Consider the following 57,671-nt stretch of genomic DNA (forward strand, 5'->3'; position numbering starts at 1 on the left):
CAATATATGGTGCAGACGTTCAGAGATAAGGTTGCGATCTACCCGCTTGGCATTACCGTTAAGCTGCATACCGGCGAATCGGGGGTTGTTGTGGATTTCAATAACGCCTACCCGCATCGGCCGATTGTACGGGTGTTGTATAATGAAGCGGGCGAAGAGTTAAAGGTGCCATACGAAATTGATTTGTCCAAGCACCTGGCTACGATGATTGTCAGCGTGGATGACGAAGACTCTCATACGCCGCTTGTATCGGGGATTTGACCGGTATTAGCCGAAAAAGAACCAAACAGGTGCCTGTGAAGGCCATGTTTGGTTCTTTTTCGCTGTAATCGAACGTTCCTATTTGCTTACTTTCGTTTCGGACATTACAATAAAGTAGGCTTTCTTGCCCGGCGGCTGTCAGGCGGGCGGGCAAGAAGTTTTAAAAAAATGAATGTCAGGTGCTGATGTGACGATGATAAACATGCAACAAATGGTAGATACTAATAAACTAGCCCCGCTATCTCCGGCGAATGATCCTTGGGATCCGATACGTTCTTTGGAAAGATACGGAAAACATACATTGACAAGTGTGGAAATGACCGTTTCCAACTTATGCAACATGCGCTGCGAGCATTGTGCAGTTGGCGATACGCTTGTGATGAAAGAACCCGACAAGCTGCCGCTGGAACTTATGATTAAACGGCTGGATGAAGTCAAACATCTGGAAACGATCAGCATTACCGGCGGGGAGCCGTCTTTCTCCGAACGGACGGTACGGGAATATATGGTGCCGCTGCTGCAATATGCTAGGAGCAGAGGAATACGGTCGCAAATTAACTCGAATGTGACGCTGCCGTACAACCGGTACGAGCTGCTTGCTCCATATTTGGACGTGATGCATATTTCATTTAACTACACGAATGCCGATGAATTTCATCAGATCGGATTTGCCAAAGCGGGACACGCGGTGCCCCGCGAAGCGGCAGTGAAGCTGTACGACCGGATGATTGACAACGCCAAACGGCTTGCAGATGCAGGCGTGCTTGTATCGGCCGAGTCGATGATCAATTACCGGACACATCATCAGATTGAAGAAATTCATAAGCTTATTGTTGAGATGGGCTGTGCGCGGCATGAAGTGCATCCGATGTACCCAAGCTCATTTGCCAAAGGTCTTCCGGTCATTACGCGCCAGGAAATGCTGTCTGCCATTAACCGGCTGCTGGATGCGCGCGACCGCAATGTATGGATGCTGTTCGGTACGCTTCCGTTTTACCGCTGCAGCGATGATGCGACGGAGCGCGAGCTGCTGAGCAGGCTGTCGCAGGAGCATAACGTAACCGTGCGCAACGATCCGGACGGCCGGAACCGGTTAAATGTCAATTTGTTTACCGGTGAAGTATTTGTAACCGATTTTTCCGATGTTCCGGCATTTGGCAATATGAAGGAAGACCGGCTGGATGATTTGTTTGAACGGTGGCTCGGGCTGCCGCTGGCGCAAAGCGTCAATTGCCATTGCCCGGCAGCTTCCTGCTGCGGCCCGAATTTGCTTGTCAAAGATATGTATTACAAAGAGACCGATTTTCATCAGCGCCGCGCGGTTATATAACGGCATCATAAGCGGCAATTGAAGGAGAGTAATGGCTTTGGGATACCCTTTAGCTGCAGAGTATGCTGACTTTGTGCCTGGTAAAATTTTCGTCAATGTGATCATTGTCATTGTGCTTGTGTTTGCTAACGGTTTTTTTGTGGCGGCTGAATTCGGACTGGTCAAGGTGAGGGAAAGCCGGCTGACCCAGCTGGCCAACGAAGGAAATGTGCGCGCCAAATATGCGCTTAAAGTAAACGGAAAGCTGGACGCTTACTTGTCCGCAACCCAGCTAGGCATTACGCTTGCCTCGCTTGGGCTCGGATGGGTAGGCGAGCCGGCTATTTCCCATCTGATCGTGGAACCGGCTATGAGCAGGCTTGGTTTCGCCAATTTGGCTGCTGCGCCGGCAATTTCGGTGGCGATTGGATTTATCGTTATTACCTTTTTGCATATCGTGCTTGGCGAGCTTGCGCCCAAATCGCTGGCGATTCAAAAGTCGGAGCAGGTATCGTTGTGGCTGTCCGTACCGCTTCTTGTGTTCCATAAAATCTTTTATCCTGCCATCTGGCTTCTGAATGGAGCCGCCAACCAGTTTCTTCGTTTAATTGGCCTTAAGCCGGCCAGCGAAGGAGAGGGCGCCCATACCGAAGAAGAAATCCGGATCTTAATGAATCAAAGCGCCCAAAGCGGAATTATAGACAGTGATGAAATGAAACTGTTTGATAATATTTTTGAATTTTCCGACCGGCTTGCACGCGAAGTTATGCTCCCGCGCACCGATATGGACTGTTTGCTGACTGCGCAGCCGTATGCAGAAAGCATGAAGCATGTTTACGCAACGAAGCATACTCGTTACCCTGTCGGCATAGAAGATAAAGACCAAATTATCGGGTTTGTCCATATTACCGATCTGTTGACGGCCGACCCCGATGAGGAGCAAAGCCTCGAGAAGTTTCTCCGCCCGATATTAAGCGTGCCGGAATCTATGGAGATTAGCGACGTGCTGAAGCTGATGCAGCGGCGGCATTCGCAGCTTGCCATTGTCGTGGACGAGTATGGCGGAACGGCCGGCATCATTACGACGGAAATGATTTTAGAGGAGATCGTAGGCGAAATCCATGACGAATTTGATGACGAGCTTCCGAGTATTGTAGTAAAGGGGGACGTAACTTCCGTAGAAGGGCGGATGCTTATCGAAGATGTAAACAGCTTAATGAATTTGAATATCGAGGATGAAGATGTCGATACGATAGGCGGCTGGCTGTTTACCAAGTTTGAAGGAAACCCGGCAAGAGGAAAAAAATGGACACACGACGGGTATGTGTTTGAGGTCGCAGAATGCGAACGGCTGCGCGTCATGCGTGTACATATTTATGCAGTGCCGCCGGAACAGCAGACGCCAGTGCTTGAAGAGGAATAAGCGGGCCGGTTATTGCTTTGCGGCAATCCGGCTCAATTCCGGATGAAGGGGAACCTGTATGTCGCTGAAAACGCTCGTATGGATCGCAGTAGGGTTATTGCTGTTGTATCTGATGTTTACGGTAGGGGCGCCGTTTCTGCTGGCGCTTGTTGTTGCGATATTCCTTGAGCCGCTCACCGGGCTGTTCATCCAGAGGCTCAAATGGAATCGGCTATTAGCTTCGGCTGTCTCCAGCACCTTATTTGTAGTGATGGTGATGGGGCTAATTTCGCTGCTAGGATTCAAAATTGTGAATGAGCTTATAGGCTACTCCCGCAAAGCGCCGCAATATTTTCAGAATGCCAGCGATTTGGTGAAATCGCTGATGGATCAAGCGGAGTCGATGTACCGGACACTGCCTCCTGATACGGTAGCCCAGCTGGATAATTGGCTGACAAGCTTTACGGATTGGCTGACCGGCCTCGTGCATATGTTATCCAATTCGCTGTTTACGTTCGCGTCCGGCATCCCTAGCATGTTTATATTTTTTGTTGTTTTTTTAGTTGCCGTCTATATGATCAGCTTTAGCCTTCCCGCCCTTAAATCCTCCATTTTATTGTTATTTGACGAAAAATCCAGACATCAGGTTGAAGCTGTCATGGTTAATCTCCGCCGCTCTATCTTTGGATTCATCCGCTCCCAGCTCATTCTCAGCTCGCTGACGTATATTTTATCGCTGCTTGGATTACTTCTATTGGATATCAGATATGCGATGGCGATAGCGTTGTTTATCGTTGTCGTTGATATTTTGCCGATTCTCGGAACGGGCAGCGTGCTTGTCCCTTGGGGCGTGTATTTGCTTATCACCGGCGATAATACGGGAGTTGGCTTGCTGGTTATGTTTCTTGTTATTACCGTAATCCGGCGGATCGTTGAGCCTAAAATCGTCGGAGACGCAGTAGGCATCGGGGCGCTTCCCGCCTTGATCAGCTTGTACGCCGGCCTGAAGCTTGTTGGCGTTATCGGCGTCTTCCTCGGCCCGCTGGTCGTTATTATTTATATGGCAGCCCGCAAAGCAGGCTTGTTTCAATTCAGATTTAAGCTGTAGCGGCGGCAGGAGCAGCCGCTGAGCACGAAAGAACGGCGTTTCCCGCAAGGAAAAGGCCGTTCTTTTTTTGTTATCATGCGGCTTTATGTGCCGGCATACAGTTATAGATAGAGAGGCTGCGCGCTTTGCGCGGCGCGAAAGACGTCAAACATGCAGGAGGTAAGCAGGAGATGACCCAACATAAATTCGATGAGAATCAGCTCCGCTTTTATGAGCCGTTTATAGGTCCTCATGATCCTTGTCCGCCGATTCTAGTCAAATCGTTTGTTGTGCCGCCCAATCAATATATAACGTTCCAGCCGCCTAATTTGCCGCAATTTTCGCTGCAGGAAGCTTTACGCTACGGCACGTTATGGCCGGCATTATTTAGTCCGTACCAATCCAAGCACGGAATGGGGGTAAGCTAACGGTGAGTTCTTTTGCACTGGATGAGCAATTTTATGCCAGACTGCTGGAGCTGCAGCAGGTGGATTTTGCGCTTGTGGAGCTGACCCTGTATTTGGATACGCATCCGCAGGATATGGCCGCCCTGCAGCAATACAATTATTTGGTGCAGCAGCGGCAGCATATCGCGGCTCAATACGAGCAGCTGTACGGGCCGCTGCTGCAATTTCAAAGCTTCTCCCGTTATCCATGGCAGTGGGCGGAAAGCCCCTGGCCGTGGCAAGTATAACGAATCCAATCCAGGAGCGGAGGAACGTATACGATGTGGGTGTATGAAAAAAAACTGCAGTACCCGGTTCGCGTAAGCAAATGCGATCCCCGGATGGCCAAATATTTGATCGAGCAATACGGCGGGGCTGACGGCGAGCTTTCCGCCGCGCTGCGTTATTTAAACCAGCGGTATTCGATTCCGGATAAGGTCATCGGTCTGTTGACCGACATCGGAACTGAGGAATTTGCGCATCTGGAAATGATCGCAACGATGGTATTCAAGCTGACGCAGGACGCCACGCCGCAAATGATGATCGATGCGGGGCTTGGAACGCATTATGCGAATCACGATAACGCGCTGTATTATGAAAGCGCAGGCGGCGTGCCGTGGACGGCATCGTACATAACGGCGAAAGGGGACCCTATCGCCGATTTGTACGAGGACATTGCGGCGGAAGAGAAGGCGCGGGCAACGTACCAATGGCTGATTGATATGACGGACGACGTCGATTTGCAGGACAGCCTGAAATTTTTGCGCGAGCGGGAAATTGTCCATTCGCTCCGGTTCCGCGAAGCGGTGGAGATCATCAAGGATTATCAGGGAACGAAGAAAGTATTTTAAGGTGAAGAATCCCCTGGAGCAGATGCGCCAGGGGATTTTTTTGCCGTGTGCATTCAGCTAACGGAACACTGTAGTGCAGCAATTACCAACGGCAGCCGATAAGAAATGTCCGGCTGCCGTTGAACTATATTTATGGTTACGCTAAATCACTATTCTTCCTCGACGATGACGATGACTGATGCTGCTGCTTCAAGCAGGGGGCCGTTCTCCGCTAAAGCGGATACCCGGCTGACAATGGCCGTGTCTTCGAGTACATCGGGTAAAATAAACGGGATGCGGATCGAATAATCGGCTCCGATGGAGAATGAGTCGGAGCGAAGAATGAGATTGAACAGCGGCGCCTTAATCATTTCGTTGATTAGAACGACATTGCCCGTATTGTGTATGCGAATCGTGAAGAAGACGGTTTCCCCGGGCCGTCCTATAGGCTGATTTACCGTATGCCTGAGCGTGGCGTTTGGCATTCTCCTTGTTGTTACGGAAGCAGGTGTTTGCTGAATCGGGGTTTGGTCGGAGAATGCAAGAGCGTGACTCGTAAATATCGTTCCGCCAACCGCGTCTGAAGGAATCGTAAAAGGCCGATCGAACGAGCGGCTTTCTCCGGGTTGCAGCGATGGGATAAGTGTGCTGAACGCCGTTAGCGGTTCGATGACGCGGACGTTCGTTAAGGTCTGCGAGCTTAGATTACGGACGAATACCGTAAAAATTGCGATTGTACCGGGATCTGCTATATCGGGAACGACCACATTCGTCAAGTCGAGCAGGAATCGTGACAATCCCACGATGACTCGTGCGAAGCTCTGCGGAGCAATGCTTCCCGCGGGTCTTTCAAGCCATTCGGCGGTCGCAACATTATCGAAACGGGTTCCTTGCAAAGCATCGGCCGGCACAACGAACGGGAACTGCACATACGCGACCTGCCCTGGATCAAGCGCGTCAATGGTCTCAAATGTTCCGGTGAGCGAATCGGATACGACAATGGCGGTTGCCAGATGGCTGCCGGTGTTCGCGACTTCGACCGTGTAGATGACCGTCCCTCCTGGCGCAGCCACATTACGGTCGGGAAACTTGCGGAGCGCAAGCGTTGTTGGCACTCCGGGAATCGCTTGGATTACGACTGAAGCCGCTGTACGTTGGAGCGGCGTCTGATCCGAGGCGGCTTCGAACTCGTTTGTAAGAATACTGCCATCTGCAGCATTGACAGGAACGACGAACGAGGCTGCCCGAACGATTGTGCCGCCTGCAGCTAGGCTCGAGACAATCTCGCTAACGCCGAGAAGCGGGTCGTTTAACATGACGTTCGTTTGCGTAATGTCTAACAGATTGGTAACGGTCAACACATAGTTAATGGTAGAGCCGGGGACAGCGGAAGCTGTATCAGACGTCTTGGATAAGGCTAATCCTTGACCCGTTACCGTAACGACGGACAATGCTTGAGCGGGGTCGGTCTGATCGGTCGTGACGGTAAGCAAGTTGGAGATCATAGTTCCGACCGAAGTCGTCGCCGGCACTGTGAATGGGAGCTGTACTTCCCTAATATCACCTACCGCAAGAACGGGGATCGATATATCTACGCCGAGAAGCGGATCTTGAACCCGAATGCCTGTAAGTGGAACGTTTCCAGAATTGGCGAGGGTGACTTGATATGAAAGGACCTGTCCCGGAGAGACCACGTTGGTCTCCGGCACTTTGCTCACACCAAGCAGCGGCATAGGCAATACTTCGACGGTGGCGGATGCGGTCACGCGCGAAGTCTGATCGGAAACGGCTTCGACCGTATTCGTATACACCTTAGGAGGCGATTCCAGCGGAACAAGAAAGGTTGTTCGGAAAATTTCCGACTGTCCGACAGCCAGAATGGGTATCGTCCTGCTTAATCCTGCCAGTCCATCGTTGAGCGCGATATTCGTAAGTGCGACGCTCCCCGTATTTCGTGCTTCGATCGTGAATTCGACCGTATCGCCCGGGAAGACGGAGATCGTATTCGCTTTGGCGGAGGAGGAATCGACCGTCGCGGAAACGGTATCGACAGATTTGAACAATGCTAGCCCGGGAACGCCGAGAACGAGTACGGAGGCGGATGCTTGCCGAGGTGTTAGATTGTCGCCCCGGATGTCGGAAGTGTTTACAATCGTTGAACCGCTGGCTGCACCGGATGCAATGACAAAAGGAATAATGAATTCCGCCTGAGTTCCGGCCTCTAAATGATCGATGGATTCGTTTAACCCGAGGAACGGATCTGTCAGCAATAAACCGGTAAAATCGACATTGCCGGTATTAGTTGCCGTTAACGTATAGAGCACGGTTTCTCCTGGCGCGGCGGCCGTGGGACTAACGGACTTGGTAAAGGTCAGCGCCGGGGAGGATGCTACGTTGATCGTAGCCGTCGCAGTTCGAATCTGTGCAAGTTGATCGGCCGTGACGGTCACTGTATTCGTGAGCGTTCCGGGAACCGTTGCGGCGGGCACAGTGAACGTTCGCTGAAGCTGCTGCGTCATCCCTGGAAGCAATAAATTAATAACTTCGAATAGGACGACGTGCGGGTCTTCGACCTGAATCCGGGTAAGCGGAACTTCGCCGGAGTTCGTAATCGTAAAAGTATACGTCACTGTATCGCCCGGCATCACGTCGGTTTGATCGGAAGTTTTGGTAACCGTCAGGTCAGGCACTAAACCAAACTTGGCGATGAACACATCCACCAAACCGCCCAGTGTCGTCTGAAAGGCGCCTGGGGTAACCGGAAAGTCGGAAGACAAGGTGTAGCCCGTAACATACATGTTGCCTGCGGCATCCCCTGTAATGGCGGCTCCGCTGTCCACGCCCGTTCCTCCCAATAAGGTGGAATAGATGAGCATGCTTCCATCGGGGTTTAACTTGGTCGCGAATGCATCCCTTGGGCCGCCGAGTGTCGTTTGAACCGCGTCCGGCGTTGTCGGGAAATCGTCAGACAGCGTATAACCGGTAAGAAAAGCATTGCCGAACGGATCAAGGCCGCTGCCATAAGCGATCTGGGTGTTGGTTCTGCCTAAGTAGGTCGAATACACGAGCGCGCTTCCTTCCGGATTCAGCTTGGTCATGAAAGCATCGTTCGTGCCCCCGAACGCGGGTTGGAAGGAATCAGGGGTAGTCGGAAAATCAGTAGAGCGCGTATATCCCCCCACATAGGCGTTACCGGAGGCATCAACCGAAATGCCGTATCCATATTCAGTCAGGGATCCCCCAAGTAAGTTGAATAGACAAGTGAACTTCCGGAGGGGTTGATTTTGGTCACGAATACATCGCCGGTGCCCCTTCTCGCGGTTTGAAAGGCGCCGGTCGTCGTCGGAAAATTAAGAGATGCTGTATTCCCCGTCACATAAGCGTTTCCCGCGCTATCTACGCTAATTGCCGTACCATTATCACCGCCGGAACCGCCAAGGAAAGTGGAATAGATAAGCGAGGTTCCCGTAGCGTTCAGCCTGGCGGCAAACCCGTCGTTGTTGCCTCCGTATACTGTCTGAAAGGCGCCCGTTGTCGTCGGAAAATCAGCGGAAGCCGTAAACCCGGTAACATATGCCTCACCCGCACTATCTACTGCTATTCCAAGACCATAATCATGTCCGGTTCCGCCCAGATAGGTGGAATAGACAAGCGCGCTTCCGGTGGGATTCAACTTGGTCACGAACACATCGCTCGAACCGCCGAATATCGTCTGTACGGCGCCGGGAGTAACCGGGAAGTTATCGGAATACGTTCGTCCCGTGATATAAGCGTTTCCTTCGGCGTCAACCGCGATGTTTTGGCCTGAATCGTTTGCAGAGCCGCCTAGATAGGTGGAATAGACGAGAGCGGTTCCGCTCGGATTGAGTTTGGTTACGAACACCTCCCGGTCGCCGCCGAATGTCGTCTGCACGGCGCCAGGCGTGAGAGGGAAGTCCGTAGATGTTGTGATTCCCGTGACGTAAACGCTGCCCGTGGCATCCACCGCAATGCCGAACGGCTCATCGTTTCCCGAACCGCCTAGATAGGTGGAGTAAACCAAACCCGGATCGATAATAAGAGGAGCGCTGCGGTCATAGGACTCGCCGATTTGAAACCCGATCGCGAGGAGATTATCATCATCCGGCACAAGGATGAAAGATCCTGGAACGTCGCTTCGTTGTCCGTCTATTTCCTGGTAACAGACCGGGCGAGGATCGATTAATGCACCAATCGCAGTATCGACAACCAAATTCCCCTCTTCATCGAGCGAGACTTTCTCCGCTCCTGCATACGCAAACCTGATAAAATCCTCATTGGCTCCGGGCTGAACGATAAACTCATATTTGATGCCAGCCCCTTCGCTTCGAAACACCAGATTAATCCCAGGCCATAGTTCCGCATAGAAGATTCGGAGGAACGCAGGTATATCAGTGTACCAGTTAGACGGGTTAGCGCCTTTGAAGTAGTGGACCTTACTATCCATTTCACTTGTTGCTTGCGGATGAATGCCGGGACTGGCGTTCAGAAAACGGAAATCGAGACGAGTGCTCCGTACTTCTTTCTCCCGGCTAGGCAAATCGAATGTCGAGTGAGCTCGAACGATCGAGCGAGTTCTTTCCGAGAATGTGAAGATGACTTCGCTCGATGTAAATAAAGCTTCAATGCCAGCACCTCTCGAAACGAATTGAATCCGCGTATCTTTTACCTGTCCGACATTCGGCACAAAGTAACTGGGCAGCTGAACATTGCTTGCCATGTTGTGATGCACCCGCCTTTCAATAGCAAATTTCCACCATAACCATCCTATGAATCGGACAAAATCCAATATGTCAACGGTTGCGGTATCGCTGCTAACCGCTTGACTATGCTTAAGCCTTTTCGGACTAGTATACAGGCCGACATACGCTGAACTAACGGACAGGTTAGCAATCTTCATTAACTTCACTTTTATGGTAAAATATACTTCAATTATGGAATTGAGAAGTCGATGAATGACATCGCAACGCCACTCGGAATTGGTAAATGACGGGCAAAAAGAAAGGCGGTCAATGTGTGAAAAAAATAAAGGTTTACCATTACGATGCATTCAGCAACGTTCCAAATAGGGGAATCCGGCAGGAGTCGTCTTTGATGGCGAAACTCTCTCGGAGAAGCAAATGCAGGAAGTCGCGGAGAAGGTTGGATTTAATGAAACGGCGTTCCCTTTAAAGTCCGATAAAGCTGATCTCAGAATCCGATTTTTTACGCCAGGGCATGAAATCAATCTTTGCGGCCACGCTACAATGGCCACTTTGTATGCCTTAAAAACAAAGGGGATGCTGGGAGATAAAAACGATATAACGATTGAAACAAAGGCAGGAATTTTGCCGATTCATTTCACTGTAAATGGTGAGCTTTATATCACCATGAGGCAGGCTGCTCCCCGGTTTCAAGCATTTAATGACTCGCTTAATCAATTGGCTCACTCGATCGGCATCGAAGAAAGCGATATTGAGACGACAATGCCAACATTGTACGGAAGTACAGGCACGTGGACATTATTGGTTCCCGTTAAAAGCTTGGCTGCATTCAAGCGAATGCGGCCAAATAATAAGGTTTTTCCTGATGTGCTGAAAGAAATGCCCAGATCATCCATCCACCCATTTTGTCTGGAAACTTATGATCCCAACGCGCACCTGCACGCGCGTCACTTTTCCTCTCCGTTTTCTGGCACAATCGAGGATCCTGTTACCGGCACTGCCTCTGGGGTTATGGGGGCTTACTATTCCAGATACATAAACAGACATGTTTCTTCATTAGATCTTCTAATCGAGCAGGGGCATGAAATCGAAAGAGACGGTAAAGTGCGAGTGCACGTATCGGATAAGGGAAGTGTTATAGAAGTGACTGGCAACGCGGTTTATGTGAATGAGTTTGATATTTTAATTTAATCTATTTTAAATGGAATGCATGGAAGTAACAGGCAGAATAATGCAATAGTTTAGCGCAATAGTTTAAAGAGATACATGATAAAATGGGCTTAAAACAAATAAAGGACTGAATAAAATGAATAGTTGTACTTTTCTCGTATCAATGGCGACAATTGCTGATTTGGATGAATTGACCATTTTGTTCAATGAATATCGTATGTTTTACAATCAGGAATCAAATCTTGCATCAGCAAAGGCGTTCTTACTTGAACGATTTGAACACCGAGAATCCGTTATCTTCGTTGCCAAAGATGTTAATCACAATAAAATAATCGGCTTTACTCAATTGTATCCTTCATTTTCATCCATTTCGATGCAAAGATCTTTGATTTTAAATGATCTGTATGTACTTTCAGATTTTAGAGGTGCAGGAGCTGCCAGGGGCTTATTAGAAGCGGCTAAAGATTATGCAAAAAGCATCAAAGCTAAGGGATTAGCACTCTCGACAGCGGTTGATAATGTAAGAGCGCAAGGAATTTATGAAAAAAGCGGCTATGAAAGAGATGAAGAATTTTATCATTATTTTTTAAAAGTTTAGAGAGACCTCAAGGATTATCCGGGAACGAAACGAATATTTACGTTCATGAAAAGTCCCCTTGGCGCATATGCGCCAGGGGGATTTTTCATGAACTCAATGAATTTGATTCAACGAAAACGTTGGAGGTTAGGCTCTGCCCGGAAGCTCTCGTTTGTTGGCTCCTAAACAGAAACACTGGTTTTTCAACACTTTAGCCGGAATATTCAATAGTTGGCCGCTGCAATTTTACTATAATTTAATTGTAATCCTGTTCAAGATTTGGAATGTTTTTGAGAAGGAAGCAGGAGAAGCGGGAATTCCATCAATTTTGGAAGCGCTCGCATTTGAATGAGGAAGGGGAACAGTAAAGGGCAAGGCGATTACCATCATAAAAGGAGGTTACAACTGCATGATGTTATCACCTGACAAAAGTAAAATTCAACTTCTCATTTCGAAGCTGCTTGTGTTCGCTTTACTGGCGGCATTGGTTATTCCTTGGAAGGCGCCTGCCGCGCATGCGGCGGACGCGGAGCTCGTGTCCGACGACTTCAGCAGTTATACCGAAGGTCCGCTGACGCCGGGGAACGGCAATACGTGGACGACGGAAGGCGCCGTACCGCAAGTTAACGTGGTGCCTGCTGCGGAGGACTTCCCCGCTTATGCGGAAATGACCAATACGGCAGGCGGTTCCTCTTATATCGGCCAGCGTTTCGCCGCACAAAACGGCGGTTTGATTATCCAGTTTGACGTCAATCTGCCGAAGTCGTCCGGCGGTACGCTGTGGGTCATGGACGGCAAAGTGAATGCGACGACTGCAGCCGCTCTTCGCTATCAGCTGGATGCAGGCGTCATTAAGCGTTATAACGCGGCAGCGCAAAATCAAATCAGCTACGATACTACCCACTGGTACCGGTTTACGATGGTTTTTAACACGCCAAAAAATACGTATGACGTGCATATCCAGGATTTGACCACCGGCGAAGAAGTGCTGTGGCCGGACAATTTCTACAGCAGCCGAGATAAAATCAGCAGCTTTGGTTTCTACCTCAATCCGAATGGGGGGACGGTTAAGCTGGCAAACGTACATGTCACGGCGCTGGATACAGGCCTGATCGGGCTGGGGCTTCATGACGGGGATACGACGCTTGCGTTATCACCGGCTTTTAACCCGTCGGTTGTGAATTATTCCGTAGATGTGCCGTTTTCGACAACCGCGCTTGATGTCGTGCCGACGGCCAGCTTCCCGGAAGGAACAAGCCTGAAGGTCGGCGATCAGGATACGGACAGCGGACAAGCTGTGCAGGTAGATCTGACCGGCGATGCAACCGACATTGCGGTTGCCGTTACCTCTGACCAATATACCGATATTGCGATGACGTACCATATTACGGTTAACCGGCTGGAGAAAGCGCCTGACGTCAACAATGTGTCCTCCGAAGGGCATGACGGCAGCGTGCAAATCGGCTGGGACGAGCCTGCCGATCCGGCATTTACGGAAACACATGTTTATTTGGCTGGAGCGGACGATCAGCTTCAGTTGGCGGACACCGTTCCGAAAGGACAGTACATCTCCGCCATTACGGGGCTGAGCAATAATGAAACTTACCGCTTCGTTGTGAAAGCAGCCTACAGCTACGGGGACGAGCCGCTAGCGGAATCTGCCGGCATTTCGGTCAGCGAAACGCCGAAAGTGCTGCCTGCACGCCAAATGGAAGCTTTGAACCGCGGTCTTGTAGCGATAAAAGATTCCGAAGGCGTATTCGTCAGCTGGCGGCTGCTCGGCACGGATCCTTCCGATACGGCTTTTAATGTTTACCGTGACGGGAAGCGGATTAACGAGGAGCCGATAACGGACAGCACCAATCTTGTAGACGCGGCAGGCGGCCCGGATTCGCATTATTATGTCCGCCCGGTATTAAACGGCAAGGAGCAGGCCAAGTCCGAGACGGTAAACGTATGGGATACGAATTATTTGACGATTCCGCTCCGGAAACCGGCGGACGGCGTTACGCCAGCCGGCGAGACATATACGTACCGCGCCAATGATGCCAGTGTCGGCGATCTGGATGGAGACGGTCAATATGAAATCGTGCTGAAATGGGATCCTTCCAACTCCAAGGACAACTCGTTAGCCGGTTATACGGGCAACACGTATGTGGATGCCTATAAAATGGACGGCACGTTGATGTGGCGGATCGACCTTGGCCGTAATATCCGGTCCGGCGCGCATTATTTAGACATCATGGTGTACGACCTGGACGGCGACGGCAAAGCGGAAGTGACGTTCCGTACTGCGGACGGAACGGTTGACGGGAAGGGGAATGTGATTGGCGATGCAGCAGCCGATTACCGCAATTCCAGCGGTTATGTGCTGGACGGCCCCGAATACCACACCGTATTTGACGGCGCGACCGGCGAAGCGCTGGATACGCAGCCTTACGAGCCGGCACGCGGCAACGTAGCCGATTGGGGTGACAACTACGGCAACCGCGTTGACCGCTTCCTGTCGGCAATCGCCTATTTGGACGGCGTGCATCCAAGCGTCATTATGCAGCGCGGCTATTACACCCGCATGGTGCTTGTCGCTTACGATTTCAAAGACGGCAAGCTGGTGAAACGGTGGACCTTCGACTCCAATACGCCGGGTAACGAGAGCTTTGCCGGACAAGGCAACCATCAGCTTAGCGTAGCCGACGTGGATAACGACGGCAAGGATGAAATTATTACCGGAGCTGCGGCTATAGACGACGATGGAACCGCCTTGTGGAATTCCGGCCTCGGGCACGGGGATGCGATGCATCTTGGCGATCTTGATCCGAATCATCTGGGGCTTGAACTGTTCGCAGTACAGGAAAATACAGGCGCCAAATATTCGGCAGATATGAAGGATGCCCGTACCGGACGCGTATTGTGGGGTATGCTGCAAACCGGCAAAGATACGGGGCGCGGCTTATCGGCGGACGTTGATCCAAACCATCCGGGCGAAGAAGCATGGGCAATTAACGGCGAATGGAACAGCACGAACGGCGGCCTCTTTACAGCAGACGGTCAAAAAATATCCGATCAAATTCCTTCCAGCAATTTCGCGATTTGGTGGGACGGCGATTTGAACCGGGAGCTGCTGGACCACGATTGGCTGGGCGATCCGCTTCGCGTCGGCATTCCGAAAATCGACAAATGGGATGCGGAAAACAACCGGCTGATTAACCTGGAGACTTTTACCGGCACGTATTCCAATAACGATACAAAAGGCAACCCTGCGCTCCAAGCCGATTTGTTGGGCGATTGGCGGGAGGAAGTGGTTGTCCGCACCGAAGACAGCAGCGCGCTTCGAATTTATTCGACCACCGATGTGACGGACAAACGAATTTATACGCTTATGCATGATCCGGTGTACAGGCTTGGCGTTGCATGGCAAAATACGGGCTACAACCAGCCGCCGCATACAAGCTTCTACTTGGGCAACGGAATGGAAGCGCCGGCGCAGCCTTCTATTTATACGGTCAAGTATACCGGGACAGGAGGCGGTGACGGCGGCAATAATGGCGGTAACCATGATGGCGGCAACAATGGAGGCGGCACCGGCGGCAGCAATGAAACGCCAGGAACGGGCAGCGGAACGGATGCAGGGACAACGCCGGAGGTTTCGTTTAGCGATATCGGGAACCATTGGGCGGCAGCCTACATTACAAAGCTGGTACAGGCAGGCGCTGTTAACGGTTACGCGGACGGTACCTTTAAACCAAACCATACAATTACCCGCGCCGAATTTACATCCATCATCGTGAAGCTGCTCGCCAAATCTGGCGCAAGCCAAGCGGCTCCCGTATTTGCCGATGTACAGCCGGGCAGCTGGTATTACGATGCGGTAATGGCCGGCTATCAGCTTGGGTTTATTCAAGGGAACGACGGCGGAACATTTGCCCCTGACGCTCCGATCTCCCGCCAAGAAATGGCAGCGATTCTGGAGCGGGTATACGCAAGCGCAACAGGGGATACAGGAGTAAGCGGGGAGGCGCTGAACCAGCTGGATACCGCATTCAGCGATGCTTCCTCGATTGCCGATTGGGCAAAAGCGGGAGTGGCCAAAATGGCCGAGCTGGGCGTAATTAACGGTTTTGAGAACGGCACCTTTGCGCCGGGTCAAAATGCGACACGCGCGGAAGCGGCGAAAATGATTTGCTTGTTAGCTGCGGCTGCTCAAAAGTAAATATAAGCCGGCAAGCGGCGCTTGAATACGGAAATCTCCGTACTCAAGCGCCGTTTTTATGTCTGGATTAACGGATGCAAGCAATAAACAACAATTTATTTTGAAAGTATTCAAGAATAAATGTAATAAAAAGTAAGTTATATTCGTGTTTATTTGATATGATTCGAATTTATCATGCCTTAAGGAGGGTTTAGCCTTCAAATCTTAACTTGAGGTCCGATGGAAGATGACGAAAAATGTCGAAATAGTCGCATGGGCGGACGTTTTCAAACAGTTCTATAATACTAATAATTACTGATATTTAAATGAATTACATCATTTTACATCTAAATAATTTGTGAAAATTGAAGTGAAACTATAAAAAAACCATTAATAAAATTCGATAAATAGTATTGGTCTATGTAGAAATTTGTAAATAACTCGAGTTGCCTCAGGTTTTCTTGATTATTATGGAATTTCGCTAAATAAGAGAGAGGTGGAGATGGGAGAGGTTGGGACGGCGAGTTTGCGGCATAACCTGCTAGTCATCAAGAGAGAACAGCCAGATATTATCTTAATTACCGGAAGGATAACAAACGGAGGGCATCATCTTGAAGAAAAGTAAAAAAAGCAAAAACTATTTCAGTACTAACTTGATTTTTTCTATATCCAACCTTGCATTAATAGGAATCGTATTGATTGCGGTCAGCGTTTATTTTCAGACCAACATATTAACGAAAAGCTTGCAGGACCAGACTTTGGATATTACGGAGAAATGGTCGCAAAAGTTTACGTATAAGGAAATTCAGGCCGTTGATGCGGACAAAAGATGGGACTCGCCGGAGCAATTGGCGCTGGCGGAAGAATTCGACCATCTGTCGGAATACAACCCGACTGTAGCCCAAGGATATATTTTTGGGGTGGAACTGACGGACGGCAATAAAACGAGCCTGATTGCGACCCCTACCGTTATTAAGGACGCATTGGTTGACGCGGGCTTGAAGGTAAGAGATTTGTATGAACAGCCGGACGTTGTTGTAACCGGAATTAAAGAAATGCTGAAGACGGACAAAACAACCGTTGTTCCGGTTTACAAGGACGGGCTAGGCACGTGGATGAGCGTGTTTTATCCGATTCATGACGACAATGGCAAAATCGTTGCTTATTTTGGCGTAGATATCGACGCAAGCATGATCAGCGACGGGAAGCACTCCTTCCTGCTCCGCTCTATTCTGCTGCTTGTCATCGCGCTCATCGTTTGCGGAGGGGCGCAATATTTGTTTGCGAGACGGACGCTGCTTCCGCTCAAGGATTTAGTAGACGGCATTTTGCAGGTAGCAGAAGGCAAACTGAATTTCTCCTTGCAGGAAAAAGGGGCGTTTGCGCCGATTAATACCCAATTTAATGTGATGGTTTCGCGGATTAAAGCGATCGTGCTGGATTTGAAGAAGATTGCCTCCAAGTCTGCAGAAGCATCCGACCGGATGTTTGAAATTACGGTTGCCTCCAAAGAAAGCGTCGATAACGTTCTCGTGGATTTGAATGATATGAAAAAAAATATAAGCATGCAAGAGATGTCCGCTTCCAATTGCGAAACGGCTATGGGGCAAATTTCCGAGACGCTGCAAGTGATTGCGGCCGATATTAGCAGCGTGTCTTCCGCATCGCAGGAAATGAGCATCAAATCCGAGCAAGGGAACATGGAAGTAGCAAGCCTTAATTCGCAAATGAATCAAATTAGCGATGTCACGAAAGAAACCTACAGCAGCATTCATGTGCTGAACGATAAAGCGGCCGAGATCGGCAATCTTCTGAACATTATTGAAGAAATATCGAATCAGACGAATTTGCTTTCCTTGAATGCGGCCATTGAAGCAGCCCGAGCGGGCGAGCACGGCAAAGGCTTCTCCGTCGTTGCGGAAGAAGTACGGAAGCTGTCGGATCAGACGAAGATTTCCACCGGTGAAATTACGCATTTAATCCGGGAAATTCAAAGCGAAGTTGCAAGGTCTGTAGCATTTATGAGCCAGACGCTGCTCGAAGTGGATAAAGGGATCGCCATTACCGAAATAACAAGCTCCAAGTTCGAAGACATACTCAGCTCGACGAAGGTGGTAGCGGATCAAGTTGTAGACATCTCGGCATCTACAGAGCAAATTTCCGCCGGTACTCAGGAATCGAGCTCGATGATGAGCCAGCTTTCCGATATTTCCGCCAAAACGTCAAGCAATGCCAGAAACGTGCTGGACAACATTGCGCAGCAGGAGCGTTCGATTACAGAAATTACGGAGCACGCTCAAAGCGTGGCGAACATTAGTAAAGAGCTGAAAGAAATGGTCGATAACTTCCAAACGAATTAATGGCTGCCTGCCGGGAAGCGCGCGGGCGCTTCTCCCGGCAGAATACCGGAACGAATTAAGGAGATTGTGATGATTAGTAATCTGCGAGAGAAACGAATAGCTAAAGTCATCTATGGCCCGGAAGAACAATACGGCGATCGGGAAAGCCTGAAAAGTTTGTTTGAGCGTTCGGTTTCGCTGCATAGCGGAAAAACGGCAATTTCGTTTGGCGAACAGGAGATGACCTACAGCGAGCTGGGAGACGCAACGGCCAAGGTTGCGAGGCTGCTGCAGGATCATGGTTTAATGAAAGGCGATTTTGTCGGAATATATATGGAACGAAGCATGGAAACGGTAATATCCATTTTTGGCGTGCTGCGGGCGGGCGGCGTATACGTGCCGATCGACCCGGAGCATCCGCTGGAAAGAACGAAGCATGTAGCCGGCAACAGCAGCTGCAAATATATTTTGACCAAAGATGAATATGAAGCAAAAGCGAAGTCGCTCACATCGAATACAAGCGCTGCGTCCGTGTTGTCGATCAGCGGTTTGCCGGCGTGGCCGGTGCGAGCGGTTAAGCCCGTAACGGTGCATCCGGACGATATGGCTTATGTCATCTATACTTCCGGATCGACAGGTTTGCCGAAAGGCGCCATGCTCAATCACAGAGGCGTCGTGAACTTATGCCATTCGGTGTCCAAAACGCTGAATTTGACAGCTGACGATGTCGTCACGCAATTTTCCACGTTCAGCTTCGACGCAGCTGTATTTGACACATTTAATGCTTTGCTGAAAGGCGCTCATCTGGCCATGTTGACCAAAGAGGAGCAGTTAAGCCCGGAAGCGCTGGCTGACAGAGTCTACCAGAGACAGGCGACTTTCCTGTTCTGCCTGCCGACCTCTGTATTTAACCGGATGGCTGAGAATATTCCGGATTCGGATGCGTACAAGCTGTCCTCGATTCAAGTTGTGCTGGTAGCGGGAGAAGCGTTGTTATCCGATTACGTCCGCAAGTTCCAGAATAAGTTCGGATCCGGGATGACGATTGTGAACGGATACGGGCCAACTGAATGTACGGTATGCGCAACGATGTACCCGATTAAAGGCTATTGGGATAAAAGCTCTGTATCCGTGCCTATCGGTTATCCGTTAGGCAATTACAATTTGTATGTCGTGAAGGAAGACGGTTCTTTGGCGGACCCGGGGGAATCCGGCGAGCTGTACATCGAGTCGGTTGGACTGGCTCGCGGTTATTTGAATATGCCGGACAAAACGGCCGAGTCGTTTATTCGCAATCCGTTTGTGGACGATCCGCGCTCCATCGTGTACAAAACCGGCGATATCGTAAAGGTGCTGGAGGATGGAGGGCTTGAATTTCTGTTCCGCAAGGACGGGCAATTAAAGCTGCGGGGATTCCGGATTGAAATCGGCGAAATCGAGAATGCGCTGTCCAAGCATCCGGGCATTCTGGACGCCGTGGTTGTGCCTATCAAGGAAGGAGGCACCGTCAAGCATTTGTCCTGCTTTTATTCCGAGACCGCCGGCGTAAGCGTTACATCCGTCAAAGAGCATTTAAAGCAATATGTGCCCGGCTATATGATACCAAGCTACTTCTACAAACTGCCGGAAATTCCGCTGGCGCCGACAGGCAAAGTGGACCGCGGCAGACTGGCGCTGATGGATCATCCCGATCAGGCGGAGCGGGATGAGGGATATGAGCCGCCTGCCGGAACGGCGGAGCAAGCGATTGCCGAAGTTTGGAAAGAAGTGCTTAAGCTGTCCGAAATAAGCCGCAGCGCCAATTTTTTTGATCTGGGCGGAGATTCTTTGGCGGTTATAGAAGTATTGTCTCATCTGAAGCTGGATTATTTCCAGCTGCGCATATCCGATTTGTATCGCTATCAGACAATCAAGGATTTGGCTGCTTATGCCGGCGCGCTGGCTGATCGCGAAGAGGAAGAGGAGACGGATATTGCGGATTATTACGATTTGACGGAAATGCCCAAGCTGCCGGAAGTGCGGCTGGCTGGAAGTGACGGGCTTGGGCGGGACGTCCTTATTACCGGTGCTACCGGTTATCTGGGGTCCCATCTGGCCTATGAACTGCTTACTGCCACCCAGGCTCACGTCCATTTGCTGGTCAGAGCCAAAAACGGCTGCGCAGGCAAGCGGCGGCTGATCGAAACATTCGACCATTATTTCGGGCAAGGGGTATACGAACGATACGCTTCCCGGATTCATGTCGTCGAAGGAGAGCTGACGATGCCTGATCTGGGGGTGGACAACTTGGCGGAGGTTGCCGCAGGCCTTAGCTCCATTATCCACGCCGGCGCGGATGTCCGCCATTTTGGCAACACGGATCATTTCCAGGCGGTCAACGTGGAAGGGACCAAAGCTTTGCTGCAGCTGGTGCAGGCGAATCCGCAGCTGGCATTTCATTTTATTTCAACCGTCGGCATCCCGGAAGAGATAGCGGCACGCGGCGAATGGGCCGGGCTGCAGCATGATGCGGAGCTGTTTTACAAGCTGCAGTCGGACAACGTGTATACGAACAGCAAGCTGCAGGCCGAGCGGGCAGTCGCGGAAGCAATACAGCAAGGGCTGCCATGCCGGGTCGGCAATTTATCCTGCCACAGCGAAACCGGAAGATTTCAGAACAATATTAACGAAAACTTCTTTTACCGCATGATAAAAGGGTTTCTGTTGTTGAAAAAAGTGCCTGAAGTCAATAGCTTCGTAGACATTACGCCTATTGATTTTGCAAGCCGCTTTATCGTACAGCTGGCGAAAGAACCGGTTATGGGATCGGTGTATCATATTTGCAATCCCGTGCAGGTGCATTTCAATGAAGTCATTTCGCTGCTTATGCAAGAAGGGTATGAGCTGGAGGCTGTTCCGGTCAAAGCGTTCAGGCAATGGGTATTAAGCCGGGGCAATGCTGTCAGCGAGGAAGGCGTGCAGCTCGTTATGGCTTATTTGGACGGCGACGGGCTTTACAACGCCGATTTTAAATATTCATCCGAACGTTCATTCGCGAAAGCGCAGCGTATCGGGCAGCCGCCGGAAATAGAGATATTAATGAAGCGTCTTGTCCAATATGCAGCCGAAACCGGCTACTTCCCTCTTCCTTCGCGGTAATATGAATTTAGGGCAACGTATTTCAACTATTTACAAAACGATAGGGATACTTTCCTTCCAAATTGCTTTAAGATAGAAGTAGACTGCAAGGGAGGAAAGGAATATGGAGCAGAACATACCTGTATTAACGAAACCGGAAGCTGTTATTTTTGATATGGACGGCACGTTGTTCGAGACGGACACGCTGCTTCGCGGCGTGCACGAGAATATTTTCCGCACGCTGCGCGAAGAAGGGCTGTACGGCGAGACGCCGCCTGTCGAACGGCTGCTGGGATGCCTTGGCATGCTGCTGGACGATATATGGCTGAAGGTGATGCCGGACGCTTCGGAAGCTGCGCGGGACCGTGCCAATGAGCTGCTGCTGCAATATGAGATCGAAGGGCTGGAAGCCGGCGAAGGGCGGCTGTACAGCGGCGCGGAAGAAGCGCTGAGACAGCTGAAGGAGCAGGGCGTGAAGCTGTTTGTCGCCAGCAATGGCCTGGAGCTGTATGTGAAAGAAGTCGCCCGGTTAAAAGGCATCGCCCCGCTGTTCGAAGGTTTGTACAGCGCCGGCGAATACCGTACGTCCAGCAAAGTAGATCTGGTCGCTTTGCTGCTCCAGGAGCATGGCATCGGCCATGCCTGGATGGTCGGCGACCGCTCGTCCGATGTAGAAGCCGGCCGCAACAATGGACTAGATGTTATCGGCTGCGCTTATGCGGACTACGGACACAGCCAGGAGCTGGAAGGGGCTGACGCGCTTATCCGCTCCTTGACCGAACTGCTGCCGCTGCTTGCTGCAGCGCAGCAGGCGTAGCCATCACATTAAGCATAACGACAGGCGCTTGAGAGCGATTGACCGCTTTCAAGCGCCTGTCGTTTATAGCATGTATAACCTCTTATACCGTCTTATCCATTCTCGCCCAGCCACTCGCGCGGGAACGAAACTTCAGCCTCTTCCGCTTCAGTATAAGGCCATCCGGGAGAGTCCGGATGGGCTGCCGGTTTAACGCTTTTGGAAAGCTTGGATTTGGAATCGGCCGCAAGTTTGGAGGAGCGGTTTTTTTTGCGTTCATACACATACAGGGCATACTCGAGGGGCCGGATAATCGCCTTCCGGTACGTTTCTTTCTCGCCCGCCTGCGCAAATACTTCCCGTGCAGGCTTGGGATTGACCTCTAGCAGCCAAATATGGCCGCTGCGGTCGATCGCAAGATCTAAGGCGAGCTCGCATAATGCCCCGAAGCTTTGTTCGAGATATTTGGCAACGTCAATGCCGAATTGCTCGGCTTCCTGCCGGACGGCAGCAGCCTTCTCCGCGCCTACCCACTGCGTCAGCAGTTCGGTCATGCCGATTGCCTGGCCGCCGCCGTGCAGGTTGGATGTTACGCTCCGCAAAGGTCCGACCCGCCCGGCGCAGCCGGTAAATTTCCATTCGCCGGAACGATCCTTCTGCACCAGCATCCGGTAATCATGCACCCGTCCGTTCGGGAGCTTCAAATGAAGCCCCTGCTGCACGATATGGCTGACCGTCTTCAAATTCCAGCTTTCCAAAAAACGCCCAAGCCCCTGCTGCGTAACTTTAATCGGCTGAATAATTTTCCTCGCCTGGTTCCGGCCCTGGAGCAGCACTTTGCCGTCTTTTTTCCGTTCAATCTGCAAAATCCCCCTGCCTCCTGTGCCGTTTATGGGCTTCAGAAACAGCAGGGAATGTTTGCGCAGCATGTCGCTGACGTCCGAGACCGATGCGGCTAGCCTGGTCGCCGGCAAATAGCCGCGAAACCGGCTATCCTTCGATAGCGTGCGATGCACGGTCCATTTGTTCCGCAGCGGCCGGTTCAAGAAGGTCAAGTGGCCGTATTTGGACCGGAATTCGCGAAGACGCTCGAAACGGGGCGATTTTTGAATGCGGCACCGGTCATAAATCATATGAGGAAAACCGGTCCATTTGCGCGTCCATTTACGCGTTTCGGGACTATAAAATAAAGCGTTGATTTTATTTTGCTTGAAATCGACATCATCGGGCGTAAACACAAAGATAGTAAGCCCAAGCTTGCGGCCGCTGCTAATCATTTTGGCGTAAACCGATTTTTCCTCCAGCGTACCCTGATCATTGAGATACAAAGTTAGAATTCCGAGTACCGGCTGTGTCATGACTGATTCTCCTTTCGAATCGAAGCGTAGGTTTGCCGGTAGGGCCGGTATTCATAGCAACAGCAATCATGCCAAGCTTAAAACATAGCGCCATGCTGGGGGCATTGTCACAGGCGACGCTGCAGGCAAGCCGCTCGAAGCGGCTCATCAGCCCTTTTACAATTTTGCTGCCGATGCCTCTTGCCCGCATGTCGGAATGAACCACAACAAAGCAGCCGTTCTCGCCGGCATCGCCCGCATACCCTATGCCGGCGATGCGGCCGTCCAAGGAGGCGACAACTACTGCGGCCGCTCCTTTTTCCCCGCTGGGTAAAGATAGCTGTTCCGGCTCTAACGTGCGGAACGCATGCATAGATGTGGCTGTCAACCGCTTATCTCCGAAACGGATGGCAAACCCGATCAGTCTTTTACGCTCAGCAGTCCATTGTTCAGGGGTTAGCAGTTGAAGCCGCAGTTCCATGTTACGCGCCACCTGCCTTTTTCTTTTTGCCTTTTGTCAAATAGTTGGCGTATTGGAAAATCCGCTCGAGCGATTTTTGCCGAATATGCGGTTCGTCGAATTTCATCGGTTTGGCATTCGCCTCAAAAAACCAAATATGGCCATCTTTGTCGACGCCAAGATCCATCGACATTTCTCCCAGCGTTTGACCGGAATTTTGCTCAATATGCCTGGCGATAATGAGCGCGGTCTGTTTCGCCTTTATTAGTATTTTACGACCTAAATCTTGGTTAAAAGAACTGACAAGCAGCATTTCCGGGTCCTCGATGCTTCCGCCGCGCGGAACATGTGTCGTAATACTGGAAGATCCGGCGAGGCGCGCGCCGATTCCTGTCAAATCCCACTCGCCAAGGTCGTTTTTTTGGACCAGTGCGCGCAGGTCGAATCTTCGGTCCTGGAAGGAGGCGAGCTGGATGCCCTGCTGCGCGATGTAGGCGCCGCCCGAACTTTCTTTTGCAATTTTGCTCCACAGCTTCGGAAGGCTGGCGCAATTGTAGGTGACGCTCTTCCGGTCCTCTTGTATTTTGAGCCGGTAAGGCAGCTGCTTCTCAGGCTGCACCTTCACAGTCATAATGCCTTTGCCGGCTTTGCCGCTTTCCGGCTTCAAATATAAATAACGGTGTCTCCGCAGCATCCGGCTCAGGCCGGTTATGGACATCAGCCGCCGGGTGGCCGGAATAAAGCTTTTGGTTGATCTGGAGCTGCGGAGCCACTCGAACAGTTCCCATTTGTTGAAGAATGAAGGATTAAACAATATCGTTCGGTTTGTTCGCATACACGCTTTAATTTTTTGCCGGACGGCCGGCTGCATTTCGTCTTCCCGCAGCGGAATGCGATTATAAATAATATGAGGGAACGGGAGCAGCTTTTGCTGCCATGTCTCGGTTTCTGCGTTATACGCAAAGCCTTTAAGATGCGAACGTTTCAAATGAAGGTTTTTAACGGTCAGCACATAGACGATATAGCCCATCTGCTCGCCGGTTTTAATAATGTCTACGAAATTATCCCGGTTGCCGCGAAACAGCTGAATATCGTCATCAATGGTCAGAATCGCAAACACTGTTTTACCGCTGTGCAAATCGGCAAGTTCTCTATCGTCTGGAAGCAGGAAGCTGCTCAACGCTATTCACCTCCTTGGAAGCGGCTTAAATAAAAGCAGTGCTCCACAATATGGGACAGCGATGCTTTGCCTTCAGCTTTCAGGGACGGGTGCTTAAAGATGGATCTGCCCGGTTTGGCGTTTGCCTCAAACATCCATATTTCCCCGTCTTTGTCGATGCCGATATCGAGTCCAAGCTCGCCAAGGCGATGCGGATAGTTGCGCTCGATCGCCTCCGACATTTTGACGGCGACTTCTTTCGCTTTATCGAGCACCTCTTTGGCGCTTGCGCCAAAAGTACGGTTTAACGCATGCTCGGGCGTGAGCAGCGAACCGCCGTTTTTGACATGGGTCGTCACGCTGCCGCGTCCGGCCTTTTTCGCGCCGATGCCGACGGGAACCCATTCATTACGCCCGTTTTTATGCATATGGAACCTGAAATCAATCGGGCAGTTGTCGATTTCGATCAAACGTATCCCTTGCTGCACCACATAAGTGCTAAAGGAACTGCCGTGGCGGTTTTGCAGCATCCGGATCAAACTTTGATAATTGGTGAAGCGAAGCAGGACATTGCGTCCTCCTTTGCGGTAACGCGCGAAATAACCCCGCTTCGGATGATAGGTCAACCGGTAAATGCCGATGCCCAGGCTGCCTGCGGTTGGCTTGAAATATAGAAAATGATGTTTTTCCAGCAGCGCTTTAATTTTGTCGCTGGACGGTCCGGAGATGGATTCGGGAAGATGCTGCAGCGCTTCCGGATCGTTCTCGAGCAGCTTATAAACATCCGCCTTATTAAAAAAACTCCAGTTGAAAAACGGGATTTTTTTGCGCACGAACCGTTCTCTGAGCGAGCTGATCGTTGAGGACGTTTCAGCTTTGCGGCTCGGCAGGCGGTTGTATACGACGTCCGGGAGCGGAACTGTTTTCCGGAACCAGCTTCCTTGCGGCGTCAGAAAATAGCCGTTGACCGTTTCCTGCTGCCAGTTGATGTCACTGGGCGTAAAGCCGAAAATAAATGCTTTGCGCTCTCCTGAACGGATCAGCTCCTTAATAAAGCTGGAACGGGAGCCAAACGGGCTTTGATTGGAGGCAGTCGAGGAATCGCTCAAAATGCCTACCAGCGGACCGAGCTGTACTTCGTTTTCGCCGTTGCCAAGCACGTGGACATTGCCTGTTTTCGGTATATTCATAACCTGTCTGACACCGGCTGACAAATACAGATGATGGCCGGGACGTTTCAGCGAACGGACGGCAGCAGTTGTCACCTCATTGCCCAGTTTGAGCTGAATCGTCTTTTTGCCGGTGAGCTTGAGTTCTTTAAACAACGGACGGGACAAATAAATGACTTTATCCGTTGCCTGGGAGAAGTGCACGTTGCAAGTTGTCAAACTCATGATGAACCTCCTGAACGTTATCTAGCCGAAGGCCGTTTCACGTTGGGTAACGTTGATCGGGTCATTAGCCGGCGGCCGTCTGCGAATAGTTTCGTTGGTAGCGATGGTGAACGGCGGCTGTTCAGCAGCCGGGCGTACAATAGCGGCCGTTCAATCGATTGGGCTGCTGCAAGTTCATCATTCAGCAGTCCGAAGGCGGTGCGGCCCGGCTTGGAATTGACCTCCAGCAGCCACAGCTTGCCGCCGTCCGCGATGCCGTAATCAAACCCAAGCTCGGCGAACCGGCCGTACCGGTTCTCAAGCCTATGAGCAATATATTCGCTCATGTTCGTCATTTGTGCGCTTAACTGGCTGCCAATCTTTTCGCCGAAGCTGTCCCGAAGCAGCTTGCTCGCATCCTCAGCCGTTCCGCCTCCGTGCAGGTTTGAGGTGATCGACCCGGACTTGCCGATTCGGGCTGCCATTCCCGTGACGGACCACCGCCCGTGTTCATCTTTCTGCATAAGGACGCGTATATCAAACGGCCTGCCGTCCGGTACAGCCAAGTGTAAATAGGGCTGCACAATATACGGGGTCTTTCCGATGAAACCCGACAGCCACCGTTTCCACTGCGCAGTGTCGTTAAAAAGCAGCGAGAACGGCCGGTTGCTCCTTGTTCTGCCGTCGACAGATATTTGCTGCTTTTCGCCGCTGCGCTGAATAAGCAGCGCGCCTTTGCCCTGCATGCCGGAAGCCGGCTTCAGGAACAATCCATCCTTGCATCGCGCAAAGGAGGAGAGAAGCTGCTCGGCGCTGCGAAATTTAACGGTAGGCGGCAAAATGGAAGCCGCATCCGGATAAGCATTCAGCAAATGATGCACATCCCATTTGGAAGGCAGCGGGCTGCTCAACTGGCGAAAAGGCTTTCGGCTGCGAAGCTGCTTTAGCGCAGCCAGGCATTTCATCCTCATTGCGGCGCTTGTGTAATAGCAGCGGTCGAATACAATATCCGGCAGCGGCACTTTCTGCCGGTTCCAAACCCCGTTTTTGTACCGGTATCCGTACAACTGCTCGCCGGCAAGCTCGCCCGGAGAAAACACATACAGGTCGATATGGTGTTTGGCTGCCGTTTCACTCAGCCCTTTGTAAAACGCGGGTTCAGGAAGAACCGTTTCCGTAAGCCCGGAGGACGTAACTTGACTGCTGATCGCCGTTACAAATATCCCGATAATAAGTGGCAGCATCGCAGACCTCCGTTACAAGCCGGCCAAAAAACGCGAATATTGCAGCATCAGCTTGACGGATGGGCGGATTTTATTGTCGTTTAGCGGTGTATTGTCGTTTTTGGATGGTTTCGAATTGACTTCCAGCAGCCAGATGCGGCCGCTTGTATCCAAAGCAAGGTCGATGCCAAATTCGCCAAAATGGGCAGGAATATGCTCCTCTACCCCTTTGGCGATGGCCAGTGCGGCGCTTTTCAATCTGGCTGATGTATCGGTCCGGCTGACGCCCGGCGCCAGATTGGATTTCAGCACGGCCTCCGATACGGTGCTGAGCGTTCCGCCCCGCGCCAGGTTCGATACGAAGTGATGGTTCCCGGCTGTACGGGCGACGATGGACGTGATGGTCCAGCTTCCGGCGGCGTTCTTCTGTACCAGCGCCCGGAAATCGACGGGCCGTTTCTGAATTTCGATCAGGTTCAGCCCTTGCTGCACCTGATAGCGGTTGGATTTCATCTTAGTCGAAATGGAGGAAAACAGCTTCAGCAGGCTGCTGTACGTTTGCTTTTGCGTGCCGGCGGCTGTTGTGAATAAAGCTTGATAATGGTCGGAATCGGCTCTGGAAATGCGGATGATGCCTTTGCCGAGACTGCCCCGAACCGGCTTGAGGAACACGTTGCTGTAGCGGGAGCACATCGCTTTAAGCATCGTATAATTGCGGAGCAGATGGGACTCGGGCAAATAACGCAGCAGCGAATTATCATGTTTGAGCGCGTCAAACACTTCGGTTTTATCCAGAAATTTCTCGTTAAAAACCGAAGTGCGGTATTTCTGCTTCACTTCTTTCAAAAAGTTCTGAACGTTCGGCTTGTTTTCCAGCTTCCGGGACGTCAGCCGGTTGTTGACCACATCCGGGACCGGGAGCGTCGTCCGCTTCCAGCCGTCGGCATATATCCAGCCTTCTACCGAACTCGTGTTGTTCCCGATCAAATTAGGCGTAAAAAAATAAACGTAAGCTCCTTGTGATTCACAAGCTTCCACAAGCTCCTTGCAAAACATCGTAATGGAGCCGAACGGCCGGTCGGCAAGCTGCGGATAATCGCGGCTGATCAAAACGCCGATCAGCGGTCCAAGCGACAAGGTGGCGGTATCGGCTTTGTATTGCATGCGCAAGGTGGCATTGCTTCCTATGCCCATTTTGCGGGCTAGCGACTGGCTGATCCGGAGGCCGTCAAAGCGGGAGGCGGCTATCGCTTTGACATGCTGGCGGAAACCGCCGAATTTGAGCGTAAGCGGCTGGCCCTGCGGTATTTTCCACTGTTTCACAAAGGATTCGCCTAACATAAGCGTATCTTCCGGAAGCATGCCGGAGCTGATTACCTGTACGGCTATTTTGGTTTTGGGCATCGTAATTTCTCCTTCCATGCAGGAGGATAGCGGTATGCGGCCTGTAGTTCATTGACACGAATTACTTCATCATATGAGGACATCTATCCCTTGGTGATTGGCCACTATTTCGAAAAATAATATCGCGGAAACATATTACCGGCCCAGCACGCATAGGATGGGACAACGGGACAAGTTGATGTCCGCATGTCGCGAAGAAGGAGCTGATCGGATTGGCTTTCCGGAAGTGGAAACATTCTTTTTATTTAGTGGCGGCTATTTTGATGCTGATATACGCGGTTCCGCGCCTGGATTTCAGCGGGGCATGGGATGCCGCCCAGCTGTTTGGCGTCGTATGGTGCGCCTTCGCTTTGCTTGTCATCGCAGCCAATATCAATGAGATATTACTTGTCAATGAAGCGAGGCGCCGGCAGCTGGACCGGATCAAACGGGCGAAATTTGCAGTATGGGAACGGAAGCAAGCCGTGCGCAGCCGGGAAAAAAGCGTTTAACCTTCTAGGCGCATGAAGACAGCCCGAAGGCTGCGGGGAACTGGTCCCCGGCGGCCTTCGGGCTGTTTGTGCTGCTGAAAGACGACGAAACGGGAAACGATTGATATAATAGATCGTAAATGATGCAGCATATGCTGAGACGGAGGATTTGGCAATGGCGGCGAATGGACCGGGAATGGAAACCGCAACGAAACACGATCAAATTTTGCATTATATCCAGTCGCTGGAGATTGGAACGCGCATATCGGTCCGGGCTGTTGCGAAGGAGCTTGGCGTCAGCGAAGGCACGGTATATAAAGCGTTTAAGGATGCGGAAATATCCGGGCTTGTCAGCACAAGGGAACGGATCGGAACGGTGCGCATCGACCGCAGGCGCAGGGAAACGCTGGACGCGCTGACGTTCGGGGAAGTGGCGGAAATCGTAGAGGGCCATTTGTTTGGCGGGGCTGCCGGACTGGACAAGCCGCTGCATAAGTTTGTCATCGGCGCTATGGAGCTGGACGCGATGATGCGTTATATCGACGAAGGGAGCCTGCTTATTGTCGGCAACCGGGATGAGGCTCACCGTTGTGCGCTGGAGCAAGGTGCAGGCGTGCTGATCACCGGGGGGTTCGAACCGACGGAGGAAGTCCGGCGGCTTGCGGATGAGAAGGAGCTGCCGATTATTACTTCCCGCCATGATACGTTCACGGTAGCGTCCATGATTAACCGGGCGATGTACGACCGGCTGATCAAGCGCAAAATTATGCTGATTGAAGACATTGTAACGTTAAGCCGTCCGGCCGATATGCTGCGCACGGGCGATACGATCCGCGATTATTCGCAATTGTCGCGGGAAACCGGGATGACGCGGTTTCCCGTTGTGGATGACCGCGGCAAAGTTGTTGGCATGATGACGGCCAAAGACGCCGTGTCCGCAGCGGATGATACGCCAGTGGACCGCGTGATGACCAAACATCCGATTACGATAGCGCCTAACATTTCCGTCACCTCCGCCGCACATACGATGGCTGCGGAAGGGGTTGATTTGCTGCCGGTCGTCGACCGCAACCGGAAGCTGCTTGGCGTGATCAGCCGCCGTGAGGTTCTGGACGCGCTGCGGTTTGCCGGCAAACAGCCGGAATCGGGCGACACGTTTGAAGATTTGATTTGGTCCGGGTTTGTGGTGCAGTCGGAGGAACGGGATAAGGAAGGTTTGGGATTCGTATACAAAGGAATTGTAACGCCGCAAATGTCAGGCTCACTCGGCATGGTTTCCGAAGGGGTGCTTGTTACTTTAATGTCGCAGGCATGCCGGCGGATGATCCGGGAGCTGTGGAAGCGGGATTATTTGACGGAAAGCATTACGACGTATATGGTCCGGCCGGTGGAAATTGACAGCGAAATAACGATTACGCCGCAAGCGATGGAGATGAGCCGCAAATTTACGAAGCTGGAAATTGAAGTAAGGGATAAAGGCGTGCTTGCCGCTAAAGCGATGATGACGGCGCAGATGATTGATCCCTATTAAGCAAATAAGCAGACTGTTACATAATAAAAGGCCGGCCTGCCAGCGCTCCGTTTGTTAAGCAAACTTAACGGCGGAGGCGCCGGCAGACCGGCCTTTATGTACATCTTACCGCATCAGGCGGTAAACGCTGTGATTTCGCAAACCGGCAAACAGGTTGAACAACCCGATTACCAAAAAGATCGCGCCAATCACAATACGCAGCGTGGATTGCCCGGACAACAGCAGCTGTACGCCGGCGATAAACACGAGCATAACGCCCATGCTCATATTCATGCGGGAGGCATGCAGCCCTTTCGTGCGCTGATCGGCGGACCGGCGCGATTTGAAGCTGAACACAATCGACAACACCAGCGTAATGACGATGGCCGGCGTAAACAGCCATTGCATAAGCGATTCCATGAAGCGTGACGACCCCTTTCCGCAAACGTACAAGTTTGTCCCTATTGTAGCATAAAGCGGCGAAAAACTGGAAATAACGGACCGTCGCTTTTTGCCGGGACTGCTCCTTCCCGCCTTACGCCGGCGGACGCTCGTACGGATGAACCTGAATCCACACTTGCAGCACATTGCCGGCGACAAGCAGCGTTTTTGCTTCTACGGTATAGTCTTTTCCCATTATATTATAGTAAATTTTTTTCTCCAGCAGCTTTCGGGCAAACCGGGAGTCCGAATCAACTTCATATATGCTCCTGCCGATAAAAACCGACAAATCCTGCTTCACCCGCTTAATGAGCTCCGTCTCCGTCAGTTTGTCCAACTTCATTATTTTTCCATCTGCACCGGCGTCTTCTTCGATACGCGGCTGCACGCTCTTGATGACGGTGTATTTCGTATTAAGCTGATCGTATTTTTTTAAATCCAATTCGTATTGCGCCAGCTTGGATTCCAGCTCCAGCTTCAAATTGACGACGGACTCGAATTTCGCCTGGAAAAGCGTATTGTACACGACGGCTCCAATGACCGCCCCGCAAATAAAAATGCCGGCGGACTGGACAAGGCGCCCCAGCCGGTGGAATGGAGGAATCCGCATATTAAGCGGCCCCCTTGCAAACCAGCTTCACCATCTCCGTGCCGAGATGCGCGCCGAGAAACGCTGCGATAATAAAGCAGATTTGCTGCGCGGCCGGCGACAAATGGCCGTCGGCAATGTTGCTTTCAATGACCCGCACCGGGTCGATCGAGCCGCCTACCGCCGCTACGATTGCCCATATTTTAAGCCGGTCCGCCGTATCGAGCATCGTTGTAACAGGAGGGAGCAGCATAAAGACGGAACCAACCGCCGCCAGCGCCGCCCCGCCAAATACAACGCCAAACGCGATAAAAAAATCAAGGCCTGCTTTCGCCAAAAAATATTGCAAAACGATTCACCGCCTTCCTGCCCATGTGCATGGCCTGTCCGGCCCTTTATACCAATCTATGAACGAAAATAATAGAATATACCTGGCTGCGGCTGCCGGACAGGGGAGCTATTCCGGTTGCCTCTGCCCGATGCGAACAAATATACGCCTTTTGCGTTTGGTATGTTAAAATAAGAAGAAACAGCCACTTGGATTAAAAGGAAGGAAACATTGCCATGAACGGAAACGGATCCGCATTTGTGCATTTGCACGTGCATAGTGAATACAGCCTGCTGGACGGAGCGGCGCGTATTAAAGATTTGGCGTCAAGAGCGTCAGAGCTTGGGATGAAGGCGCTCGCTTTGACGGATCACGGCGTAATGTACGGCGCAATTCCGTTTTACCGGGCATGTCTGGATAAAGGGATAAAGCCGATCATCGGCTGCGAGATGTATATCACGGCAGGCTCCAGGCTGGAGAAAGCAAGCCGCAAGGAGCAGCCTATCTATCATTTGATCCTGCTGGCCAAAGATAGAGAAGGCTACCGCAATTTAATGAAGTTAAACTCCATCGGCCATTTGGAAGGCTTCCATTACAAGCCTCGGATTGATATGGAGGTGCTGGCCGCCCACTCAAAGGGGCTCGTTGCACTCAGCTCCTGTCTGAAAGGCGAAGTGTCGCAGCATTTGCTGCATGACCGCCCTGAGGCAGCGCGCGAAGCGGCGCTCCGCTACCGGGATATATTTGGCGACGATTATTATCTGGAAATCCAGGATCACGGTATGCTGGAGCAAAAAAAAGTCGCAGCGGCCATGATTACCCTGGCGAAGGAAACGGGCATCAAGCTGGCTGCAACGAATGATGTCCATTATTTGCAGCAGGAGGACGCAGCGGTCCAGGATGTGCTGATTTGCATCGGCACCGGCAAAACGACCGATGACGACAACCGGATGAAAATGTCGACGGACCAGCTTTATTTAAAAAGCGCGGATGAAATGGCGCTGCTGTTCCGCCATGTGCCGGAAGCACTCGCAAATACGCTCGAAATTGCGGACAAGTGCCGGCTGGAGCTGGAATTTGGTCGCGCCGCGCTGCCGGTGTTCCGGCCGGTGCCGGAGCAAATGTCGTCCTCGGTTTATTTGGCCGAGCTTTGCCGGGACGGTCTCATTTCCCGTTATGCGGGGCTGCCGGAATGGAGCGCGGACGAATCATTCCGCAAGAAGGCGGAGGAGCGGCTCCGGTACGAGCTTTCCGTCATCGACAGCATGGGATTCAGCGATTATTTTTTGATCGTATGGGATTTCGTCCGGTTTGCCCATGAGCAGGGCATCCGCACCGGCCCGGGACGGGGCTCGTCGGCGGGCAGCCTTGTTGCCTATACGCTGCGGATTACCGACGTAGACCCGCTGAAATACAAGCTGCTGTTTGAACGGTTCCTGAACCCGGAACGGATTACGATGCCCGATATCGACATCGACTTCAACGACGAGCGGCGCGACGAGGTCATTGCTTATGTAGCCGCTAAATACGGGGAAGAGCATGTCGCGCAAATTATTACGTTCGGAACGATGGCGGCCAAGGCGGCCATCCGCGATGTCGGCCGGGCGATGAATGTGCCGTATGCGGAAGTGGACCGGGCGGCGAAGCTTATCCCGAACCAGCTTCATATTACGCTGGAGGAAGCGCTGCGGTCGAGCCAGGAGCTGCGGGACGCGTGCGAGCGTTCGCCGAAAACAGGCGAAATGGTGCGAATGGCGCTGAAGGTGGAGGGGATGCCCCGCCATGCTTCGACACATGCGGCGGGCGTTGTAATCGCCAAGGAGCCGCTTACCCATTATGTGCCGCTGCAGTCAGGCGGCGAGCGTTCGGCGCTGACGCAATATACGATGGAGCATCTGGAAGCGATCGGGCTGCTGAAGATGGACTTCCTTGGCTTGCGGACGCTGTCGATTCTGGAGCGGACGCTACGCTGGATCGGCGAGCAGTACGGCAAGCAGATCGACTTCCGCACGATCGCAGATGACGATCCGCAAACGTACGCCATGCTGGGCCGCGGGGAAACAACCGGCATCTTCCAGCTGGAGTCCGCAGGCGTGCGCAGAGTGCTCAAAGAGATGCGTCCTTCCAGCTTTGAAGATATCGTATCGGTGCTTGCGTTGTATCGTCCGGGCCCGATGGAATTTATACCCAAGTATATCCAAAGCAAGCACGGCCTTGCGCCGGTGGACTATCCTCATCCGTCACTGGAGCCGATTCTGGCGGATACGTACGGCATTATCGTGTACCAGGAGCAAATTATGCAGATTGCTTCTTCGATGGCGGGTTTTTCGCTGGGCGAAGCCGACTTGCTGCGCCGCGCCGTCTCCAAGAAGAAACGCGAGGTGCTGGACGAGGAGCGGGCGCATTTTGCAGCGGGCAGCGTCCGTCAAGGCTATACGGAGGAAGAGGCGAACGCCGTATACGATATGATTGTCCGGTTCGCCGATTACGGCTTCCCGCGGGCGCATGCGGCCGCTTATGGCGTGCTGGCGTTTCAGACGGCCTGGCTGAAGGCACATTACCCGGTTCCGTTTATGGCGTCCATGCTGGCGTCCGTTACCGGCAACCAGCGGAAAACGGCGGAATACGTCGAAGAATGCAAACGGATGGGCATTGCCGTGCTGCCGCCGGATGTGAACGAAAGCGGCGTGACGTTTACGCCGGTGGAAGGAGCGGTCCGGTTCGGGCTGGCTGCGGTCAAAAACGTGGGCACGCAAGCCATTGAAGCGATTCAGCGGGAGCGCGCGGAACGGCCGTTTGCGAGCATGCTTGATTTATGCCGCCGCGTAGATTTGCGGGTGGTGAACAAGCGCGTGCTGGAATCGCTGATCCAGGCCGGGGCTTGCGATTCGCTGCCGGGCCACCGGGCGCAGCTGCTTGCCGGACTGGAAGAGACGGTGGAGGCTGCGGTCAAATGGCGCAAGGAGCGGGAAGAGCTGCAGATCGAGCTGTTTGGGTTTGACGAGGTGCAGAACTGGGACGTCGAGCTGCCGGATATTCCGCCGTTTACGCCGGCGCAGCAGCTGGAGCTCGAATGGGAGCTGCTGGGCATGTATTTATCCGGCCATCCGCTGGATGAAGCCGAGCAAACGATTGCCCCGCTTGGGCTTGACCGGCTCGTCGAGCTGAACGACATGCCGGACGGCAGCTCTGCCGTTGTAGGCGTCATGGTGGCTTCGCTCAAGCCGTTTACGAATAAAAAAGGGAACGCAATGGCGTTTATCGAGGTGGAAGATCGGGTGATGCGCGTGGAAGGCGTCGTGTTCCCCGCCGTCTGGAAGCGGCATGCCGACAAGCTGCAAAAAGGCGGGCTTGTCTTGCTGCAGGTGGTTGTTCAGCAGCAGGAGGACGACTACAAGCTGCTGATTGACGACGCCGCCGCGCTTGGCGGCTCGGCGGAGGAGCTGGCGCGCGAGGCGCGCCGCCTGCAGCGCCAGGCGCAAATGCGCGCGCAGCGCCAGGCCGGACCGGCAGCGCCCGGTCCGGGGCCGCGCAGCGCCGGCGCCGGCGGCTCCGCCCCGCCGGCGGGCAGCGCAGCTGCGCGGCATGAGCGGGCCGCGGCCAGCCGGCCCACCCCAGCGGCGGCGGTGCCGCCCGCGCGTCCGGCCGGCCTGGCCGCGCCGCATGCGCCGGCCGCGCAGCAGCCGCCCGGCGGCGGAACGCCGCTACGCGCGTCCGGCGCCAGCCGGGATGCCTCTGCCGCGCGTAGCGGCATGCCCGCTGCCCGCAAGCAGCAGCGGGTTTATATTAAAATAACGGCCGGGCGCGAGCAGCCGCATGTGCTGGAGCAGCTGAAGAAGCTGCTGTCCGGCAGTCCGGGTCAGCTCGGCACCGTGTTGTTTTACGAACGGGAGCAAAAAACAATCGCGTTAAGCGACAGCTATAACGTCAAGCCTTCGCAGGAGCTGATCCGCGCCATCGAAGCGCTGCTTGGTGAAGGAACTGCCGTTGTCAAATAAACGATACAATATTCCCTCTGCCTGATCATGATCCTTACCGGTTAGTGTCACAAATTGGTTTGTACCTGCATACATTTAAATTTACAAGCGGGCAGCAGCGTGAATTCCGGGACAGCGGCCGACTTACGGCCGCTTTGTTTATCCCGGGAGAAGGTACAAGCATACGGGAGGGATTGGCCATGGCGGATTTGCATGAAGAAGCGAACGGGACAATTGAAACGAGCGGAATTGAAAAGTGGCTGGAGCAGCGGGGTGTGGTCATACAAGATATTGCGGACATCGTCTTTTCGCTGCAGCGTCCGTATAATCCGGATTTGAAACTGGAAGAATGCAGCCAGAGCGTCCGGGCTGTCCTGCAAAAACGCGAAGTGCAGTACGTCCTTTATACCGGAATTGCGCTGGATGAGCTGGCGGAACGCAAGCTGCTCCCCGAACCGCTGCAAGCTATTATGGAAGCGGACGCGTCTCTTTACGGGGTAGACGAAACTTTGGCGCTTGGCATCACGAATGTATACGGCATGATAGGGCTTACAAGCTTTGGCTATTTGGATAAAGTGAAACCCGGCATTATCCGCCAGCTTAATGTAAAGGGCGAGCGCATCCATGTATTTTTAGATGATCTCGTAGCCGGTCTCGCTGCGGCCGCGTCCGCAAGAATTGCGCATCAAGACCCAAAAGCGGAGCGATACGATTTGCCGGATTCCCACTAATTATGTTATCATTATCGCATCATACGGCCTGAAGCCTGTCTTTGGCTTGCATTCAAACAAGCAGCCGAACTGCTGGCATAGTTACCAGGGGGTACTTTTATGTGGACAGTCATTTATATCGCGCCGACTGCCAAAATTGCAGATAACATCAAGAAGCGGCTTACAGAAGAGGGATTTCTCATTAAAATCCGCCCTGTTAACTTGTCCAAACAGCAATTTGAAATATTGGTTCCTTCTGCCGAGCTGGAGGAAGTTCAAGAAGTATTTAATTCCATATTTCGTCCCTGAAAGCAATGGAATAACCAAACCCACGCCCTGAGAGGTGTCACGAGTGATAAAGGACTTATTTGGCAAAAAGAAATATGCAACCATTCCTTCCGAACGGCCGAAACGGGACATTCCGGAAGGCTTGATGAATAAGTGCCCGAAATGCGGCACCATTCAGTACAGTAAAGAATTGGATAAGAATTTGAAAGTGTGCTCGTCATGCGGGCATCATTACCGACTCAACGCGTGGGAAAGAATCGGAATGACGCTTGATGACGGGCGTTTGTATGAATACGACGCGGATTTGGAATCGCTTGACCCGCTTGAATTTCCGGGTTATGCGTCCAAGCTGAAGCAGCAGAAGGAGAAATCCGGCCTGCGCGAAGCGGTCGTAACCGGCGAAGGCACCATCGGCGGCTTTCCGGTTGTCGTATGCGTGATGAGCTTTGACTTTTTCAGCGGCAGCATGGGCTCCGTTGTTGGCGAGAAAATTACAAAAGCCATTGAGATGGCAGCCCAGAAAAAATGGCCGCTTCTTATTTTTTCGACTTCGGGCGGCGCGCGTATGCAGGAAAGTATTCTCAGCCTGATGCAAATGGCCAAAACAAGCGCGGCTCTTGCCAAATTCCAAGGCGAAGGCGGTTTGTTTATTTCGGTGCTTACCGATCCGACCATGGGCGGCGTAACGGCGAGCTTCGCAACGCTTGGCGATTACAATTTGGCCGAGCCCGGCGCGTTAATCGGCTTTGCCGGCCGTATCGTGATCGAGCAGACGATCCGTCAGAAGCTTCCTGACAATTTCCAGACATCGGAATTTAATTTGCAGCATGGGCAATTGGACAAGGTTGTTCACCGCAAGGATATGAAATCAACGCTTACCAAGCTGCTTGATATGCATAGTGTAAAGGAGGGAACAACTGATGGCAGGGGAGCTACCGTTTGAGAAACCTATTATCGAACTTCGCGAAAAAATTAATACGCTGAAAAAATTGGCCGAAGATAACGGGATGGATTTCTCGGAAGAGATTACGCGTCTCGAGGACCGCTGCAAGCAGCTGGAACAGGAAATGTACAGCGAACTGAGCCCGGCTCAAAAAATGCATGTGGCGCGCCATCATCAGCGTCCAACCTCGCTTGATTTTATTCATTCCATTTTTACCGACTTTATCGAGCTGCACGGCGACCGCTTGTATGCGGATGATTTGGCCATTGTAGGCGGGCTTGCCAAGCTGAACGGCGTTCCTGTGACGGTAATGGGCCATCAGCGCGGCAAAGACACGAAAGACAACATCGCGCGCTTCTTCGGAAGCCCGCATCCGGAAGGTTTCCGTAAAGCGCTGCGCCTTATGCAGCAGGCGAACAAATTTAATCGCCCTATCATTACATTTATTGATACCAAGGGCGCTTATCCGGGCAACGCGGCGGAAGAACGCGGACAAGCAGAAGCCATCGCACGCAATTTGCGCGAGATGGCCGGGTTTGGCGTGCCGATCATTTGCGTGGTCATCGGCGAAGGCGGCAGCGGCGGCGCGCTTGCGCTTGGCGTAGGCAACCGGGTGCTGATGCTGGAAAATGCGATTTATTCGGCTATTTCGCCTAACGGCGCGGCTTCGATATTGTGGAAGGACGCATCCAAAGCCGATCAGGCAGCCGAAGCGATGAAAATTACGGCGGACGATCTGCTTGGATTTGGCATCATTGAGGAGATCGTAAAAGAACCTCAGGGCGGAGCGCACAAGGATCTCGCTTATCAGGCGGAGCAAATTAAAGAAGCCGTCTGGCGCCATTTGCTTGAGCTGCAGCAGCTGACCCCGCAGGAGCTGATTCAGGACCGTTACGATAAGTTCCGCAAAGTCGGCAAATTCCGCGTCGCGGAAGACGCCGCTTCGGCCGGCAGCGCAGCGCATGCGGCATCTGGTGCAGGAAAGCAGGACAGCCAGCCAGACGCGCTGGAATCAGGGCAAGTAACCGTTCAAGCTGAACAATCAGCAAGGCTCTAGAGCGCTTTGCTTTAGAGTCTTCTTTTTAATAAATTGTACTGTACAAGCGGTTATGAATCGTGTAATTTTAATTCAGTTAGAAGAGAAGAGCAATAAAACGGAGGAAACTACCATGCGCAAAACAAAGATTGTATGTACGATTGGACCATCCAGCGAGTCTTTGGAAAATACAAAGAAACTGATCAATGCTGGCATGAACGTCGCGCGTCTTAACTTCTCCCACGGAGATTTTGAAGAACACGGCAATCGGATCAAAAATATTCGTAAGGCTAGTGCTGAACTTGGCAAAACTGTAGCGATTTTGCTGGATACGAAAGGTCCGGAAATTCGCCTCGGCAAATTGAAAGAAGAGCCGATCGAGCTCGTTCAAGGCGAAACGATCACGCTCACAACGGAAGAAATTTTGGGTGATGTAAACCGGATTCCTGTTACATATTCCAACCTTCCGCAAGACGTGCAAGCCGGTTCGACGATTCTGATCGACGACGGCCTGATCGGTCTGACCGTTGAAGAAGTCAATGGAACGGAAATCAAATGCCGTATCGTGAACAGCGGCCCAATTAAAAGCAAAAAAGGCGTTAACGTGCCGGGCGTACACATTTCGCTTCCAGGCATTACAGAAAAAGACGCTAACGACATCATTTTCGGTATCGAATCCGGTATCGACTTCATCGCCGCTTCTTTCGTCCGCAAAGCAAGCGACGTGCTTGAAATCCGCGAACTGCTGGAGCGCCACAACGCAAGCCACATCCAAATCATTTCCAAAATCGAAAACCAGCAAGGTGTAGACAACCTGGATGAAATTTTGGAAGTTTCCGACGGCCTGATGGTTGCCCGCGGCGACCTTGGCGTTGAAATCCCTGTAGAAGAAGTGCCTCTTGTACAAAAAGAGATGATTAAAAAATGTAACCGCGTCGGCAAACCGGTTATTACGGCAACGCAAATGCTGGACTCGATGCAGCGCAACCCGCGCCCGACCCGCGCGGAAGCAAGCGACGTCGCTAACGCCATTTTTGACGGTACGGATGCCATCATGCTTTCCGGCGAAACAGCTGCCGGGAAATATCCTGTGGAATCGGTTGAAATGATGGCTCGAATCGCAGAGCGCGCAGAATCGGCTTTGCCTTACCGCGAGCTGTTCCTGAAACAAGCTGACGCTCAACAAATTTCCGTTACGGAAGCTGTTAGCCAAGCGGTAGCCAACTCGGCCTACGAATTGAAAGCAAAAGCGATCATTACGTCGACGCAAAGCGGCTTTACGGCGCGTATGGTATCCAAATACCGTCCTAAATCCCATGTAATTGCGGTAACGGCTGATGAGAAAGTCGTTCGCCGACTGGCGCTTGTATGGGGCGTAACGCCTGTGCTCGGACAAGAGCAGCAAACGACCGACGCGATGTTCGACAACGCGGTTAAAGGCGCGCTTTCGACGGGCCAGCTGAGCCTGGGCGATACGGTTGTCATTACGGCAGGCGTTCCGATCGGACAAGCAGGTTCTACCAACCTGATCAAAATTCACCATATCGGCGAATTGCTTGGCCAAGGCCAAGGCATCGGCAGCCAAACGGCTACCGGCAAAATCGTCATCGCACGTTCCGCTGAAGAAGCCATTGCGAAAACGACAAAAGGCTCCATTCTTGTAACGGTATCGACGGATAAAGAATTTATGCCTGCTTTTGAAAAAGCGGCTGCCGTAATTACCGAAGAAGGCGGCATTACAAGCCATGCGGCTGTATGCGGCATTAACCTCGGTATTCCGGTTATTTTGGGTGTAGCTAACGCGACGAAATCGCTGACGGACGATATGGAAGTAACGATTTACGCGGAAACCGGCGTTATTTACTCCGGCCAAACGAAAGTACTTTAATTGATAAAGCCAATTCCATAAAACACAACTTCAAACACAAAAGCGAGGGTGAAAGATCACCGTCGCTTTTGTTTCATTCCAAGCTTTGTGAGAGGATGTATTTACGTGGCTGAAACAGCGCAATATTCACAATGGTACGCGCATCCGCTCCGCGTCCGCTATCAGGAAACAGACCAGATGGCCGTTGTTTTCCATGGCAACTATTTGACTTGGTTCGAAATCGGACGCACCGAGCTGCTGCGCAGCCTGGGGTATGATTATAAATCGGTAGAAGCTAAAGGGCTGCTGCTTCCCGTTATTGATTTGAACTGCTCTTATATCGCGCCGGCAAAATATGACGATACACTGCTTGTTTTTACAAGAGTGTCCTCTTTTTCGAAAATCAAATTAAACTTCGAAGCCGAGGTTCGGCGGGTAGAAGCAGCAGAACATGCTGCCGGCTGGCATGAAGACGGCAAGCTGCCGGGAGAGCTGCTTGTACGTGGCGGCACCCGCCATGCATGGGTGAATGCAGCGTGGCAGCCAGCCCGGCTGGACAAGTATGATGCACAATTATATGAGCTGCTGGCGAAAGCAACTTCATGACACTGGGGGAAAAAGGGTGAGCAGAATAGGCAAAAAGCTTGTAATTGCCGTCATTGTCGTATCAATTGTGGAGTTAGCCGGAATTGTGCTCATGACCCGCTGGATCGGCGGCATGGCAACGACCCTCATTATGGTGCTGACAGCTATTCTTGGCGCTTACATGGCTCAGGCGGAAGGCCGGAAAGTATGGGTGGAAGCACAGCGCCAGCTTCAAGCGGGGCAAATTCCCGGACGGATGCTGCTTGACGGTTTATCCGTTTTTGTCGGGGCATATTGCTTGTCCTTCCTGGTTTTTTAAGCGATGTGGCGGGGCTGACGCTTCTGCTGCCATTTACTCGCCCTTTATATCGCTTCTATATGCTCAGATGGCTTGAGAAAATGTTCAAAAACGGCAGATTTTTAATTCGAAAATGAAAACGGAACTCTCGCTTTACATTAAATTTACAAAACATTAATAAATCTATAATAGTTTGCCGTCATAATAGGGGTAATTAACAGGGAGGCGTTACTCGTGACCAAACAATTGTCCCACTACGTAAACAGGGATTTGAGCTGGATAGAGTTCAATCGCAGAGTATTGGAAGAAGCTCAAGATATTAATAATCCGCTGTTGGAACGCGCCAAATTTCTCGCCATCGTATCCAGTAATCTGGATGAATTTATGAGTGTTCGAGTAGCCGGTATACAAGACCAGCTGAGAGCTGGATATTCCAAGACGGATTTTACCGGATATACACCTGCCGTGTTATGGAAACGTCTTATCAAACGTGCTAATCAAATGGTTAGTGACCAATATCGGACTTACCGCGAAATTATGCGCTCGCTAGCCAAGGAGGGCATTACTTTGCGTTCCGTGGAGGATTTGAGTGCGGCGCAGCTCAAAGTGATTTCCGATTATTTTCATGAAATTGTATTCCCGGTTCTGACGCCTATGGCGGTTGACCAAAGCCGCCCGTTCCCGCTGGTACATACCAAGGAACTTTACTTGTCTGTACTGCTCAAGCAGGATGGCGAAGTGGAAGAGGAACCGCTGTTTGCAATCGTGCAGGTGCCGTCCATATTGCCGCGGCTTTTCCAGCTGCCTAGCAGGGCAGGAAGCAAAAAGCTGGAATTCGTGCTGCTGGAAGATATTATTCAACAGTTTATTCACATTTTGTTTAACGGGTATACACCGTTTGCCGTACATCCATTCCGTCTGATCCGCAATGCCGATCTGCTGCTGAATGAAGATGAAGCGGAGGATTTGCTTGAAGAGATTGAAAAAGAGCTGCGCAAGCGGCGCTGGGGAATTCCGGTAAGGCTTGAGGTGGAGAAAGGCATTCATCCTTATGCGTTGCAAATGCTGCAGGAGGAGCTGGAAATCCAGGATAATCTGTTTTTAGCTGACGGTCCGATTGATTTAACGTTTTTTATGAAATTTGCGAATTCGCTTCCGGGTTACGAGCATCTCCGGTTTGAGCGGATGGAACCGCAATATCCGCAGGAATTTCAAGAAACGGACGATATGTTTGAAGTGATCCGCGAGCGCGATGTGCTTGTTTACCATCCGTACGAGTCCTTTGAGGCGGTAAATGACTTTGTGATGCAAGCAGCTTACGATCCGGACGTGCTTGCGATCAAAATGACGCTGTATCGCGTCAGCGGGCATTCCGCGCTTGTACAAGCGCTCGCTATGGCAGCGGAAGCAGGCAAGCAGGTAACCGTTGTTGTCGAGCTGAAGGCGCGTTTTGACGAGGAGCGCAATATTGCGTGGGCACGGCAGCTCGAGAAAGCCGGATGCCACGTGGTATACGGTCTGGTAGGGCTTAAAACGCATGCCAAAATATTGCTGGTGGTTCGCCGCGAGCAAGGGACGCTCCGCCGTTATGTGCATGTCGGCACAGGCAATTACAACGACAGCACGGCAACGCTTTATACCGATATCGGGCTGTTTACAGCCCATCCGGTAATCGGCGAAGACGCATCTGCGCTGTTTAACGAGGTGACCGGCTATTCTTCGCCGTATGAGTGGAAAGCGTTTGGCGTTGCGCCTACTGATTTGAAAGAAAAGCTGTTCCGTCTCATCGACAGGGAGATCAGCCATGCATTGGAGGGAAGACCGGCTTATATCATTGCCAAAATGAACTCCTTATCCCATCAGGCGATGGTCGATAAGCTGTATGAAGCTTCGCAAGCCGGCGTCAAAATCGATCTGATTGTGCGGGGCGTATGCTGCCTTCGTCCCGGCGTGCCGGGCGTCAGCGACAATATCCGCATTATTAGCATTGTGGACCGCTTTTTGGAGCATGCCCGTATTATGTATTTTGCCAATGGCGGGGATGATGAAGTATACCTGTCCAGCGCGGACTGGATGACGCGGAATTTGACGCGAAGAATCGAGCTGATGTGTCCGGTATTTGATCAGACGCTTCGCCAAATTTTAATCAATATGCTGCGTTTGAATTTAAATGATAATGTAAAAGCGAGGCAGCTGCTTCCGACGGGGGTCTATACCCACGTCGAAAGCGGTTCGGAGCCTCACCGCAGCCAGTTTGAAGCGCAAGTGATCCACAACTGGAAAAGCAGCGTTTAATAGGCAGGCAGAAATTCGGGAACGAATCCCCAAGCTTTCTTGAAATCGGGAGCAAGCGATTTGACTTCGGTTTGCTCCCAAGCCAGCTGCTCGCTGCCGGCGGCGCCCGTTATAAGGAGCGTTGTGCCGGTTCGTTTAAGCTCGAACGGCCAGCCCGTTTGCGTTTCGCTGCGGTCCAGCGCCATGGCAAGCTGCAGCAGCATCCCTAACTTAACAACGCCTTCAAAATCGGCTTCATGCAGCAGCTCACGAAACTCGGAGAGCTGCTGGCGGAGCCGGTTTTTTCCTTTATAGGAGGCGATGGCCGCTGCCAGCACGATTTGGCGGTGGGTAAGCCCGTTTAATTGAGAGTTGACAATTAAATAAAAAGAATGTTTGGAAGCGGCATAATAGTCGATGGACGCGCCAATCCGGAACAGACTGGAAGCTGTTTGCAGCAGCAGCTCTGCGTCCCGCGGAAGCGTATGCGTATCTTTCAGCTCGTCAAACAACAGCGGCGTAACCCTTCGAACAAGCTCGGCATGCCGGCTTTGCGTTTCCGGATGCAGACCGATCAGCTGGCTGATACTGAAATCAAGCACATCGGGCACAATGGGATCGCCCGGGAAGCAGGTCGCATGGAACAAGCCGTCCCGCAGTCCGGTGCCGCAGACGAGATAATGTTTGGCCCGGATAGCCCGGTGCAGCAGGCGGAGTATAGCAAGCCCAGGTACAATGACGTCGGTTCTGTCTTTGGACAAGCCGGGAAACTTGCGGCGCTTGTCCAGCGGAAGGGCTTGCAGCAAATGGAACAGCTGATCCACATCAGCGGCGTTCAACTGATAATTATGGTTCAACTCTATCGGGTAGTGGTGATACGCCTGATGAATTTTGCCAAGCGCCCGCACGGTTCCCCCTACGCCGATGAGCGGCAAATCAGGATGCTGTGAAATCCATGGCTCTTTGGCGACAGCCGCCGACAGGAATGCCTCCAGCTCTTTTACAGCGTCATTGTCCAGCATGCCGTCACGTCCGAACCGGCGGGTCAGGCTTACACATCCAAACGGAAACGAAACCGACGCTTCCAGCTTCCGGTTGCGGAACAGCGATACTTCGGTGCTTCCGCCGCCGATGTCGATCAGAAAGCCGTTATCTACCGCAAGTGCGTTGATCATGCCGACAAAGCCGTAATAGGCTTCTTCTTCGCCTGAAAGCAGCTCGACTTGCAGACCGGACTGGCTGCGGATCGTCTCCAGCACCTCTTGTCCGTTCACCGCATTGCGGATCGCGGCAGTCGCCACTGCGCGTATCGTTTTGGTCTGATGATGGTCGCATATCATTAAAAAATGGTTAATGGTCTGAATCAGCTTGCCAATGGCTTCAGCAGCAAGCTTGCCGTCCGAATCAATCTGTTCACTTAGTCTTGCCGCTCGTTTGCTTGCTTCGATTACCCGGTGCGAACCGCTTGCTAATTTCTCATATACGACAAGGCGGACGGAGTTAGAGCCGATATCGATAATGGCAATCCGTTGATTAGTCAATGAAGTCCCCTCCTATGAACCTTCCGAAAAGTGTCATAATCCTATTGTAACCTTAAACGAAGCTTTCGAAAAAGACTAACCTTGTGCCGGAATAGAAAAGAATATTTTTACCAAAAATGATAACTGGTGTTGGTGCTAATTTTGATGAAATGGTCCGGATAGCGAACAATGCCAGCGTTAAGAACAATTATTTATGACGCTGATAAAGCATTTTTATGTCTCGATTTGTTCACATTGCTGTCGAAATCCTTTATCATTAAAATGTTGATGTAAACGGTTTATGGTTTTTTTACGGGGATAAATTAAGGTTAAAGGAGAGATGTGTGATGACAGCAACCAAAGGCCTTGAAGGTATCGTAGCGGCTTCCTCGTCGATCAGTTCTATCATTGACGGCGTTTTAACCTATCGCGGTATTAATATTGATGATCTTGCACAAAACGCTTCTTTTGAAGAAGTTATTTATTTGCTCTGGTACGGCAAGCTTCCAAACCGCCAGGAATTGGCTGGATTAAAAGCTAAGCTGGATGAATATGCATCCATTCCAAATGAAGTCATTGAACAAATCAAAACGTTTCCGAAAGGCGCAAACTCGATGGCGGCGCTCCGCACAGCCATTTCGAGCCTGGGACTTTACGACGAGTCGGCTAACGATATGAGCCCGGAAGCCAATTTGCAAAAAGCGATCAAGCTGCAAGCTAAGCTTCCTACAATTGTAGCCGCTTTCTCGCGCATTCGTAACGGTGAGGAGCCTGTAGCGCCTAAGAAAGGCGTATCCATCGCTTACAACTTCCTGTATATGCTGGATGGTGCCGAGCCTGCAGAAGTTGCCGTTAAAGCGCTTGATCAGGCGCTTGTGCTGCACGCTGACCATGAGCTGAACGCTTCGACGTTTGCAGCGCGGGTTACGGTTGGCACGTTGTCCGACATTTATTCGGGCGTCACTTCCGCAATCGGTGCTTTGAAAGGGCCGCTTCATGGCGGAGCCAACGAAGCCGTGATGGTGATGCTGGAGCAAATCGGCTCCCTCGCAAACGTAGAAAGCTGGATTGGCGAAGCGCTTGCCACCAAGCAAAAAATTATGGGCTTTGGGCATCGCGTATATAAAAACGGCGATCCGCGCGCCAAACATTTGCAAAAAATGTCCCGCGAGCTGGGCAAGCTGAAAGGCAATATGGAGCTCTATGATATGTCGGTTAAAATCGAAGAGATCGTAACCGGGCAAAAAGGCCTTAAGCCAAACGTAGACTTCTATTCGGCTTCCGTATATACGAATCTGGGCATCCCTCGCGATCTGTTTACGCCGATCTTTGCCATTAGCCGCGTATCCGGATGGACCGCTCATATTTTGGAGCAATATCAGGATAACCGCCTCATCCGCCCTCGTGCGGATTATGTTGGTCCTGTGAATGCGAAATACGTTCCGATTGACGAACGCTAACAGATTTGAAATGATAGGAGGGGGCAAATGGGTGAAAGCTCGTTTGTTCCTCTACATTTTTTTTCATATTTCAATATGCGCAGCTGCGCAATTTAACCAGGAGGATTGCATTCATGGCTCAATTTGAGAAATTTGCCCTTCCAACCGAAGGCGAAAAAATTACAATCGAGAATGGTGTACTTAACGTTCCAAACCACCCAATTGTTCCTTTCATCGAAGGCGACGGCACTGGCCGCGACATTTGGCGCGCTTCGAAACGCGTTTTGGATGCAGCTGTTGAGAAAGCATACAAAGGCGAAAAAAATATCGCTTGGTACGAAGTGTTTGCCGGCGAAAAAGCATTCAACACTTACGGCGAATGGCTTCCAGCCGATACGCTGACAGCAATCCGTGAATATATCGTAGCGATCAAAGGTCCTTTGACGACGCCTATCGGCGGCGGCATCCGCTCTCTGAACGTTGCGCTCCGCCAAGAGCTTGACCTGTATGTGTGCTTGCGTCCGGTTCGCTATTTCGACGGCGTTCCTTCGCCGGTAAAACGTCCTGAGCTGGTTGACATGGTTATTTTCCGCGAAAACACGGAAGATATCTATGCAGGCATCGAGTACCAAGAAGGTACGGACGCGGTTAAGAAAGTGATCAAGTTCCTGCAGGAAGAAATGGGCGTTAACAAAATCCGTTTCCCTGAAACGTCCGGTATCGGCATTAAGCCAGTTTCTGCGGAAGGTTCGAAACGCCTCGTTCGCTCCGCGATCGAATATGCAATCAAGCATAACCGCAAATCGGTTACGCTCGTTCATAAAGGCAATATCATGAAATTTACGGAAGGCGCGTTCAAAAACTGGGGTTACGAAGTAGCTGAAACCGAATACGCGGATTCCACATTCACTTGGGGCCAATATGACCGCATCAAAGAAGAGCAAGGCGTTGACGCGGCGAACCAAGCGCAAAAAGACGCGGAAGCAGCCGGCAAAGTCATCATCAAGGACGCTATTGCCGACATCGCTTTGCAGCAAGTATTAACTCGCCCGACCGATTTCGACGTTATTGCGACGCTGAACCTGAACGGCGACTATCTGTCCGACGCTCTGGCAGCGCAAGTTGGCGGCATCGGCATCGCGCCAGGCGCAAACATCAACTACTTGACCGGACATGCAATCTTCGAAGCTACGCATGGCACGGCTCCTAAATATGCGGATAAAGACGTTGTAAACCCAGGTTCCGTTATTTTGTCCGGCGTTATGATGCTTGAACACCTCGGCTGGCAAGAAGCGGCTGACCTGATCTACAAAGGCATGGAAACGTCGATCAACAACAAAACGGTTACGTATGACTTTGCACGTCTGATGGAAGGCGCTAAGGAAGTAAAATGCTCCGAGTTCGCTGACCAAATCATCGCAAACATGTAATCAAACAGCAGCGGGGGAGCAATCCCCCGCTTTCTTTCTTTAAGCCCCTTACAAGCCTCGCAGAGGTAACAGCGGGTCCCGCAGCGGCACAGGAACGCAAAGCCAGCCCGCGCGACTCTCAAAGGCGGCAAGGTCCGCCAAAACGCATCCCGCAGGGGCACGAACCTGCACTCCAAACCGCCGGCGGGTCCCAGGTCAGAGGCCAAAACGCATCCCGCAGGGGCACGAACCTGCACCCCAAACCGCCGGCGGGTCCCAGGTCAGAGGCCAAAACGCGTCCCGCAGGGGCACGAACCTGCACCCCAAACCGCCGGCGGGTCCCAGGTCAGAGGCCAAAACGCGTCCCGCAGGGGCACGAACCTGCACTCCAAACTGTCAGCGGGTCCCGCAGGGACTAAGCGGTCATTGCGAGTATGTTCGGTGACCGCGCCTCTGCTGCACCAACGTGTACACCTTTCGGGTGTCCAGAGGGGCAGCGCCCCTCGGGGTCCCCCTTACGACAAGGGGATTTAGGGGGTTGGGAAACGCCCTTAGGGGTTGGGGTTTAGGGGGTTGGAAACGCCCTTAGGGGTTGGGGTTTAGGGGGTTGGAAACGCCCTTAGGGTTGGGGGTTAGGGGTTGAAAACACCCTTAAGGGCCAGGGGGACGAACCCCCTTTGAGGGTCGGGGTAAACACTTCTCAAGGCGGGGTTACCATTTAAGGAGGATGCTTAAAATGCCAATTAAACGCAACAAAATTACAGTCGTGGGCGCAGGTTTTACCGGTGCCACAACCGCTTTGATGCTTGCGCAAAAAGAGCTTGGCAATGTTGTTCTCGTTGATATTCCGCAGCTTGAAAACCCTACAAAAGGCAAAGCGCTCGACATGCTGGAATCCACTCCGGTGCAAGGCGTTGACGCTAATATCATCGGCACCTCCAACTACGAGGACACGAGCGATTCGGACATCGTTATTATTACGGCCGGCGTTGCGCGTAAACCGGGGATGAGCCGCGATGATCTTGTCAATACAAATGCCGGCATTGTAAAATCGGTATGCGAAAATATAAAAGCGTTTAGCCCCGAGGCGTATGTCATCATCTTGAGCAATCCGGTCGACGCCATGACCTATGTGGCTTACCAAACGCTTGGTTTCCCTAAAAATCGTGTAATCGGGCAGTCCGGCGTGCTCGATACGGCCCGGTACTGCACGTTTATCGCGCAGGAGCTTAACGTCTCCGTCGAGGACGTCCGCGGCTTTGTGCTGGGCGGCCATGGCGACGATATGGTGCCGCTTGTCCGTTACTCGAATGTAGCGGGCATCCCGATCGAAAAGCTCATTCCGGCGGACCGCATCGAAGCGATTGTGCAGCGCGCACGCGTTGGAGGCGGTGAAATCGTGAGCTTGCTGGGCAACGGCAGCGCTTATTATGCGCCTGCAGCATCGCTGGTTCAAATGGCGGAAGCGGTGCTGAAGGACAAAAAACGGATTTTGCCGGTCATCGCGCTGCTGAAAGGCGAATACGGCTATGACAATCTGTTTATGGGTGTGCCGGCAGTCATCGGCGGCGACGGGATTGAGAAAATCTTCGAGCTGGAGCTGACGGCGGAAGAAAAAGCCGCGCTTGATAAATCCGCTCAATCGGTACGCAGCGTCATTCAGGTTGTCAGCGGCTGATCTTTGCTTTTTTTTGCAGCCAATAGGCTTTCAGTTTGGGAGGACCCCGACATTCACTTTGGCGGGGTCTTTCTTTTTTTATCGTTGTCCATAATTTTTATCGTATCCTTTATTAACAACGGGTTCATTATTTAAAGCAGCTAGGAGGGATGGAATTGCTGAGCAAGGCAAAAGAATTGTTAAAGCAGGTGTACGGCTACGACGAGTTCCGCAAAGGGCAGGAGCAAATTATTGGCGGCATTCTCGAAGGCAAAGATACGCTTGCCGTGCTGCCGACCGGCGGAGGCAAGTCGATATGTTATCAAATACCGGCGCTGGCGCTGGAAGGGACAACGATCGTCATTTCCCCGCTCATTTCCTTGATGAAGGACCAGGTGGACACGCTGAACCGGCTTGGCGTGCCGGCCGCTTATTTAAACAGCTCGCTGGGAGCAGCGGAATACCGGGATATTATGCGCAATGCGATGATGGGCGAATATAAGCTGCTCTACGTTGCGCCGGAGCGGCTGGACGCGCCGATGTTTGCTTCGCTGGCGGAGCAGCTTACGATTCCGCTTATCGCCATTGACGAGGCGCATTGCGTATCGCAGTGGGGGCATGATTTCCGCCCGAGCTACCGCCAGCTGGCAGGATGGATCCGCAGCATGGCGAATCGGCCGCTTGTAGCGGCATTTACGGCAACAGCCACGCAGGAGGTGGCGGACGATATTACCGCCATGCTTGATTTGCATGCGCCTAACGTATTTGTAACCGGATTTGCCCGGCCGAATCTGGCATTGTCTGTCGTCACCGGCGCGGATAAAAGAAGGTTTTTGCTCCGGTTTGCAGAGGAGCGCCGCGAACAGTCCGGCATCGTATATACGGCGACCCGCAAAGAAGCCGAACAGGTACATGAGCTGCTGTCGAAAGCGGGCTATGCCGCGGGCAAATATCATGGCGGCTTATCCGATACGGAACGCGCGCAGGCACAGGAGCGGTTTCGCTTTGACGATATTCGCATTATGGTGGCGACAAACGCCTTTGGCATGGGCATAGACAAGCCAAACGTCCGTTATGTGCTGCACTGGCAAATGCCGGGCGACATTGAGTCGTATTACCAAGAGGCGGGACGCGCCGGCCGCGACGGCGAAGAGAGCGAATGCATCCTGTTGTTCGAGCCGCAGGATATTCAAATTCAGCGGTACTTGATTGAGCAGGGCCCTGGCGAGGACAGCCGCAAATCGGTCCAGCTGGCGAAGCTGAACCATATGGCGAACTACAGCCGGACGCAGCGCTGCCTGCAGCAGTTTATCGTCGATTATTTTGGCGAAAGCGGCGCGGAGCCCTGCGGCAAATGCAGCAGCTGCCTCGACAAAAGCGAGTTGGTCGAGCGCACGGCCGAAGCGCAAAAGGCGATGTCATGCGTCGGCCGGATGAAGGGGCGCTTCGGCGTGACGATGGTCGCCAAAGTGCTGAAAGGTTCGCGCGACAAGCGTGTGCTTGAATTTGGGCTGGACAAGCTGTCGACGTATGGTCTGTTCCGCAGCTGGCCGGAGAAGGAAATTGCCGATTGGCTGTATTGGCTTGCCGCGGAAGGTTACTTGAAGCTGAGCGACGGCCAGTACCCGACCGTTTCGCTGACTGCCAGCGCCTTGCCTGTACTGGAAGGGAAAGAGCCGGTCATGCAGCGGCTGCGCACGTCGGTGCGGCGGCAGGCTTCCGAGGGCCGCCATTACGCCATGCCTGTATTTGAGGCGCTGCGCGAATGGCGCAAAGAGGCGGCCGCGCAGGAAGGCGTGCCGCCGTTTATGCTCTTTTTTGACGCAACGCTGAAGGAGCTGGCCGATGCGATGCCGCAAACCGAAGCGGAACTGCTGCAGGTGAAAGGGATCGGCGCGGCCAAAGCGGCCAAATACGGCGAAAATATTTTGGCCATCATGGCGCAATTCGCCGGCGGAGCCAATGGGGAGGGCGCCAGACGCGATGCGCCTTACGAGCCGTCCCATGCGCCGCAGGCGCGCATCCGCACAGCGGCAGCAGCCCCCGGCGCAGCTGCCGGGGAAGACGGCGACACGCCAAGCCACCTGCTGTCGCTGCGGATGTTCCAAAGCGGCATGGAGCCGCAGCAGATTGCAGAAGCGAGAGGATTAAGCCGAGTAACCGTCGAGGCGCATTTGATCCGCGGGGCGGAAGAAGGCGAAGAGCTGGAATGGAGCCGGGTTATTCCGCCTGAATTCGAGCAGCTAATTTTGGATGCGATCCGTACGGTTGGCCAAGGCAAGCTGAAGCCGATCAAGGAGGCGCTGCCGGATCAGGTCGAATATTTTGCCATCCACGGCGTTATGGCCAAATACGGGTTGAAAAACGCGGTCCAATAGTGCAAAAACATCCTTCGTTATTTGTTCTCGCGGCGCGCTTCTAGTATACTGGTTGGTAGATTATTGCTTACAGGCGGCGTCTGCCGCTTGCCGGGCATCTGTTAATCGAACCGACAGGAGGAAAAAGAATGAATAATGTTTTTTGGTTCCTGCACCTGCTTGGAGCGGTCGGAATGGGTTTTTATATTGTGCTTCCGATTATGCTCGGCAGAGCGACCAAGCTGGCGGGCGGAGGGCAAGAAGGGCTTGCTGACGGCCTTGCTTCGGCGAACCGGGTTGTCCAATATTTTCTGATCGTCCAGCTGCTTACAGGCGGTTATTTGATGTCGCAGGGAGATTATGCGGTAGGCTGGATGGTTATTATCATCGTGCTGTTTTTGGCGATTGCGGCCGTTTCCGGCATTATCTCGAAGCCTTTGAAGCTGATTGTTTCTTCGATCCAATCCGGCCAAAGCGCAACGAACCACATCGGCAAAGCCCGTGTGCTTAGCCTGATTGTGCTTATTCTTTATGTAGTTGTTATTTATTTCATGAGATTCCCGTTCTAAGCAACTGGACGGATAAGGGAATCCGGCATAATAGGGGGAGACTTTCATGCAGCAAGCATCACCGGATATTGTAACATTCGGCGAGTCTATGGCTTTATTTATGCCGCCCGAGCATCGGGCGCTGGAGAGGGCAACGGAACTGGAACAAAGCTTTGGCGGAGCGGAAAGCAATGTAGCGATCGGCGTGGCGCGCCTTGGCGTGACGTCCGGCTGGTTCGGGACAGTTGGCGACGATCCGTTCGGCAAAATGATTTTGAAGGCGCTGCGGGCCGAAGGCGTGGATGTCTCTCATGCCCGCCAGAGCGGTGAGGCGCCGACAGGGCTTATGTTCCGTGAGAAGGTGGCCGGCAGAGTGTCGGTCCACTATTACCGCAAACATTCTGCGGCAAGCCGTGTAACGCCGGAACAGCTGGATGAAGCTTACATACGCGGCGCCAAAATTTTGCATGTAACGGGAATTACGGCCGCCCTGAGCCCGAACTGCCTTGCTGCGGTGCGCCGGGCAATTGAAATTGCCAAGGATGCAGGCGTCAAAGTATGCTTTGATCCGAACTTGCGCTTGAAGCTTTGGTCCATCGAAGAAGCCCGGGAAGCGCTGCTGCCGCTTGCGAAAGAAGCGGATTATTTCCTGCCGGGGTGGGACGAGCTTAAGCTGTTGTATGATACGGACGATTACGAAACGGTAAAAGAGCAATTGCTGCAGCTGAATGCGGTAACGGTTGTAAAAGGATACGGCGACAATACGGTAGTCCTTGAGAATGGCAATGAAACGATTGTGCCGTTCTATCCGGCAGAACAGGTTATCGATACGGTTGGCGCCGGAGACGGTTTTTGCGCCGGATTTTTGGCAGGACTGCGCAAAGGGCTGTCCCCGCTTGAAGCCGTTCGGCTGGCCAGCGTTAACGGCTCGCTTGTGGTCCAAATGCGCGGAGACTGGGAAGCGCTGCCAGAATGGAGTGCCGTGGAACAGCGGCTTGGCTCCAAAGCATGGGTGGAGCGTTAATGAACAGCGATACGGCCGCTTCGAAAGGGCAGCGCAGGCGTGACGGCATCGTTCAACTGCTCAAGCAGCAGGGGCGGATTACGATTCAGGAAATTGTCGAACGGTTCGGCTGCTCGGAAGCTACGGCAAGAAGAGACCTGGAACAGCTGGAGACGGCTTATCCGGTCATCCGAACGATCGGCGGAGCGATGTATGACGGCTTGAACGCCGCCCGCGACATCCCGTTTGCGGAGAAGGAAGGCTTGTCGTTCCTGGAGAAGGAACGGATAGCCGAGCTTGCGGCTTCGCTCGTGGAGGAAGGGGATGTTATCGGCCTCTCCGGCGGCACAACCAACTATCTGATCGCCAAAATGCTGAAGCCGCGCACCGGCATTACCGTTGTGACCAACGCGGTTAATATTGCGATGGAGCTGGCCGGCAGCGGTATTCAAGTTGTGGTGACCGGCGGCATTATGCGCCATAACAGCTTTGAGCTTTGCGGTCCGCTGGGCGAGGGCATGGTAGCCCATCTGAACATCGGCAAAATGTTCATTGGGGTGGACGGCGTCTCGCAGGCGCATGGTATTACCACGTATTCCGAGCAGGAAGCGCAAATTGCGAAAGCGCTTATTCAGCGCTCACAATTTACGTATGCGGTATTTGACCAGACGAAGGTGGATAAATCTTCGCTGTTTTCCATTGCGGCGCTTGCCGAATTGCAGGCTTTCATAACAGACAAGCCGCTTCCGGAGGCGCTGGAAGCCGAAGCTGGAAGCTTGGGCATCCAGGTGCATATCGCAGAACGCAGGTTATAACGGAAACAGGCGTCCATATGTTTATACGAAACAGGCTCAACCTTCACACCGGAAGGTCGAGCCTGTTTCCATTTATTCGCGCTGTCCGTCTCGTTCATACACACGGCTGCCGCCAACCCATGTGCCCAACACCTCAAAGTTTGTATCCGCCAGCACCAGATCCGCCCGTTTGCCTGCTGCAATCGAACCGGTTGTATGGAACAAGCCAAGCCTCTTCGCCGGGTTGCCGCTGGCCAGCCTGCTCACATCGGGTACAGTCAGCTCCGTGTGGTCCAGCATAAAACGGAATGCGCCCATCATCGTTAAGCTGCTGCCAGCCAGATTGCCGCTGCCGCTTAAACGGGCAGCGCCATCCTTCAGCGTAACGGGAAGTCCGCCCAGCTCGTATTCACCGTCCGGCATGCCTGCTGCCGATATCGCGTCGGTAATGAGGATCAGCTTGTCAGCGGGCTTGGACGAAGCCAGCAGCCGTACAGCAGCCGGGTGTACATGCTCGCCGTCTGCAATGATTTCGGCATATATCCGGTCATCCGTCAATACGGCGCCTGCGGTTCCGGGCTCGCGGTGATGCAGCCCGCGCATCGCATTAAAGGTATGTACGGCATGCGTCAGGCCGGCATCGGCGGCACGGGCGATTTCTTCATAATTGGCATCCGTATGTCCGGCAGCGGCTGCGATGCCGTGTTCGTTCAGCCATGAAATCAGCTCAAGGGCGCCTTTTTTTTCAGGGGCGAGCGTGAGCATCCGGATTAAACCCGGATAAGCGGAAATCCATTGCTGCAGCCACTCCAGATTTGGCTCTGCGATAAATGCGGGGTTTTGGGCGCCGGGCCATTTTTCGCTAATAAACGGCCCTTCCAGATGGACGCCAAGCAGCGCCGCATACGGCATGTTTCCGGAGCAATAGCTGTGCGCGGCGGCAAGCACCTGCTCAATCGCTTCCTTCGAAGCGGTTACGGTTGTCGCCAGCATGCCAGTCGTGCCATGTGAACTGTGAAACCGGGTGATTGCGTCATAGCTGCCGGCATCCGCATCCATAAAATCAGCGCCGAAGCCGCCATGCACATGAATATCAATAAAGCCGGGCAGCAGCCAGCCGCCTTGGCCGTCCACGACCGTCCAGCCGGCATGGGCGGGAACGGCAGCTTCGCCGTCCGCCGAGATATGTGTAATGATGCCGTCTTGGACAAGCACGTTTCCTTGTATAATCCGGTTTTCGAGTACGATTTGAACTTGTTGGAATAAAGTGGTCATTTCGCTTCCAGCATCCTTCCCGCTTCACGGTCGAGCAGCACGATGACACGGGGGTGTGTCTGAAGCAGCGAAGCGGGAACCTTCGTTGTGATAGGCCCGGTCAGCGCTTCTTTTACAATCGCCGCTTTATCGGCGCCGCGTACCGCTAATAGAATCGTATTTGCTTTTAAAATGGAGCCTGCTCCCATCGTAACCGCACGCTCCGGAACTTCGCGAATGGAGCTGAAAAACCGCGCGTTTGCTTCGCGTGTACCCGGCTTCAGCTGTACGACATGCGTGCCGCCGTCCAGCGCCTCATCCGGCTCGTTAAAGCCGATATGGCCGTTATGGCCAAGGCCAAGCAGCTGGATGTCGACTGGCGAAGCCGCAAGCTTCGCTTCATACTCGGCACATTCCTGCTGCAGATCAGCGGCCGTGCCGTCAGGAATATTCGTCTGACTGAGCGGAATGTCGATACGCGAGAACAGGTGCTGGTTCATATAATAAGCATAACTTTGTTCATGAGACGCAGGCAAGCCCACGTATTCATCCAGATTAAACGTCGTGGCTTGCTTAAAGGAAACGTCTCCGGATTCATACAAACGGACAAGCTGCTCATAAATGCCAAGCGGGGTCGAGCCGGTGGCGAGCCCAAGAACGGCATTTGGTTTTGCCTTCACCGTGTTGGCCAATAAACCGGCTGCATAGGCATCCAGCTCTTCTGCGGTATCAAATATTTTTATTTGCATATGTCGGTTCCTCCCCTTAAGCGGATCATCCTCTTTTTCTTCCATTCTAAGGGAAGGGTAAGCATTCCACAATAGATAATGATTTATTTTTTCAAAAAAATGATTAAAAAAATCATTAATATGAAATCATAGTGCAGGATCGTTGCAGGATAAAACCAGTCGCATTTACACTAAAATAGATTAATTGTATGATAAATAAGATCATGTCACAGCAGGGGGGCACTTTCATGACGCAGAGGCAGCTGGCCTCGGAACATATAGAAACAACGTCGAAACGGAAAGGCGAGCATATCCGGATTTGTTTGCACGAGGAGGTGGACGGCAACGGGGTTGACACCGGTTTTGATCATTACCGTTTCCGTCATAATGCGCTTCCGGAGCTTCGGTTTGAAGATATTGATATAAGTACGGCATGGCTTGGCAAA

At 52.4% G+C, this 57,671-nt stretch carries 44 protein-coding genes and 2 pseudogenes (2 of these 46 running past the window's edge); 32 read left to right on the forward strand and 14 right to left on the reverse strand.

Annotated elements, in window-relative coordinates:
* The 7 genes from ET464_RS00470 to ET464_RS00500 all read left to right on the forward strand — a co-directional run.
* Window positions 1-261 carry the end of an HD-GYP domain-containing protein gene (locus ET464_RS00470; RefSeq protein ID WP_129437278.1) on the forward strand. It extends 858 nt beyond the left edge of the window, so only the last 261 of its 1,119 coding nucleotides appear in the window; its start codon lies beyond the left edge, outside the window; it ends in the stop codon at window positions 259-261.
* A gap of 193 nt (window positions 262-454) precedes the next feature.
* Window positions 455-1,591, forward strand: coding sequence for a radical SAM/CxCxxxxC motif protein YfkAB (yfkAB, locus tag ET464_RS00475; RefSeq protein WP_129437280.1), 1,137 nt, complete (start codon window positions 455-457; stop codon window positions 1,589-1,591).
* Between the two features lie 37 nt (window positions 1,592-1,628).
* The gene (locus tag ET464_RS00480) at window positions 1,629-2,993 is read left to right on the forward strand and encodes a hemolysin family protein (RefSeq protein ID WP_244226607.1); all 1,365 of its coding nucleotides are present in this window, start codon (window positions 1,629-1,631) and stop codon (window positions 2,991-2,993) included.
* 58 nt (window positions 2,994-3,051) lie between these two features.
* Entirely contained in the window at window positions 3,052-4,080 is a 1,029-nt protein-coding gene (gene ytvI, locus ET464_RS00485; RefSeq protein WP_129437284.1) for a sporulation integral membrane protein YtvI, read from the forward strand.
* 170 nt (window positions 4,081-4,250) lie between these two features.
* Window positions 4,251-4,487: a spore coat associated protein CotJA gene (locus tag ET464_RS00490; RefSeq protein WP_129437286.1), complete on the forward strand. Its 237-nt coding sequence runs from the start codon at window positions 4,251-4,253 to the stop codon at window positions 4,485-4,487.
* Window positions 4,488-4,489: 2 nt separating this feature from the next.
* Window positions 4,490-4,753, forward strand: coding sequence for a spore coat protein CotJB (locus ET464_RS00495; protein WP_129437288.1), 264 nt, complete (start codon window positions 4,490-4,492; stop codon window positions 4,751-4,753).
* A 33-nt stretch (window positions 4,754-4,786) separates the two neighbouring features.
* Entirely contained in the window at window positions 4,787-5,356 is a 570-nt protein-coding gene (locus tag ET464_RS00500; RefSeq protein ID WP_129437291.1) for a manganese catalase family protein, read from the forward strand.
* A 149-nt stretch (window positions 5,357-5,505) separates the two neighbouring features.
* Here the strand turns inward: ET464_RS00500 and ET464_RS00505 are convergent, their stop codons facing one another.
* On the reverse strand, window positions 5,506-8,433 hold the full coding sequence (locus ET464_RS00505; protein ID WP_129437293.1) for a DUF7507 domain-containing protein: 2,928 nt from the start codon (window positions 8,431-8,433) through the stop codon (window positions 5,506-5,508).
* Window positions 8,434-8,564: 131 nt separating this feature from the next.
* The gene (locus tag ET464_RS00515; RefSeq protein ID WP_129437295.1) at window positions 8,565-10,403 is read right to left on the reverse strand and encodes a DUF7948 domain-containing protein; all 1,839 of its coding nucleotides are present in this window, start codon (window positions 10,401-10,403) and stop codon (window positions 8,565-8,567) included.
* Between ET464_RS00515 and ET464_RS00520 the strand changes: the two are divergent.
* The 6 genes and pseudogenes from ET464_RS00520 to ET464_RS00545 all read left to right on the forward strand — a co-directional run bounded on the left by ET464_RS00520 (window position 10,370) and on the right by ET464_RS00545 (window position 22,265).
* Window positions 10,370-11,247, forward strand: a pseudogene (locus tag ET464_RS00520) (PhzF family phenazine biosynthesis protein). The gene ET464_RS00515 and the pseudogene ET464_RS00520 sit on opposite strands and share 34 nt — an antisense overlap.
* A gap of 115 nt (window positions 11,248-11,362) precedes the next feature.
* Window positions 11,363-11,824 (forward strand): GNAT family N-acetyltransferase, encoded by a 462-nt coding sequence (locus ET464_RS00525; RefSeq protein ID WP_129437297.1) that lies wholly within the window; start codon window positions 11,363-11,365, stop codon window positions 11,822-11,824.
* Window positions 11,825-12,212: 388 nt separating this feature from the next.
* The gene (locus tag ET464_RS20490; RefSeq protein WP_129437299.1) at window positions 12,213-16,013 is read left to right on the forward strand and encodes a rhamnogalacturonan lyase family protein; all 3,801 of its coding nucleotides are present in this window, start codon (window positions 12,213-12,215) and stop codon (window positions 16,011-16,013) included.
* A gap of 590 nt (window positions 16,014-16,603) precedes the next feature.
* Window positions 16,604-18,352: a methyl-accepting chemotaxis protein gene (locus ET464_RS00535; RefSeq protein WP_129437301.1), complete on the forward strand. Its 1,749-nt coding sequence runs from the start codon at window positions 16,604-16,606 to the stop codon at window positions 18,350-18,352.
* A 69-nt stretch (window positions 18,353-18,421) separates the two neighbouring features.
* A complete protein-coding gene (locus ET464_RS00540; RefSeq protein WP_129437303.1) occupies window positions 18,422-21,469 on the forward strand; it encodes a non-ribosomal peptide synthetase in 3,048 nt (1,015 codons plus the stop codon).
* Window positions 21,470-21,572: 103 nt separating this feature from the next.
* Window positions 21,573-22,265 carry an HAD family hydrolase gene (locus ET464_RS00545; RefSeq protein WP_129437305.1) on the forward strand — a complete coding sequence of 231 codons (693 nt, stop codon included), beginning with the start codon at window positions 21,573-21,575 and terminating at the stop codon, window positions 22,263-22,265.
* Window positions 22,266-22,357: 92 nt separating this feature from the next.
* Here the strand turns inward: ET464_RS00545 and ET464_RS00550 are convergent, their stop codons facing one another.
* Genes ET464_RS00550 through ET464_RS00575 form a run of 6 tightly spaced genes read right to left on the reverse strand, consistent with a single transcriptional unit; the run spans window position 22,358 to window position 29,200 of the window.
* Window positions 22,358-23,602 carry a YheC/YheD family endospore coat-associated protein gene (locus tag ET464_RS00550; RefSeq protein ID WP_129437307.1) on the reverse strand — a complete coding sequence of 415 codons (1,245 nt, stop codon included), beginning with the start codon at window positions 23,600-23,602 and terminating at the stop codon, window positions 22,358-22,360.
* On the reverse strand, window positions 23,559-24,062 hold the full coding sequence (locus ET464_RS00555) for a GNAT family N-acetyltransferase (RefSeq protein ID WP_129437309.1): 504 nt from the start codon (window positions 24,060-24,062) through the stop codon (window positions 23,559-23,561). The genes ET464_RS00550 and ET464_RS00555 overlap by 44 nt, the downstream gene beginning before the upstream one ends.
* A 1-nt stretch (window position 24,063) precedes the next feature.
* Window positions 24,064-25,221, reverse strand: a complete 1,158-nt coding sequence (locus ET464_RS00560) for a YheC/YheD family endospore coat-associated protein (RefSeq protein WP_244226608.1) — start codon at window positions 25,219-25,221, stop codon at window positions 24,064-24,066.
* Window positions 25,222-25,223: 2 nt separating this feature from the next.
* Window positions 25,224-26,594 carry a YheC/YheD family endospore coat-associated protein gene (locus tag ET464_RS00565; protein ID WP_129437311.1) on the reverse strand — a complete coding sequence of 457 codons (1,371 nt, stop codon included), beginning with the start codon at window positions 26,592-26,594 and terminating at the stop codon, window positions 25,224-25,226.
* 17 nt (window positions 26,595-26,611) lie between these two features.
* Window positions 26,612-27,817 carry a YheC/YheD family endospore coat-associated protein gene (locus ET464_RS00570; RefSeq protein WP_129437313.1) on the reverse strand — a complete coding sequence of 402 codons (1,206 nt, stop codon included), beginning with the start codon at window positions 27,815-27,817 and terminating at the stop codon, window positions 26,612-26,614.
* A 12-nt stretch (window positions 27,818-27,829) separates the two neighbouring features.
* Window positions 27,830-29,200, reverse strand: coding sequence for a YheC/YheD family endospore coat-associated protein (locus tag ET464_RS00575; RefSeq protein ID WP_129437315.1), 1,371 nt, complete (start codon window positions 29,198-29,200; stop codon window positions 27,830-27,832).
* Between the two features lie 212 nt (window positions 29,201-29,412).
* On the opposite strand from ET464_RS00575, the gene ET464_RS00580 reads away from it, so the two are divergent.
* Together ET464_RS00580 and ET464_RS00585 are read left to right on the forward strand one after the other, a co-directional pair.
* Entirely contained in the window at window positions 29,413-29,691 is a 279-nt protein-coding gene (locus ET464_RS00580; RefSeq protein ID WP_244226609.1) for a hypothetical protein, read from the forward strand.
* Between the two features lie 154 nt (window positions 29,692-29,845).
* Complete coding sequence (locus tag ET464_RS00585; RefSeq protein ID WP_244226610.1) at window positions 29,846-31,201, forward strand: DRTGG domain-containing protein; 1,356 nt, start codon at window positions 29,846-29,848, stop codon at window positions 31,199-31,201.
* Window positions 31,202-31,306: 105 nt separating this feature from the next.
* Here the strand turns inward: ET464_RS00585 and ET464_RS00590 are convergent, their stop codons facing one another.
* The 3 genes from ET464_RS00590 to ET464_RS00600 form a co-directional block, all read right to left on the reverse strand.
* Window positions 31,307-31,600, reverse strand: coding sequence for a YtpI family protein (locus ET464_RS00590; protein WP_129437317.1), 294 nt, complete (start codon window positions 31,598-31,600; stop codon window positions 31,307-31,309).
* Window positions 31,601-31,715: 115 nt separating this feature from the next.
* Entirely contained in the window at window positions 31,716-32,231 is a 516-nt protein-coding gene (locus ET464_RS00595; protein ID WP_129437319.1) for a sporulation membrane protein YtrI, read from the reverse strand.
* Window position 32,232: 1 nt separating this feature from the next.
* Window positions 32,233-32,559, reverse strand: coding sequence for a YtrH family sporulation protein (locus ET464_RS00600; RefSeq protein WP_129437321.1), 327 nt, complete (start codon window positions 32,557-32,559; stop codon window positions 32,233-32,235).
* A 215-nt stretch (window positions 32,560-32,774) separates the two neighbouring features.
* Between ET464_RS00600 and ET464_RS00605 the strand changes: the two genes are divergently transcribed.
* The 9 genes and pseudogenes from ET464_RS00605 to ET464_RS00645 all read left to right on the forward strand — a co-directional run bounded on the left by ET464_RS00605 (window position 32,775) and on the right by ET464_RS00645 (window position 44,537).
* Window positions 32,775-36,536, forward strand: coding sequence for a DNA polymerase III subunit alpha (locus tag ET464_RS00605; RefSeq protein WP_129437323.1), 3,762 nt, complete (start codon window positions 32,775-32,777; stop codon window positions 36,534-36,536).
* A gap of 179 nt (window positions 36,537-36,715) precedes the next feature.
* Window positions 36,716-37,246 carry a phosphatidylglycerophosphatase A family protein gene (locus tag ET464_RS00610; RefSeq protein WP_129437325.1) on the forward strand — a complete coding sequence of 177 codons (531 nt, stop codon included), beginning with the start codon at window positions 36,716-36,718 and terminating at the stop codon, window positions 37,244-37,246.
* A 99-nt stretch (window positions 37,247-37,345) separates the two neighbouring features.
* Window positions 37,346-37,534 carry a glutamate decarboxylase gene (locus ET464_RS00615; protein WP_129437327.1) on the forward strand — a complete coding sequence of 63 codons (189 nt, stop codon included), beginning with the start codon at window positions 37,346-37,348 and terminating at the stop codon, window positions 37,532-37,534.
* 43 nt (window positions 37,535-37,577) lie between these two features.
* Entirely contained in the window at window positions 37,578-38,456 is an 879-nt protein-coding gene (accD, locus tag ET464_RS00620) for an acetyl-CoA carboxylase, carboxyltransferase subunit beta (RefSeq protein WP_129437329.1), read from the forward strand.
* Complete coding sequence (accA, locus tag ET464_RS00625; RefSeq protein WP_129437331.1) at window positions 38,434-39,513, forward strand: acetyl-CoA carboxylase carboxyl transferase subunit alpha; 1,080 nt, start codon at window positions 38,434-38,436, stop codon at window positions 39,511-39,513. The genes accD and accA overlap by 23 nt, the downstream gene beginning before the upstream one ends.
* 112 nt (window positions 39,514-39,625) lie before the next feature.
* Window positions 39,626-41,380, forward strand: coding sequence for a pyruvate kinase (gene pyk, locus ET464_RS00630; protein ID WP_129437333.1), 1,755 nt, complete (start codon window positions 39,626-39,628; stop codon window positions 41,378-41,380).
* A gap of 177 nt (window positions 41,381-41,557) precedes the next feature.
* A complete protein-coding gene (locus tag ET464_RS00635; protein ID WP_129443930.1) occupies window positions 41,558-41,965 on the forward strand; it encodes an acyl-CoA thioesterase in 408 nt (135 codons plus the stop codon).
* Between the two features lie 91 nt (window positions 41,966-42,056).
* Window positions 42,057-42,379: pseudogene (locus ET464_RS00640) on the forward strand (FxsA family protein).
* 97 nt (window positions 42,380-42,476) lie between these two features.
* Entirely contained in the window at window positions 42,477-44,537 is a 2,061-nt protein-coding gene (locus ET464_RS00645; protein ID WP_129437334.1) for an RNA degradosome polyphosphate kinase, read from the forward strand.
* Here the strand turns inward: ET464_RS00645 and ET464_RS00650 are convergent.
* The gene (locus ET464_RS00650; RefSeq protein ID WP_129437336.1) at window positions 44,534-46,057 is read right to left on the reverse strand and encodes a Ppx/GppA family phosphatase; all 1,524 of its coding nucleotides are present in this window, start codon (window positions 46,055-46,057) and stop codon (window positions 44,534-44,536) included. The two genes, ET464_RS00645 and ET464_RS00650, sit on opposite strands and share 4 nt — an antisense overlap.
* A 326-nt stretch (window positions 46,058-46,383) precedes the next feature.
* Between ET464_RS00650 and citZ the strand changes: the two genes are divergently transcribed.
* The 7 genes from citZ to ET464_RS00685 all read left to right on the forward strand — a co-directional run bounded on the left by citZ (window position 46,384) and on the right by ET464_RS00685 (window position 55,264).
* Window positions 46,384-47,496 (forward strand): citrate synthase, encoded by a 1,113-nt coding sequence (gene citZ, locus ET464_RS00655; RefSeq protein ID WP_129437338.1) that lies wholly within the window; start codon window positions 46,384-46,386, stop codon window positions 47,494-47,496.
* Window positions 47,497-47,609: 113 nt separating this feature from the next.
* Window positions 47,610-48,905, forward strand: a complete 1,296-nt coding sequence (gene icd, locus ET464_RS00660; protein ID WP_129437340.1) for an NADP-dependent isocitrate dehydrogenase — start codon at window positions 47,610-47,612, stop codon at window positions 48,903-48,905.
* 715 nt (window positions 48,906-49,620) lie between these two features.
* Entirely contained in the window at window positions 49,621-50,562 is a 942-nt protein-coding gene (gene mdh / locus ET464_RS00665; protein WP_129437342.1) for a malate dehydrogenase, read from the forward strand.
* Window positions 50,563-50,717: 155 nt separating this feature from the next.
* Complete coding sequence (gene recQ / locus ET464_RS00670; RefSeq protein WP_129437344.1) at window positions 50,718-52,919, forward strand: DNA helicase RecQ; 2,202 nt, start codon at window positions 50,718-50,720, stop codon at window positions 52,917-52,919.
* Window positions 52,920-53,047: 128 nt separating this feature from the next.
* On the forward strand, window positions 53,048-53,467 hold the full coding sequence (locus ET464_RS19665) for a hypothetical protein (RefSeq protein ID WP_165279858.1): 420 nt from the start codon (window positions 53,048-53,050) through the stop codon (window positions 53,465-53,467).
* Between the two features lie 46 nt (window positions 53,468-53,513).
* Window positions 53,514-54,470 carry a sugar kinase gene (locus tag ET464_RS00680; RefSeq protein ID WP_129437348.1) on the forward strand — a complete coding sequence of 319 codons (957 nt, stop codon included), beginning with the start codon at window positions 53,514-53,516 and terminating at the stop codon, window positions 54,468-54,470.
* Window positions 54,470-55,264, forward strand: coding sequence for a DeoR/GlpR family DNA-binding transcription regulator (locus tag ET464_RS00685; protein WP_129443932.1), 795 nt, complete (start codon window positions 54,470-54,472; stop codon window positions 55,262-55,264). The genes ET464_RS00680 and ET464_RS00685 overlap by 1 nt, the downstream gene beginning before the upstream one ends.
* A 72-nt stretch (window positions 55,265-55,336) precedes the next feature.
* On the opposite strand, the gene nagA is transcribed toward ET464_RS00685, so the two are convergent.
* Window positions 55,337-56,518, reverse strand: coding sequence for an N-acetylglucosamine-6-phosphate deacetylase (gene nagA / locus ET464_RS00690; protein WP_129437350.1), 1,182 nt, complete (start codon window positions 56,516-56,518; stop codon window positions 55,337-55,339).
* Complete coding sequence (gene nagB / locus ET464_RS00695; RefSeq protein WP_129437352.1) at window positions 56,515-57,246, reverse strand: glucosamine-6-phosphate deaminase; 732 nt, start codon at window positions 57,244-57,246, stop codon at window positions 56,515-56,517. The genes nagA and nagB overlap by 4 nt, the downstream gene beginning before the upstream one ends.
* A gap of 227 nt (window positions 57,247-57,473) precedes the next feature.
* Here nagB and fni point away from each other — a divergent pair, with 227 nt between their 5' ends.
* Window positions 57,474-57,671 carry the 5' end (the start) of a type 2 isopentenyl-diphosphate Delta-isomerase gene (gene fni / locus ET464_RS00700; protein WP_129437354.1) on the forward strand. It continues 876 nt past the right edge of the window, so only the first 198 of its 1,074 coding nucleotides appear in the window; its start codon is at window positions 57,474-57,476; its stop codon lies beyond the right edge, outside the window.

Source organism: Paenibacillus protaetiae, from assembly GCF_004135365.1.
GTDB lineage: Bacteria > Bacillota > Bacilli > Paenibacillales > Paenibacillaceae > Paenibacillus_AP > Paenibacillus_AP protaetiae.

Coding starts and splice junctions, on each gene's coding strand:
- yfkAB (WP_129437280.1), top strand. CDS start 455: ATGATAAACATGCAACAAATGGTAGATACTAATAAACTAGCCCCGCTA.
- ytvI (WP_129437284.1), top strand. CDS start 3,052: ATGTCGCTGAAAACGCTCGTATGGATCGCAGTAGGGTTATTGCTGTTG.
- ET464_RS00490 (WP_129437286.1), top strand. CDS start 4,251: ATGACCCAACATAAATTCGATGAGAATCAGCTCCGCTTTTATGAGCCG.
- ET464_RS00500 (WP_129437291.1), top strand. CDS start 4,787: ATGTGGGTGTATGAAAAAAAACTGCAGTACCCGGTTCGCGTAAGCAAA.
- ET464_RS00505 (WP_129437293.1), bottom strand. CDS start 8,433: ATGACCAAGCTGAATCCGGAAGGAAGCGCGCTCGTGTATTCGACCTAC.
- ET464_RS00515 (WP_129437295.1), bottom strand. CDS start 10,403: ATGCATCGTAATGGTAAACCTTTATTTTTTTCACACATTGACCGCCTT.
- ET464_RS00525 (WP_129437297.1), top strand. CDS start 11,363: ATGAATAGTTGTACTTTTCTCGTATCAATGGCGACAATTGCTGATTTG.
- ET464_RS20490 (WP_129437299.1), top strand. CDS start 12,213: ATGATGTTATCACCTGACAAAAGTAAAATTCAACTTCTCATTTCGAAG.
- ET464_RS00540 (WP_129437303.1), top strand. CDS start 18,422: ATGATTAGTAATCTGCGAGAGAAACGAATAGCTAAAGTCATCTATGGC.
- ET464_RS00545 (WP_129437305.1), top strand. CDS start 21,573: ATGGAGCAGAACATACCTGTATTAACGAAACCGGAAGCTGTTATTTTT.
- ET464_RS00550 (WP_129437307.1), bottom strand. CDS start 23,602: ATGACACAGCCGGTACTCGGAATTCTAACTTTGTATCTCAATGATCAG.
- ET464_RS00555 (WP_129437309.1), bottom strand. CDS start 24,062: ATGGAACTGCGGCTTCAACTGCTAACCCCTGAACAATGGACTGCTGAG.
- ET464_RS00565 (WP_129437311.1), bottom strand. CDS start 26,594: ATGAGTTTGACAACTTGCAACGTGCACTTCTCCCAGGCAACGGATAAA.
- ET464_RS00570 (WP_129437313.1), bottom strand. CDS start 27,817: ATGCTGCCACTTATTATCGGGATATTTGTAACGGCGATCAGCAGTCAA.
- ET464_RS00575 (WP_129437315.1), bottom strand. CDS start 29,200: ATGCCCAAAACCAAAATAGCCGTACAGGTAATCAGCTCCGGCATGCTT.
- ET464_RS00585 (WP_244226610.1), top strand. CDS start 29,846: ATGGCGGCGAATGGACCGGGAATGGAAACCGCAACGAAACACGATCAA.
- ET464_RS00590 (WP_129437317.1), bottom strand. CDS start 31,600: ATGGAATCGCTTATGCAATGGCTGTTTACGCCGGCCATCGTCATTACG.
- ET464_RS00595 (WP_129437319.1), bottom strand. CDS start 32,231: ATGCGGATTCCTCCATTCCACCGGCTGGGGCGCCTTGTCCAGTCCGCC.
- ET464_RS00605 (WP_129437323.1), top strand. CDS start 32,775: ATGAACGGAAACGGATCCGCATTTGTGCATTTGCACGTGCATAGTGAA.
- ET464_RS00610 (WP_129437325.1), top strand. CDS start 36,716: ATGGCGGATTTGCATGAAGAAGCGAACGGGACAATTGAAACGAGCGGA.
- ET464_RS00615 (WP_129437327.1), top strand. CDS start 37,346: ATGTGGACAGTCATTTATATCGCGCCGACTGCCAAAATTGCAGATAAC.
- accA (WP_129437331.1), top strand. CDS start 38,434: ATGGCAGGGGAGCTACCGTTTGAGAAACCTATTATCGAACTTCGCGAA.
- pyk (WP_129437333.1), top strand. CDS start 39,626: ATGCGCAAAACAAAGATTGTATGTACGATTGGACCATCCAGCGAGTCT.
- ET464_RS00635 (WP_129443930.1), top strand. CDS start 41,558: ATGGCCGTTGTTTTCCATGGCAACTATTTGACTTGGTTCGAAATCGGA.
- citZ (WP_129437338.1), top strand. CDS start 46,384: ATGACAGCAACCAAAGGCCTTGAAGGTATCGTAGCGGCTTCCTCGTCG.
- icd (WP_129437340.1), top strand. CDS start 47,610: ATGGCTCAATTTGAGAAATTTGCCCTTCCAACCGAAGGCGAAAAAATT.
- mdh (WP_129437342.1), top strand. CDS start 49,621: ATGCCAATTAAACGCAACAAAATTACAGTCGTGGGCGCAGGTTTTACC.
- ET464_RS19665 (WP_165279858.1), top strand. CDS start 53,048: ATGAATAATGTTTTTTGGTTCCTGCACCTGCTTGGAGCGGTCGGAATG.
- ET464_RS00680 (WP_129437348.1), top strand. CDS start 53,514: ATGCAGCAAGCATCACCGGATATTGTAACATTCGGCGAGTCTATGGCT.
- ET464_RS00685 (WP_129443932.1), top strand. CDS start 54,470: ATGAACAGCGATACGGCCGCTTCGAAAGGGCAGCGCAGGCGTGACGGC.
- nagA (WP_129437350.1), bottom strand. CDS start 56,518: ATGACCACTTTATTCCAACAAGTTCAAATCGTACTCGAAAACCGGATT.
- nagB (WP_129437352.1), bottom strand. CDS start 57,246: ATGCAAATAAAAATATTTGATACCGCAGAAGAGCTGGATGCCTATGCA.